The organism is Mycobacterium sp. D16R24, from assembly GCF_002013385.1.
Taxonomy (GTDB): domain Bacteria; phylum Actinomycetota; class Actinomycetes; order Mycobacteriales; family Mycobacteriaceae; genus Mycobacterium.
This window is the reverse complement of the sequence record NZ_MAEV01000009.1, coordinates 56,788-103,813: the sequence shown is the minus strand read 5'-3', so window position 1 is coordinate 103,813 and position 47,026 is coordinate 56,788. Positions and strand designations below refer to the sequence as shown.

The window sequence follows — 47,026 nt, the reverse complement described above, 5'->3', positions numbered from 1 at the left end:
TTTAGTTAGCAGGGGCTAGCACTCCGGGAAGTTCCTTTGTAGTATCCCGTCATGACGCAACGAAGCGTTCATGTCGCGGTGCTGGTGTGTGCCGCCGTAGTGACGACACAAGCCGTAAGCGGTTGCTCCATGTCGGATTTCGTGGGCGGCGCCGTGGAGCGCACCACATATCCGCCGATCACACCCATTCCGCCGCCCCCGCCGGGCGCCAGCGTGCTGCCCGCGGATTTTCCGCGCGACATCCCGGTCATCAAAGGTACGTATCGCCAAGACGCCGAGGGTGATTCTCGGACCCTGGCGGTCAGCGGTGTCGAGGCATCGGCCACGGTCGTGGCGGGCAAGCTGCTGACCGACGCCGGATTCGAACATCAAACCGTGCTGGGCCAGGACGCCTACCTCAACAACAAGTACACCGTGCTGGTGATCGGCGACGACCTCGGTGGAGCCTTCACCCTGCGCTACACCGTGATGCCGATGATCGGTGTGCCGGGCATGCCCAGTGTCACCTTCCCGCCGCTGATCTGAGGAGCTGACCATGTCGCACCAATACAGTCCGGCGTTTGAGCGGGCGGGACGCCTGGTGGCCAAGCACGCAAAGTTGGTGATCCTGGCCTGGATTGCGGTCGGGGTTCTCGTCAACACCGCCTGGCCGCAACTGGAGCGGGTGGCCAACGAGCACTCGGTCAGTCCGCTGCCGACGGGTGAGGTGAGCCCGGCACTGGCGTCGATGAAGGAGATGGGAAAGGCGTTCGGCCGCCCCGGTATCGACAACGCCGTCATCATCGTGATGCACAGCGACAAGGGATTTGACGCCGACGCACAGGCCCGGTACTCCGCGCTGATCGACCGGCTGGGCGGGAACAAGGAGTACGTCACTTTCGTCCAGGATCAGCTGGGTGATCCCCGGATGCGCAACAACCCGGTGGCGCGTAAGCAGGTGCTCAGCGAGGACGGCACCACCTGGTACGCGATGGCCGGGTTGGCGGGGGATCTCGGTACTCCATTGGCGCAGAGGGCATATCGGTCTGTCGATGACTTGGTGAAACAGACCTTCGCCGGTTCGGCCACCACGGCCAACATCACCGGTGCGGCGGGGACCATCACCGATATGGGCAACGCCGCGCTGGGCGACCTGCCCAAGATCGGCGCGGTGACCATCGTGGTCATCGGTCTTATCCTGTTGCTGGTGTTCCGATCGTGGTTCACCGCGATGCTGCCGCTGCTGGTGATGGGAATGAGTCTGCTCATCGCGCGCGGCGTCATCGCCGGGCTCGCCGATCGTGGCCTGGTTCCGGTGTCCTCGGTATCTGCCGGACTGATGATGGCCGTATTGATGGGGGCCAGCGTCAACTACACGGTGTTCCTGGTCAGTCGGTACCACGAGCGAATACGTGCGGGGGAGGCGCCGCCGGAGGCCCTGGCGCATGCCTGTGGCTCGATGACCAGGGTCATCCTGGCGACCGCGGCGACCGTGGCGATCGCCAACATCGCGCAGTTGACCGCCAAGCTGGCCTTCCTCGCGGCGGCCGGTCCGGCGGTGTCCATGGGGGTAATCGTCGCGTTCTTCGTGGTCACCACGCTGCTGCCGGCGACGCTGAGCCTGGCGGCCAAGCGCGGGTTGGGACTGCCGGGACCCGATCGGGCGGGGGTGTATTGGCACCGCATGGGTGTGAACATCGTGCGGCACCCCTGGCCCGTCTTCGGTGTGGCGATCGTGATCCTGTTGGCGGCCGCGTCCTTCGTCCCCTTCATGCGACCCAGTTTCGACATGTCACGGGTACTGCCCGATTCGGCCCAGTCGAACCAGGGTATGCACATCCTGAACGCCCATTTTCCCGCCAATTCGGTGATGCCGCAATATCTTCTGATTCAGGCGCCGTCGGACCTACGCAATCCGCGTGCGCTGGGCGACCTTGACCAGATGGCCGAGCGCATCTCCCAGCTCCGGGGAGTCGGGAAGGTCGTCGGCATCACCCGGCCCGATGGGAACAAGCTCACCCAGGCCACGTTGGCGTGGCAGATCGGGTACATGGGAACGCAGATCGACAAGACGAGCGGACAGGTCAACGCCGATCTGCGGCCACAGCTCGAACGGATGTCCAAGCTCGCCGATGTCATGTCGGCCATGACCAACGAGCTGGGCGACGGGGATCTGGCCCGGATGCAGCAGATGATGCCCCAGATGTGGTCGATGGCCAAAGAGGTAGAGGGGCAGCTTGATCGGTATCAGTCGCTGATATCCCAGATGGGCACGGTGGCGGGGATGGTGGATCAGCTGGCCACAATGGGCCCCGCGGTCGAGGGGACCTTCTCGGCGCTCGACGCCGGGGCATCGTTGACTCAGACGCTCGCCGAATCCCCGTTCTGCCCGGTGCACCCCGATTGTGTGAAGCTGCGCGATCAGCTGGTCGCGCTGCGCGACACGGGGCCGCTCTCGTCGGTGGAAAGCCTGCGAGAGTCGGTGCGGACGGTCACCGGCGGCAAGACGATCACCCAGCTGCTGGGCGATATGAACAATCAGTTCAAGCAGATTCGCGGGTTGCTCGCGAAATTGCCCGAGATGGAACGCAAATTCGAACGCATATCGGGGTACTTCCGGCAGCTGCAGGGGCTGGGCGTGGATATGAACTCCGTGAAGACGATGGGCGTGCGGATCCGGGACTTGAACACCCAACTCGAGGACACGGTGCGGTCCATGGGCGAGGCCGCGGTGACCCTGCAGACCATCGGCAAGGACTCCAATTCACCTGCGGCGTCGGGCTTCTCCGTGCCAGGGGCGATGCTGCAGAATCCCGGATTCAAGGAGCTGAGTTCGGCATTCCTGCAGGACGGCGGGCGTACCGCCATGTATCTGGTGCAGTCGCCGCTCAACCCCTATGGACCCGAGGCGATGCAGCTGAGCCGCGATATGGAGCGCGTCGGCAACGAGGCCACGCCCAACACCGCGCTGGCTGGTGCCACGGTATCGGTGGGCGGATTCCCCGCCATCAACGCCGATCTGAAGAAGGCCTACGACAGCGATCTGCGCGAGATCATCGTTGTCACGCTGCTCATCATCTTTCTGGTGATGTGTCTGCTGCTGCGGGCGGTGGTGGCGCCGTTGTACCTGCTGGGCACGGTGCTGCTCACCTACATCGCGTCACTCGGTATCGGTGTGCTGGTGTTCCAGGTTCTCCTTGGGCAACAGCTGGATTGGGCCGTCCCGGCGATGACCTTTGTGCTGATTGTGGCCGTCGGGGCCGACTACAACATGCTATTCATCTCGCGCCTGCGAGAGGAGAGCGCACGGGGCATGCGGCTCGGCATCATCCGGACTGTGCGTCAGACCGGGTCGGTAATCACCTCGGCCGGTCTGGTGTTCGCCGCCAGCCTGCTGGGCATGATGGTTGGCTCGGTCAATCAGATGGTGCAGATGGGATTCATCATCGGAGTGGGCATCCTGCTGGACACCTTCATCGTCAGAACCCTGATGGTGCCGACGCTGGCCCAGGCCTTCGGCAAGCTGAGTTGGTGGCCTTCCAAGGCGTGACCGGGGATCGCCCCGCTAGGCCACCAGGTTCGGATGTGGCAGCGGCGCATTGGGATTGGCGACCCGGCAGGTGAACGTGCCGTGGAACCCTATCGGCAAGTGATGCGTCAGGTGCGCCACCGCCAACGGACCCTGTTCGACATCACGCGCATCGAGAATGACGAGTTGCGAACGGTTTTCCACGAGATCGTGGTTGACCGCGAGCAGCCAGCCGTCATCTTGTGCGGAGTCTTTGTCGCGCGGCACAAAGAGGGGTTCGCAGACCGAGGCCTTGCCGAAGTCGCAGTGCGTCATGGCGCCGGTGCGATGGTCGAACTTGAAGATGCCGTTGTAGTGGCCCTTGCGTTCCAGCGTTCCGGCGGTATAGGTGATCTCATGATTGCGAGTGGACCGGCGCCAGTCATACTGCGGGAATTCGATTTTCGCGGACTGTGACACCACTTCCTCGGTGATCTTGCCGCTGGGTGAGATGCGGAATCTGACCAGGTGGCTATCCGGCCATTCGCGGACTACCAGATGGTGATGAGGATTTGGGTGGTCCTTGGGACCCATCGCGGCGTCCAGTGTCCGTCGTAAAAATTCGAGACTTTCATATCTGACGAATTCGACCACCGCATCGGCGCCATCCTGGAAGGCGTTGGTGACGTGGATATGGGTTTGAGGCGCGTGTTCGATCACGAGTGGCTTCGACCCGTCGCGGGGCACCAGAATGAACTTGGTGCTGCCGTTGGTCAACTGGTACTCGAGGCTTTCGTCGAAACGCTTGCCGCGCAGCAGCTGGCCGATGTTCGGGCGGATCGGGTCGAGCACGAAGACCAGATACTTCTCCGTCAGTGCGAAATCGTGGTTCCAGCCCATATCCCACAGGGTTACCGAATTGATCTGCGAGAGTTGACCACTGGGGCTTACTCGATAGCAGCGCAGTCGTGGTGTGGGAAAGACGTCCAGGCCGAAGTTGAACATCTCGCCGGTGACGGGATCCCATTTCGGGTGTGCCGAGAACGCGCCGACATACCCAAGCTTGCCGTCGAAGTCATTGGTGCCCAGCGTTTCCAGGGTATCGGGATCCAGCCGGTGCGGCGGCCCGCCCTCCCAGAGAGCCAGCATCTCGCCGGCCAAAGGCACGATATTGGTGTTCGCGGTGTTCGCCGGCACCTGGAGGTTGGCGAATAATTTCCCGGGCACCTGAGTGGTGATCCCGGGTCTGCGCATCGGGCCCTGCTGCAGCCCGTCCCGGAACTGCTGGGTGCGCACATATCGGTTGGTGAAGCGGACCGAGGAACCATCCAGGATGAACCGGGACACCATGCCGTCGGCGTCGAACATCGTGCGCAGCACGGTGGTGCCCACCTCGAACTTGCCGGGGCCGATGCGGAAGAGGGTGCCGGTCAGCGCGGGCGGCAGGGTGCCGTCGATCTCGGTGACCTCATAGTCGTATTCGCGCAGCTGGGACTCGAAGGGGCGGGAGACGAGCTCCTCGAAATCCGTGTCGGAGGCTGAATGCTCGGGCGCACGTGTCATGAACTCTCCTAGACCGCATTGTCGGGCAGTTTCTGATGACGGGTGTCCTCAACATAGCGAGTAGGTTGCCTATGTCAAGACGAAGGGCGTTTACGCGTGACGAACGGTCAGACTCACCGCACGTACGGCGGCAAGACGCGAGAGCAGCGCCGAGATGAACGGCGCGTGGCATTGCTGCGCGCGGGCCGTGAGCTATGGAGCGACAAGGGGCTGGCCGCGGTCACTGTACGGGGTGTGTGTGCCCGGACCCGGCTGACCGATCGGTACTTCTACGAGCAGTTCGAAGCGATCGGCGATCTGGTGCTGCAGATCGTGGACGACGTGTTCGCCGAACTGTTCGCGTCCATGGCCGAAGCCGGCCGGGTGGCCGGCGACAACCCGCACGCGCAGCTGACGGCGGGGCTCACGGCGTACCTCGAGCAGTCCGTCGCGGACCGGGCGGTACTGCGGATTCTGACCTCCGACCTGGCCGGATATCCCGGCCTTGCCGCCAAGCGCCGAACCCTTCAGCACCGCGTCGCGCGGGCGATTCTCCTGACCATCGCGCCTGAGGTGTCCAAGCCAGAGCCGGCGCTGCTCGATGCCGCCGTGTTCGGCGTCGGAGGCGTGACCCTCCTGATGGAGGACTGGCTTGCCGATGAAAACCGGTGCAGCGCCAGTGAACTGGGAGCCAAGGCCACCGACATGTGTATGCGCCTGCTGGGGCCGCTGGCCTAGCCGTGGCTCACGAACTTGGTGGGCCGCAGGTACAGAATGACGCGGTCTGCCTCGTCACCGGTGCTCGTCCCGGCCCACGGTGCCTGGTACAGGTGGGCAAGCTCCTGGATGAAGGACCCCGTCGGATCGTCATCGATCTGGTCGACGGTGCCGCGCACCTCCAGGTACCGGTACGGGTTGGAGGGGTCCAGGATGGAGAAGGCGACGCGGGGTTCGGTCTGGATATTGCGGAACTTGGCCCGCTTATTGGTATGGGTGAAGCGCACCCGCTCGCCGTCCCAGCTGAACCACATCGGACTGGACTGTGCGGAACCGTCGCTACCGACCGTGGCCAGGTGACCGTAGAGGCGCTGTTCCAGGAGATCTTCGAAGCCCGCGGGGATTTCTGGCATGTCTTATGTGAACATTCGAGCGGCGCGGATGCTTCCCCGGTCGAACATGACGGATAGCCGCCGTTCGATTCGCCGGGAGCCAAAGACTGTTGTGCACTGGTCGGTGTTCCTAGGTTCGACCGCATGACATCGGCACCCGCTGCGCCGCCGCGCGCCCGGGCGTCCGACGACGCTGCCGAGCCGGTGCTGCGGGTACGGCGCCGGGCGCGTCCGGGCAACTGGATTCTTTCGGCCGTCGCGCTGCTGTTCGTGGCCATGTTCGTGCACGGTCTGGTGCGAAACCCGGGCTGGGACTGGCCGACCTTCGCGCGGTACTTCACCGCAAAGTCGGTGCTGGCGGCGCTGTGGCTGACCATCCGGCTCACCATCTACGGCACTGTGCTCGGGTTTGTCCTGGGGGTGGCTCTCGCGGCCGCACGCCTGTCCAAGAATCCCGTCCTGAAAGTCATCTCGTGGACCTACGTGTGGATATTCCGGTCCATACCGCTGATCGTGCAGCTGCTGTTCTGGTTCAACATCGCCTACCTGTACGACAGCATCAGCTTCGGGATCCCCTTCGGTCCGAGCCTGATCACCGTCGACACCAACGAACTGCTGAGCGGTCTGACCGCCGCCGTGATCGGGCTGACCCTGCATCAGGGTGCCTACTTCGCCGAGATCATCCGGGGCGGCATCCTGTCCGTCGACGAGGGCCAATTGGAGGCCGCTGCGGCCCTGGGCATTCCCCGGCGCCGCCAGTTCTTCCGGATCGTGCTGCCGCAGGCTATGCGTTCGGTCATGCCCAACGCCGCGAACGAGGTCATCAGTCTGGTGAAGGGCACGTCCATTGTGTCCACCATGGCCATCGCCGATCTCTTCTATCAGGTGCAGGTGATTTTCGGGCGTAACGGTCGTGTGGTGCCCCTGCTCATGGTGGCGACAGTCTGGTACATCGTCATCACGTCGGTGCTGACCATCGTGCAGTACTACATCGAGCGGCATTACGCCCGGGGCACACACCGATGAGCACCATCGAGGTGCGTGGGGTGCGCAAGTCCTACGGCCAGGTGGTTGCGCTGCGTGATGTGAATCTGACGGTGCGACAGGGAGAGGTGACGGTCATCATCGGGCCGTCGGGCTCTGGGAAGTCGACGCTGCTGCGCACCCTGAATCACTTGGAGAAGGTGGACGGCGGAACCATCCGCATCGACGGCGAGCTCATCGGTTACCGGCAGCGTGGATCGGTGCTCTACGAGCTCTCGGAAAGGGCCATTCTGCGGCAGCGTTCGCAGGTCGGCTTCGTGTTCCAGAACTTCAATCTGTTTCCGCATATGACGGTGCTGGAGAACGTCATCGAGGCGCCGCTGGCGGCGCGACGGGCACCGCGCACCGAACTGGTGGCCGAGGCGACCCAACTGCTCGAACGGGTGGGGGTTGCCGACAAGGTGGCGGAGTATCCCCGCCGGCTCTCCGGCGGCCAGCAGCAGCGGGTGGCTATCGCACGTGCTTTGGCATTGCGGCCCAAGGTTATTCTGTTCGACGAGCCCACGTCGGCGCTAGATCCGGAGCTAGTCACCGAGGTGCTCGATGTGATCCGCCAGCTGGCCCGTGACGGTGCCACCCTGGTGATCGTGACGCATGAGATCGGGCTTGCCCGGGAGATCGCCGACACCGTGGTCTTCATGGATCACGGTGCCATCGTCGAGCAAGGCCCGCCAGAAGAGCTGCTGGACAACCCATCGCATCCACGGACCATTGGCTTCCTGTCGAAGGTGCTGGCATGAGGGGTCTTATCGCGCTGTTCTGCACGGTGATCGTTGTCCTCACCGGTTGTGCCGGGGGTGCGGAGCCCGGCGCATCCTCGTCGTTCAATCTGAGTCCGAACCAGGATCGGGTGCGTGCCGCCAAGGCGGACGCCATCGCCGCCGAGGTGCCCGATGCCATCCGCAAGCGTGGCACCCTGATTGTTATCGGCGATGCTAATTCCGCACCGCCGCTGCGGTTTTACGCCGATGACGACAAGACGATGATTGGGATCGAGACGGATGTCGCCTATCTGGTGGCAGACATTCTGGGGCTGCGGGTCGACCTGCGTTCGGCGGATTGGGCACAGAACTTCGTCAAGGTGGACTCGGGCGAGGTCGACGCGTTTATTTCGAATGTGACGGTGACCGAGGAGCGCAAGGAGAAGTTCGACTTCGCCACCTACCGTTTGGACAACGTCTCCTTCGAGGCCCGGCAATCCCTGGACTGGAAGGTCAAGGGTGCCAGGGATATCGCCGGCAAGACCATCGGCGTCGGGTCGGGCACCAACCAGGAAGCATTGCTGGTGCAGTGGAACGAACAGAATGTCGCGGCGGGTCTTCCCGCCGCCGACCTGAAGTACTTCCAGCAGACCACCGGCTATTACCTGGCGTTGGCGTCGGGGCGCATTGATGCTTACGTGGGTCCCAACCCGACGGCGGTGTTTCATTCGCAGGCGACCGGGCAGACCAAGTTGGTCGGTACCTTTTCCGGTGCGGGGGAGGCGCTACAGGGAGAGATCGCGGTGCTCACCAAGAAGGACAATGGACTGGTGCGCGCCATCGCCGATGCCGTCAACCATGCGATTGCCGACGGCACGTATCGTAAGGTGTTGCAGCGCTGGGGATTGGAGAACGAAGCAGTGAGTCGATCTGAAGTCAATCCCCGCGGACTACCGAGGCAAGGGTGACATGACGGCGTGTGAGGATCTGCTGCAGTTCACGACGGTGCAGCAGCAGGACCCGCTGGCGGCTCCGCTGCTCGCCGAGTTGGCGGTGGAGTACAGCACGCGATACGGCGGGACACTCGACGAGCATCACGAGTTCCTGGTCAACTATCCGGCCGTCCACTTCACGGCTCCCGATGGAGGGCTGCTGATCGGACTGCAAGGAGGTGTGGCCGTGACCGGTGGCGCGTTCCAGCGGTATGACCCCGATACCGCGGAGCTCAAACGCATCTGGACGTCCAGCGCTCACCGTCGTCAGGGCCTGGCTGTGCGCACCCTGGGCGCGCTGGAGCTGGAGATCCGCAGCCGTGGGTACCGGCGCATCTATCTCACGACCGGTCCGCGCCAACCCGAAGCGAAGGCGCTGTATCTCTCCGCGGGATACCGACCGCTCTACGACCAGATCCTGTCCGCCGACGAGGTCGGCATCCATCCGTTCGAGAAGGACCTCTAGGCGGCCCTGGCCCGCCGCGGGCCGGCCCGCCGCCGCGCCGTGATCATGAGGTGGTCGTGGTAGTGATCGGCGAGGCTCTGCAACTCGGCGCGCACTTCAGGGTCGAGGGTGCGATCCACCTCGCGCTGTGAAGGCCCGGTTTCATTGCCGTAGTGAACTTCCCACCACGTCTCTTCGAAGTAGAGGGCTTCTCCCTCGGCGACGGTGAGGTCATCGGGGCAGGAATATCCGCCGATACGTGCGAGCGGCAGCTCGTCGACAATCTGCGGCCCTGCCGGGAGCGGACCGAGTTCCGGCTGAGTTACCCCGCAGTCGCCGGTGCGCGCGGCCCAGCGGATGGCGCCATCGGTCATCCGGTTTGCACGCAGACGTCGACGCGTCTTCAGGTCGTGATGGTGGTGGCACACCGGATGCAGGTTCTCGAAGATCGTCCAGCCGCCGCACATGGGGGCGTCATGATCGAACTCGACGATATGGTCCAGCTCGCAGCGCGCTGACGACACCGAACAGCCGGGGAAGGTGCAGGTGGAGAAGGTCGCGCGGACCGCATCGGCAAGTGCAGCCCCAGGCCGATAGGTGAGTGCACCTGCCGGTGGGTCGCCATGTCCGCCATGTCCGCCATGACCGTCGGGATGCGCGGGCATGGCGGACCCGGGCTCCGGCGGAGCAACTTTGCATGGTGGCCCGTCGATGACCGGTGTCGGCAGTGGTGTGCGCTTGACCGTGGAACGTCCCACTACGGTCGGCACCATCTTTCGCAGTTCGGTGAAAATCGCCTGCCAGTGCGCATTTTCGGTGATCTTGCGCGCCAGTTTCGGATCGATGACTGAGCCGTCACCGAGCCGCGCGGGATTGTTGGTCAACCCCAGCAGCGTCTCCAGGTCCACCACCACTTGGGCGAGATGCAGATGCTGAGGTGGTGCCTTGATGCCCTGGTAAGGGCAATCGCTCATGCCGCACTGGCACGAGATGTGGTGCCCGCCTGCGAGAACCGACATGAACGCATCAGCCATACGCTGCCCGCGCGTCCGCGGATCATGCCGGCACACAGTGGACGCCACGTCTTCGATTCGCCGCTCGGCCGTCCTAGCCTCCAACAGCGTGAGATGTGCGGTCAGGAAGGCCATGCCGTCCGGATTGGGCTGCACCCGGACATAACGATTGCCCGACGCCTGTTCGCGAGCGCGGGCCGCCTCATCGGCGTTGTATCGGATCCACCGGCGCCAGATTGCAGACCGGAGGCGTTGCGGCGGAAGCGTCTTCGCCAGCTCAACCACTTCGGCGCTGATTGCGTCAATGGTCTCTTGTGAGGCGGCCGCCAGCACCGAGCTGAGCACGCACGCATTGCCATAGGACAGTTCACCATTGAGAAACGGCTTCTCCACCAGTGACATTCTTCGACCGATCTGCTCGGCGCAGGTGATCAGCGTGGAGGTGGCCGACCGTGATAGCCCCAGCGCCAGCCCAATCTCAGCGCGCGCCAGCCTGACGCCCGTCAGCTCTTCGCCGTACTCGGCCAGCGATTGGCACATGCGCTCTTCGAGAACCCGTAGGGCCAAGAGAACCCGTTGTGCCGCAGCGCGATTCTCGATATAGGCCCGATCGTGCATCTGAGCGAGCAGCCCTGCCACCAGAGTGTCCGGATCTGTATCCGGTGCAAAAACGGGGTCCACCCCGGCATCGGGCGGGCAGACTCCTTCGCCGGCGTCGATCCGCCGGAACAGTTCGTCGCGTTCGAGGCGCCACCGGGACTCCTTGCCGGACTCCCAATCTGCCCGTGCTGCTTCGTTGGCCAGCCATCGTTCGATGGGGTCGATGAACGCCGCGCGCGCGGCGTCCTCCTCGGCGGCCTGCGAGGCCATCATGAGGTCGGCCTCGTCACGAGAGGGAGGCCGCCTTCCCGTATCGAACATATGTTCGAGTTTAGTGACTTCACTCGCTTGGGTCAAGGACGAATTTCGGTTGCCAATACCAATAGCCCCTGATGAAATTCCCTGCATGATCCACTCCAGTGATGCACACAGGCTCATTGCCGACGCGAACACCGTCCTGCGCGGACAGGTGGGCTCTGGGCTGCACGGCGTCACCACGGGCGACGATGATCGCGACGAGATGGGCGTGTGCATCGAACCCCCGGAATGCGTGATCGGTCTGCGTCGATTCGAGCAGTACATCTTCCGGACGCAACCCGAGGGTGTCAGATCAGGACCGGGTGACCTGGACCTGGTCGTGTACTCACTGCGCAAATGGGCGAGGCTCGCGGCCGCGGGTAACCCGACCGTGTTGCTGCTGCTCTTCATCCCCGATCAGGAGCTCACGGTCAGCACCGACGTGGGACAAGACGTCCAACGGCACCCCGAACGGTTCCTGTCGCGCTTGGCGGGCCGCAAGTTTCTGGGTTACCTGAACTCCCAACGTAGGCGGCTGACTGGTGACCTCTCGCGTCGCACCAATCGGCCCGAGTTGATCGAGCGGTACGGGTTCGATACCAAATTCGCTTATCACGCATTACGTCTCGGCATTCAGGGAATCGAGCTGATGGAGCACGGCAGGATCACTCTGCCCATGCCACAGCCGTACCGAGGCCAGTTGGTCGACGTGCGTCAGGGTAAGTACACGCTGCCCGATGCGCTGGGTTGGCTCGACGAGGTGACGGCACGTTTGGAGTCTCTGACGGCGACCGCGGATCTACCTGAACAGCCGGATCAGGTGGTCATCGACAACTGGCTGGTCCAGACATACCAGCGCCATTGGGAGGCATAGTGGATCCGGATATGAAACTGCCCAGGCAGATTCGCAAGGCGATCGCCGATATCAAGGTGACACTGGACACGATCGACAATGATCCGCATGCGGACAAGGCGCGTTACCAGCTGGACCTGTTGTCGGAGATGGTCTCGCAGCGTCCGGAACGGTTTCAGCCGTGGAGCTACTATCGGCCCCGCGTCGAGGAGGAGTTCGGCGAGTAGGGCCCCTGCGAAGCAGGCAACGCCGGGGCCCTTTTCCTCAGGCTGAGATTAACGCCGTCATTGTGCCGGCCGTAGCCGTTGAAACGGGCGTGACGACACTGCTTGGGCTGGCTCTGGACGGACACGGTTGGCATCCGGACGCGGATAAGCATGCCGGCAATCCCCTGACCGGCAAGTATTGGACCCGGCAGGTGCAGCTCGCCGAGCGCGGGCTCCTGGATTTCGTGACATTCGAGGACTCGTTCGCGCGTACTTCCGGCGGCCGTCTCGACGCGATACTGACCGCCGCGCGCGTGGCCCCGACGACAACGCATATCGGACTCATCCCCACCGCACCGGCCACGCACAACGAGCCGTTTCACATCTCCAAATCGATTGCCACCCTGGATATCGTGTCCGGTGGCCGGGCTGGGTGGCAGGTGACCATCGCCGATACCGGGGACGAGGCGGACGCGTTCGGCCGCACCAAGGTGCTGCCACTGCAAGACCTGCTGGAGGAGGCCGCGGACTCCGTGGAGGTGGTTCGACGGTTATGGGACAGCTGGGAGGACGACGCCGAGATCAGAGACGTGGCGGCGGGGCGCTTCATCGACAGGGACAAGCTGCACTACATCGAATTCGAGGGCCGGTTCTTCTCGGTGAAGGGGCCCTCCATCACGCCCAGGTCCCCGCAGGGGCAATCCGTGATTGCGGCATTGGCGCGCAGCCGCCCCGGGCAGGCCTTCGCCGCCAAGAACGCCGACGTCGTCTTCGTCACCCCGCACGACGGGGCCTCCGCCGCCGAGATCCCCGCCCGCTTGCACAACACGGCAGGTCATCGCGTCATCAAGGTGTTGGCGGATCTCGTGGTCTCATTCGGCCGTGAGGATGAGTTCCATTCGGATGCAGCCATTTTCACAGGCCGAGCCCCCGAGCTGGCCGAACTCATCGCCCAATGGCACGAATGGGGCATCGACGGTGTACGCCTGCGTCCCGCGGTCAATGCGCTGGACGTCCCGGTCATAGTTGACGAACTCGTGCCCCTTCTTCAGGCCCATCACGGGTTCCGCGCCGAGTATGAAAACGGAACGCTGCGCGACCGGCTCGGCCTGCCCACCGCCACCAACCGCTACGCAAGGAAGTCGGCATGAACGTCCCACTCTCGGTTCTGGACTTGTCTCCGGTCAGCGAAGGATCGGACGCCACGGCGGCATTACGCAACTCGATCGACCTGGCCCAGCACGCAGAGCAATGGGGATACCGGCGATACTGGCTCGCCGAGCATCATTTCGTCGCGGTGGCGAGCACTGTTCCCGCTCTGGTCATCGCCCATATCGCCGCCGCCACCCGACGGATCCGGGTGGGTGCCGGTGCCGTTCAGGTGGCCTCGACTACGGCCGCCGCAGTCGTGGAGAGCTTCGGCATCCTCGATGCGCTCTACCCGGGGCGCATCGATCTTGGGCTCGGGCGCACGGGTCATCGCATCAGGGACCGCCTCGCCGGAAACGAGCAGAAGCCCGAACCGGCGCCGGCACATGAGGTAGACGGGTTGTTCATCCCGCAGGCGCCGACAGAGTTCGGCATCAAAGACAACCCAAAGCTGCGGGCCACCGTTGCCGCCCTCCAGCAGCCGGGCGCGCAGCTCGCCGACTTCGACCAGCAGGTGTCCGATATTCAGGCATTCCTCGACGGCACCTATGTCAGCCCGGAAGGTGTTGCGCTGCATATCCGTCCGGGTGAGGGCGCCGATCTTCCGCTATGGCTCTTCGGCTCCAGCAAGGGCGAATCGGCTCTGGTGGCGGCGCGGCGTGGTCTACCGTTCGTGGCGAATTACCATGTCACCCCCTGGTCCACCCTGGAGGCGGTCGAGGCGTACCGCGAGGCGTTCCGGCCGTCGAAAGCGCTGGCCGAGCCGTATGTCATCGTCTCGGCTGATGCCGTGGCCGCCGAGGACGAGCACACCGCCGCCCACCTCACCAGTACGTTTGGCCGCTGGGTGCACTCGATCCGGTCGGGGTATGGAGCCATTCCGTACCCCAATCCCGATGGTGCACAACCACTTACCGAGGAGGAACGCCGTCATTCGGAGGATCGCATCGTCACTCAATTCGTCGGCGATGCCGGTCAGGTCGCCGAGCGGCTGGACACGCTGGCCAGGGTGACCGGTGCCGACGAGCTCGTCATCACCTCCATCACCCACCGGCACGAGGACCGGCGCAGGTCCTACGAACTCATCGCCAAGGAATGGGGGCTGATCTGATGACGGACACCCAAGTCCGGGAAGGCATACACCGCAAGTCGATTCACCTCGCCGCGCATTTTCCGGGGGTTAACAACACCACGGTATGGTCGGATCCCGCGTCGGGGAGTCAGATCGATTTCGCTTCCTTCGTGCATGTGGCGTGCACCGCCGAGCGTGGACTGTTCGACTTCTTCTTTCTCGCCGAGGGCCTGCGATTGCGTGAGCATCGGGGCCGGATCCATGACCTCGATGTGGTCGGTCGGCCCGATACCTTCACGGTGCTGTCCGCGCTGGGCGCCGTCACCGAGCGGCTCGGACTGGTGGGGACCATCAACACCACCTTCAACGAACCCTTCAATGTGGCAAGGCAGTTCGCCTCTCTCGATCATCTGACGGACGGGCGTGCGGGCTGGAACATGGTCACCTCGTCCGATGCATTCACCGGTGAGAACTTCCGGCGCGGCGGTTTCCTGGACCACGCCGACAGGTACCACCGGGCTGAGGAATTCATCACGGTGGCCCGCGAATTCTGGGACAGCTGGGACAACGACATCCACCCGGTAAACCACAAGGGCCCGCAGTTCACCGTCCGCGGTGTGGCGACCGCACCGACATCTCCGCAAGGGCATCCGGTGCTGCTGCAGGCAGGGGATTCCGCGGACGGGCGTGACTTCGGCGCCAAGCATGCCGACGCGCTGTTCACCATCCACTCCTCGATTCCCGCGGGGCAGAAGTATTACGCCGACGTCAAGGCCCGTGCCGTCGCGCACGGTCGAAACCCGGATCAACTCAAGGTCTTTCCGGGCGTCACGTACGTCCTCGGTGATACCGAACAGGAGGCGATCGAGAAGGCGGCGTACATCAGGGACCAGCAGGTGGGCCCGCAGACCGCCCTGGCCTATCTCGAACAGGTCTGGGGTCGTGATCTCTCCGGATACGACCCGGACGGGCCGTTGCCGGACGTGGAGCCGACCGGGGACGAGTCGATCACCCGTGGCAAGGCACGCCACGGCGATCCGCGGGAGATTGCCGCGAAGTACCGGGAGCTCGCGGAGGCCAAGAGCCTGTCGATCCGCGAGCTGATCAAGGAGGTCACCTCGCGCCAGCAGTTCATCGGCACCCCGTCACAGGTGGCGGCGGAGGTGGACCGCTACATCCAGGCCGATGCCTGCGATGGCTTCATCCTTGTCCCGCATCTGACACCCGCCGGGCTCGATGACTTCGTAGACACCGTGGTGCCGCTGCTGCAGGAGCGCGGCGCCTTCCGCACCGAGTACGAAGGTGAGACCCTGCGCGAGCATCTCGGGCTCGACGCCGTCACCTCACTGGCGGAGGGCGATCTCGACCGCGTCGCGCAGTGACCCCGTCCATGCCGGACCGTGCCCGGGAGCCAGCACATCGGCATCTACGTCGGCAAGCGCTTCGGCGCTGCGGCGCGCCTGCTCCATGTCTCTGGTGAATGGTGTGGGCAGCAGCTGAGGTCCCGAACGGGTCGCGATCGGGTGCCCGGTGATGATGGCGTCCCCGACCACCAGTACGTGGCCGGCGACCAGGTACGAGCAGTGACCGCCGGAATGCCCGGGTGTCGGGATGGGCACGGGCGCGCCCGGCAGATCGGCGAGCTCGGGACCGATCGGAGCCGCCGTCGGAATGCCGTCACGGACCCCGGCTCCGAGACGCATCGCGTGGATAACCCACGGCAGCCATCCGGGCCGCCACAGATTCAGCACCACCCTCAAAGATTCGGCCTGATCCACGTAGTCGCGCCGCACATTGCCCAACTCGGCGTTGTGGGCATACACCGGGACGCCATGTTCGGCGGCCCACCAGATCGCCGTCCCCATGTGGTCGATATGTCCGTGCGTGAGTACCACCGCCCGCACGTCTTGAGGTTTGTGCCCCAGCGCCGCAATCGATTTCAGTACGTCGTCACGATCTCCCGGATAGCCCGAATCGAAGAGTGTGACTCCCGAGCTGTCCGATGCGATCACCCAGTTGACCGCCTCCCCGTTGACTACGTGCACGGCGTCGCTGACCTGGGTGATCTCGACCATGAAATAGAGAGTAATGAGTCCTTGGTTAGGGTGGTTGGAGAACTTGCGATGAGCCGCTTGCGCGAAGAGCGGTAAGCACCCTTGAGGCGAGGAGCGCGCGGATGGCACGGGAACTGAAGCTGGGATATAAGGCGTCGGCGGAGCAGTTCGCGCCGCGTGAGCTCGTTGAGTTGGCGGTCGCTACCGAGTCGCACGGTTTTGACAGTGCCACCGTGAGCGATCATTTCCAGCCGTGGCGATACAACGGTGGTCATGCTCCGTTCTCGCTGGCCTGGATGACCGCCGTGGGCGAGCGCACCCAGCGCCTGCAGCTCGGTACCTCGGTGCTGACCCCGACATTCCGGTACAACCCGGCCGTCACCGCGCAGGCCTTCGCCACCATGGGCTGCCTGTACCCGGGCCGCATCTTCTTGGGTGTCGGTACCGGTGAGGCGCTCAATGAGATCGCCACTGGGTTCATCGGTGAGTGGCCGGAGTTCAAGGAGCGCTTCGCGCGGCTGCGCGAGTCCGTCCGGCTCATGCGCGAGCTGTGGACGGGTGAGCGTGTTGATTTTGAGGGCGAGTACTACCGCACCAAGGGTGCTGCCATCTACGACGTGCCCTCCGGCGGCATCCCCGTCTACATCGCCGCCGGTGGCGCCGTCGTGGCCAAGTACGCGGGACGCGCCGGTGACGGATTCATCTGTACCTCCGGCAAGGGCGAGGAGTTGTACAAGGACAAGCTCATCCCCGCCGTCCACGAAGGCGCGGAGGCTGCGTCGAGATCTTTCGACGACATCGACCGGATGATCGAGATCAAGATCTCCTACGACCCGGATCCGGAGAAGGCACTGGAGAACACCCGCTTCTGGGCGCCGCTGTCGCTGACTCCCGAGCAGAAGCACAGCATCCACGACCCCATCGAGATGGAACGTGCCGCCGACGAGCTGCCCATCGAGCAGGTCGCCAAGCGCTGGATCGTCGCCTCCGACCCGGATGAGGCGGTCGCCAAGGTCGCCGACTACGTGGGCTGGGGCCTGAACCACCTGGTGTTCCACGCGCCCGGTCACGACCAGAAGCGGTTCCTGGAACTGTTCAAAAACGACCTCGAACCCCGGTTGCGGAAGCTGGGATGAGCGCTCGCGCGAAGACCGTTAGGCACTGATGAGTTCCCTACTTCGACGCTTTGTCGACGCGGTCAACACCGTGCCGGTGATAGCTCTGAACGTGCCGGGGCTGCGCAGCCTGGCGGGCCGGTACTTCACCGTTGTCACCTACACCGGCCGCCGATCCGGGCAGATCGTCAGCACGCCCGTGAACTACTGGCGCTCGGGAGACGACATCGTGATCTGGGTCGGCATCCCCGAAAGCAAGAGATGGTGGCGCAACTTCCTCGGGGAGGGCAGGCCGCTGCAGCTCCGGCTCAACGGAGTTGATGTGCCCGGTTACGGAATCGCACGAAAAGACGACAGTGGCCGCGTGACGGTGACGGTCCGTCTGGGCGAGAGTGCCTAGAGCGAAATAGTTAGCCGATAGGGTCAGTTCATGCATGACGACCGGCGAATCGTTGAGGACCGCATCCGGCGTTTTGTCGACAAGCGCCTGAACAGTGCCGTCTATGTAGATTCGGCACCGCTGACGCTGACGGCGTGGACCGTGCCCGGGGAGCCCGTGCCGTTCGCCGAGGCGGTGGCGCAGGACTTCACCGAGATCACTCCCGGGACGCCCTGGGGACCACCGTGGTCGACGATGTGGCTGCACGTGACGGGAACCGTTCCGCAGCAGTGGCGCGGTCGCTCCGAGGGTGCCCCGGAGATGAGGGTGGAACTCGGCTTCACCGGAGGACCGGGTTTCAACGCCGAGGGGCTGGTGTACCGGCCCGACGGCACCGTGGTGAAGGGCATCGCGCCGCGCAACGCGTTCGTGCCCATCGACGATCCGGATGCCCCGGTGGACTTCTACATCGAGGCCGCCGCCAACCCGGACATCGGTAAGCACTTCTGGTCACCTATGCCGTTGGGGGACAAGGCCACCTCCGGCGACGAGGCGCTGTATCGGTTGGGTGGTATCGATCTCGCGCTGCGCGACCTGAACCTGTGGGGGCTGCAGCAGGACATCGCCACCCTTGACGGGCTGATGCATACGCTCCCCGAGGATCTGCCGCGCCGACACGAGATCCTGCGCGCCCTGGAACGTGCGCTGGACACGGTGAATCCCGATAATCTCGCGGGCACCGCGGCCGCCGGACGTGCCGAACTTGCCGAGGTGCTGGCGCGCCCCGCGTACGCCAGCGCCCACCGGATTACCGCTGTCGGGCACGCCCATATCGACTCCGCCTGGTTGTGGCCGGTGCGTGAGACGGTCCGCAAGTGCGCGCGGACCTTCTCGAACATGGTCGATCTGATGGACCGGCATCCCGATTTCCGTTTCGCCTGCTCCTCGGCGCAGCAGTACGCGTGGATCAAGGACACCTATCCCACGCTGTTCGCCCGTATCAAGGAGAAGGTCGCTGCGGGACAGTTCATTCCGGTGGGCGGCATGTGGGTGGAGGCCGACACGAACATGCCCGGGGCGGAGGCGATGGCACGCCAGTTCGTGGCGGGCAAGCAGTTCTTTCTCGACGAGTTCGGGATCGATACCCCGGAGGTGTGGCTGCCCGATTCGTTTGGCTACTCCGCGGCCATGCCCCAGATCGTTGCCGCATCAGGTTCGGAATACTTTCTGACACAGAAGATTTCCTGGAACTCGGTGAACCGGATGCCGCATCACACCTTCATCTGGGAGGGGATCGACGGCACCGGCGTGTTCACGCATTTCCCGCCCGTCGACACTTACAACTCCGACCTCGGTGGCGGCGACCTCGCCCATGCCCAGCGCAACTATCGCGACTCCGGTGCGGGCACCATGTCGCTGGTGCCCTTCGGCTTCGGCGACGGTGGCGGCGGCCCCACGCGTGAAATGCTGGCCTATGCCACGCGAAAGCGTTCCCTGGAAGGTTCCCCGACGGTGTCCCTGGGTGCCCCGGCAGAGTTCTTCGCCGCCGCTCAAGCCGAGTACGTCAACCCACCGCGCTGGTCCGGTGAACTCTATTTGGAGCTGCACCGCGGCACCTACACCTCGCAGGCGAACACGAAGCAGGGCAACCGTCGCAGCGAGCACTTGTTGCGTGAGGCTGAGCTGTGGGCGGCCACGGCCACGGTGCGCACCGGCTGTGAGTACCCATACGTCGAGCTGGACGAGATATGGAAGCTGGTGCTGCTGCAGCAGTTCCACGACATCCTGCCCGGCAGCTCCATAGCCTGGGTTCACCGCGACGCCGAGCGGAACTATGCGGCCATCGCGAAAAGACTCGAAACCATCATCGGATCGGCGACGCGGGCCTTGGCGGGTAAGGGTAACCACAGGCTGATCTTCAATGCCGCGCCGCACGATCGCGACGGGGTACCCGCACTGGGCGCTGCCGCCGCTGCCGAGCCGCGGCCGGTCACTCCCGCGAAAACCGGGGGAGGATTCCTGCTGGACAACGGGATTCTCGCCGCTACCTTCGACGCCGACGGGCTGTTGGTCTCGCTCGTCGACGCTGCCACCGGCCGCGAGGCCATGGCCGCCCCCGGGAATCTGCTGCAGTTGCACCGCGATACGCCGAACCAATGGGACGCCTGGGATATCGACGGCTTCTACCGGAACACCGTCACCAATCTCACGTCGGCGGACTCGGTCGCCGTCGTGGACGGCGTGCTGGTCATCGAGCGGACATTCGGTAATTCGTATGTGGTGCAACGGATAACACTGCGGGCAGGGTCGCCCGCACTGGACATCGACATCGACATCGACTGGCACGAAACCGAAAAGTTGCTCAAGCTGGCCTTCCCCTTCGATGTGCAGGCCGACCGGTCGGCATCGGAAACTCAGTTCGGCCATGTATATCGGCCCACGCACGCCAACACCTCATGGGACGAAGCCAAGTTCGAGATATGCGCGCACCGCTGGGTACATGTGGGCGAATCCGGCTACGGGGTGGCGGTGGCCAACGATTCCACCTACGGGTACGACATCAGCCGACGCGGATCCACCACCCTTGTGCGGATGTCGCTGCTGCGCGCCCCGCTCTTCCCGGATCCGGACTGCGACCAAGGACGTCATCGGCTGAAGTTCTCGGTGCGGCCGGGCGCGTTGATCGGCGACGCGGTCGAAGAGGGATATCGGCGCAACCTTGACCCGAGGGTCGTCGACAGCGCGGTAGAGAACATCGAACCGCTTGTCAGCCTGGATAACCCGGCCGTGGTGGTGGAATCGGTGAAGCTGGCGCTGGACGGCTCGGGCGATGTCATCGTGCGGTTGTACGAGTCGCGCGGCGGGCGGGCTGACGTGACCGTCCATGCGAATTTCAGCCACGACGGGGTAGCCGTCACCGATCTTCTTGAGCGGCCGATCGAGTACCCGGATGCGATCAAACTCTGGGTGAGCGATATTCAACTGACAGTGCGTCCGTTCAGGATTCTGACACTGCGATTCACTCGCGTAGGAAGGCGTGCATGACTGAGCCGAAGGCATCGAGTATCTACATTGCCTCGCCCGAAGGAGACACCGGAAAGTCCACCGTCGCACTGGGCGTGATGCATCGGCTGGCCGCAACGGTGGCGCGCGTGGGCGTCTTCCGCCCCATCGCGCGGTCCGGGGAAAGTGTGGACTACATCCTGGAACTGCTGCTGGAGCAGAGCACCGCCGACATCGCCTATGAGGATTGTCTCGGCGTCTCGTACCACGACGTGCACCAGGATCCGGACGCGGCGATCGCCGCGATCGTCGACAGATACCACTCGGTGGCGGAGCGCTGCGATGCCGTGGTGATTGTCGGTAGCGACTACACGGATGTCGCCAGCCCCAGCGAGCTGAGCACCAACGCACGCATCGCCGTCAATCTCGGCGCCCCGGTTCTGTTGATCATCAAGGGATTCGATCGGACTCCCGAGGAGGTGGCTGCTCTTGCCGAGGTCTGCCTCGGAGAGCTCAAGGTTCAGCGTGCGCACACCGCGGCCATCGTCGCCAACCGGTGCGACTCCGATCAGCTGGACGAGGTGCGCCAGGCGTTGTCGCGGTTCGACAAGCCCGCCTGGGTGCTGCCCGAGGTGCCGCTGCTGTTCTCGCCCTCGGTTGAAGAACTCATGACGGCGGTCAACGGCTCGTTGGTCAGCGGTGACGAGGCGCTGATGTCGCGTGAGGCCACCAGCTTCATGGTCGCGGGTATGACGGCCGAACATTGCCTGGAACGACTGCAGGAGGGTCAGGCCGTCATCTTCCCCGCGGACCGTTCCGATGTGCTGGTGGCGGTGGCGAGTGCTCATGTGGCCGAAGGATTTCCGTCACTGTCCGCCATCATTTTGAACGGCGGGCTCAAGCTGCATCCGCGGATCGCCGACCTGGTGGACGGGATCGGGCTGAGGCTGCCGATCATCGCGACGGATTCGGGGACGTTCGAGACCGCGAGTGCAGCGGCGCATGCCCGTGGCCGGGTGACCGTTGCCTCCGCCCGCAAGATCGACACCGCGCTCGCGCTGATGGACAGGTATGTCGACGGTGCGGATCTCATCGCGCAGCTTGCCATCCCGATACCGTCCGTCACCACGCCGCAGATGTTCGAATATCAACTGCTGGACCGGGCGCGAGATAACCGCAAGCGCATCGTGCTGCCCGAGGGCGATGACGACAGGATTCTCAAGGCGGCCGGACGGCTGCTACAACGTCAGGTGGCGGATCTGACAATCCTGGGCGAAGAAGCCGAGATTCGTTCCCGCGCTGCCGAACTCGGTGTCGATATCTCGAATGCCCAGGTCCTCAGCCCGAAGACGAGCGAGCTCGCCGAGCAGTTCGCGGGCCAGTATTTCGAGCTGCGCAAGCACAAGGGCATGACGGCCGATCGGGCGCGCGAGATCATGCGCAACGTCTCATATTTCGGCACCATGCTGGTCTACAACGACATCGTCGATGGCATGGTTTCGGGTGCGGCGCACACCACCGCGCATACCGTCCGACCGGCCTTCGAGATCATCAAGACCAACCCGGATGTTTCTACAGTGTCCAGCATCTTCTTGATGTGCCTGGCCGACCGCGTCCTCGCCTACGGCGACTGCGCCATCGTGCCCGACCCGACCTCCGAGCAGCTGGCCGATATCGCCATCTCCTCGGCGCGGACCGCCGCACAGTTTGGTATCGACCCGCGCGTTGCGATGCTGTCCTACTCGACGGGAAACTCCGGCAGCGGTGCCGAGGTCGAAAAGGTGCGCATTGCCACCGCACTGGTGCGCGCCAGGCAACCGGAGTTGTTGGTGGAGGGTCCCATCCAATACGACGCGGCAGTGGAGCCCTCGGTGGCGGCCACCAAGATGCCCGACTCCCCGGTCGCCGGACGTGCGACGGTGCTGATCTTCCCGGACCTCAACACCGGGAACAACACCTACAAGGCCGTGCAGCGCAGTGCCGGTGCCATCGCCATCGGGCCGGTCCTGCAGGGGTTGCGCAAGCCCATAAACGACCTGTCCCGCGGGGCGTTGGTGGAGGACATCGTCAACACCGTGGCCATCACCGCGATCCAGGCACAGGACCTGACCCGATGAGCGCAGTACTCGTTCTGAACTGTGGCTCGTCCTCGGTGAAATATCAGCTCATCGAACCGGATTCGGGCCGGGTCGACGCCCACGGGCTGGTGGAGCGCATCGGCGAGGAGCCGATTCGTAATCACGAAGAGGCGCTGCGGCTGGTGTTCGACTCCATCGATACCGACGACGTGGAAGTGGTCGGCCATCGCGTGGTGCACGGCGGGCAAAAGTTCCATGAGCCAACGGTGCTCGACGATGCGGTGGTCGCGCAGATCGCCGAGCTGTCCTCACTGGCGCCGTTGCACAATCCGGCCGGTGTGCAGGGCATCGAGGTCGCTCGGCGCCTGCTCCCCGACGTGCCGCAGGTGGCGGTGTTCGACACCGCGTTCTTTTACAGCCTGCCGCCCGCGGCAGCGATTTACGCGCTCGATCGTGAAGTCGCCGAACGGTATGGCGTGCGGCGCTATGGATTCCACGGTACCTCGCATCAGTATGTGTCTCAGCAGGCGGCCGGTTTCTTGGGGCGGGGGTATGCGGAGATCAACCAGATTGTGCTGCATCTGGGCAACGGGGCGTCGGCATCGGCGATTCGTGGTGGCAGCGCCGTGGAAACCTCGATGGGGCTCACTCCGCTGGAGGGTCTCGTCATGGGTACCCGCACCGGTGATATCGATGCCGGCATCGTGTTCCATCTGGCCCGCCATGGCATGAGCATCGACGAGATCGACACGGTGTTCAACCGTCGCTCGGGCATGCTCGGGCTGTGCGGCGCCAACGATTTTCGCGAGATTCATCGGCTGATCGAGGCCGGGGACGCCGCGGCGCAGCTCGCCTACAACGTGTACGTGCATCGGCTCCGCAAGTACATCGGTGCCTACCTCGCGACATTGGGTGGCGCCGACATCATCTCGTTTACCGCCGGGGTGGGGGAGAACGACGCGGTGCTGCGAGCCGACGCGATGGCCGGGCTGGAAGTGCTCGGTATAGAGCTTGATTCCGAGCGGAATCTGGTGCAATCTAGTGAGATTCGCCGAATATCCACCGATGTTTCACGGGTGACGGTGCTGGTGGTGCCCACCAATGAGGAACTGGCCATCGCCAGGGCGGCGGTGGGGCGGCTCTAGAGCAGTGAGGTCGGGCGCGTGGAGTTGGCCAAGTCGACCAGCGCGTAACGGTGGGCTCGTTCGGTGGCCCGGCGTGCCAGTGCCCGCAGGCTTCTCTCGACACCCTGGCGCAGGCCGCGTTTGGTGAACGGAACACCCAGGATGTGGTGTCCCGTCGAATGATTGGTCTTGATCCAGTCCAGTGCAGTCCCGAGCACCAGCGCCCTGATCTGCAGCACGCGCGGCTCGGTCTCGGGTAACGCCTCGACCCTGCGGGCCGCCTCGCGGATATCGTCCTCGGTGACCTCCGAGAGGGTGCGGCCGGACAACAGCGTGACAGCACTGGTGAGGCGCGCGGTGGTGAAATGGCGCGAGGTGGGGGGCACGTTGTCGAGCATGCGTACCGCCTCTGCCCGTTCCCCGCGTGCGGCCAGGGTCCGGGCCAGTCCGTAGCCCGCGGAGATGACGCTGTTGTCGGTGGACCACACGGTGCGGTAGAAGTCGAGATTCTTCTCGTCACTGGCAAGTTCGGCGGTCGCGGCCAGTGCCATCTTGGGGGCTATCTCACCCGGCAGGTAGTCCAGGACGGCGGTGAAATGCTTGGTGGCCTGGTCGTAGTCGCCGTTGAGAAGTGCCGCCATGCCGCGATACCAGGTCAGCCGCCACGGTGTGCCCACCCGGTCTTCGAGCTGATCGAGCTTGCTGTTGGCCTTGGCGACATCGCCCAGATCGAGAAGCGCGCGGGCCTCCATCAGTGGGAGCTCCATCGATTCGGTCAGATCCACACCGTCGGCGTCGATCCGGCCCAGGCGCGCGGCCTTCAGTGATTCGAGGGTCTGGATAGGCTGACTCAGCACGGTTGCCTGCAGGATCGCGGCGCCCACATCGGTGGGATCCAGAAGTGGAACCTGAAGGGCCGTCACGATATCCGGCGCCGTAAGGCTGGGCGGATGGGCCAGCCCATCGACGTACACGTCGGTGTGCGCCACCAGCAGGTCAACCCCGAACGTCGACCGAGACGGGCTGAACAGTGTGGACATACCCGGCCGTGGGGTGCCCGAGTCCAGTGCCACTACCTCGCGAAGCACCCCCACCAGCTGGGTGACCATCTCCTCGGCACTGCCGAATCGCGCGGCGGGATCGGGATCGATGGCCCGGCGTAAGAGCCGGTGGTAGGAGTCGTATTTGGTGAGCACCGGGTCTTCGCCCGGCAAGCCGTCCTTGTATCGGCCCTTGCGGGTGGGCATCCTCAGGGTCAGCACGGCGAGGGTCCGCCCCACCGTGTAGATGTCCGAAGCGACTGTGGGGCCGGTCTTGGAGATCTCGGGTGCCTGATAGCCGGGAGTTCCATACAGGTTGCCGTAGGCGTTCAGCGAGGCCACCGCACCCAGGTCGATGAGTTTGAGTTGCTCCTCGGTGATCATGATGTTCTCGGGCTTGAGATCGTTGTAGGTGAGTCCGACCGAATGCAGGAATCCCAGTGCGGGAAGGATTTCCAGCATGTAGGCGATGGCCTGTGCGACAGGAAGGGTGCTGCCCTTGGGCTGCTTGAGCGAGGTGCCGCCGACGTACTCCATCACGATGTACCCGACCGGGTTCCCATCCTGGTCCGGGTGCTCGACGAAGTTGAAGATCTTCACGATCGAGGGATGCGCCACCTCGGCGAGGAAGCGTCGCTCGGCCATCGCGATGTTCTGTGCCTCGGCGTCGCCGGAGTGCACCAGGCCCTTGAGCACCACCGGCCGGTCGTTCACGTTGCGATCCACCGCGAGGTAGATCCATCCCAAACCGCCGTGGGCGATACAGCCCTTGATGGCGTACTGTCCGGCGATTACGTCGCCCGGATTCAGTTGTGGCAGAAAGGAGAAGGTGGAGCCGCAGGCGGGGCAGGTGCCGTCGCTCTGTGCGGGGCTGCTGTCGGTTGAGCGCCCCACCGGCTTACCGCAGTTCCAGCAGAACCGTTTGGATTCCTCGACAACGGGGTTGGTCATCAAGGCGGCCAGCGGATCGATTTCCGGAACGCGGGGGATCTCGACCAGTCCGCCACCGAGCCGGCGGGTGGGGGAGAGCCGAACCCGGGTGGTGGTGGCGCGGGCCTCGGGCTGGGTGGTGGGTTGTGTCGTGGGCTGAGTGGAGTCCGGTGCGCGGAACACGGCCTGAGTGGCTATGGGCCGCATCGTGGAGGCGGAGTCGGCGTCTAGGTCCGCGAGGGATGCGGGCCGTGTGCCGGGGCCCTCGTCCTCGGGTGCGTTGTTGGCCGGTTCGTCTTCCTGGCCATCGGGATCTTCACTCATCAGTCCCGGTACCTTGCGCTCGGCGGTGCGGGTGCGGGCCCGAGCACGCTCAACCACTTGCGGTACAGGGCATTCCATGTTCCGTCGCGCCGAATGCGCTCAAGGGTGCGATTGACGAACCGGACTAGATCGGTGTTCTCGAGCCTGATGCCGATCCCATACGGCTCATCGCTCATGTTGGGCCCGATGATGTGTAGATAGGGGTCTTGGGACATCAGGCCGGCGAGGATCGAGTCGTCCGTGCTCACCGCATCGACTTGCCGCTGCTGTAGTGCCACAAGGCAATCCGCCCACGTCACCACCGACATGATGACCGGGGGCGGCGTGATCTGCGAGAGCCGGTTCAGGGAGGTGGTGCCGCGCGCGGCGCACACACGTCTGCCGGAGAGGTCCTGTGCGTTGGTGATACCCGAATCGCGTGAGGTCAGAATCCGCTGGTACGTCATCAGGTAGACCGTCGAGAAGTTGACCTCCTTGCGCCGTGCGCAGGTGATGGTCATGGTCTTCACAACGATGTCGACGGTCGAGTTCTTCAGGGCGGCGACGCGATCCGCCGAGGACAGGATCCGGTACTCCACGCGCTCGGGGGTACCGAAGATATCGCGGGAGATCTCTCCGGCGATATCGACGTCGAATCCGGTCAGCTCACCGGTGATCGGGTCGCGGAAGCTGAAGAGGTTACTTCCAATGTCCAGCCCGACGATGAGCCGGCCACGCTTGCGGATCGCCGCGACCGCATCGTCATTGGCGGCCCTGTCATTGGTGGGCCGCAGGCTCGCTGTCGGGTCACATGAGGTGTCCACCTTGTCCAGGAGCGCCCGGTTGGGTTCCTGTTCGGTCATCTCGGCCGGGGTCGGCCTCGGCACGGTGAGTTGCGGCAGCGGGGTGGAATTCTCGGGCGTCGAGCATCCGGCCAGCACGGTGGCGATGAGCGCCAACGCCGCGAGCCTGCGTGCCGTGCCCTGCGACACTTCGCCGCTCATCGGTACTCGCTCAGCCTCGGCCACAGGCCGACTCCCACGCAGATCGCACCGCCCACCGAGAGGATCAATGCTCCCGCCGAGGACAAGGTCAAGGCGCGCTCGGCGTTGAGGACGCCCGAGCGGAGCTGACGCCGGCTGTCCTGCACGCCGTTGCGTAGCGCCGCGTCGAGACTGTCGAAGGCCGGCGTCGAGTCCGATTCACTGCTGCCCAGAGCCACCTGGGTCGCGGCTTGGTAGTTGCCGACGCCGATGTAGGCGTTGATGCGGTCATCCGCCAGTCGCCACCTGGTGAGCAGCTGCTGCGCCCGCTCCAGGTCCGCTCGGGCGATGGCATCCGGATTCGTCAGGTACTCGCCGATCTTGTGTTCCATCTCGTCAATGCGGTCGTAGTACGACTTCTTGCGGACGTTCTCGTCGCCGCGACGGATCAGTGCAAGCGTTTCATCGGCGCGGGCCTGCTGGGCCGAGATGACCAGTTGGGTGATGGTTTTCAGTGAATGAGCGCCGCCATTGCGCGCGTCGGTGCCCAGCGAGGCGGAGACGGCCAATGCGATACCCACCCAAACCACCATAAGCAGTAGCGCCGCGCCACCGGCCAGCATGCCGGGATTGACCATGCGCCGGGTCTTCTTGGACAACCAGCGATGGCCGAAGACTCCGCCGATCATGGTGCCCAGCACGATGACGATCACCGGGAAGGGAACCCGAGTGGATGCGCTCGTCTCCTGGTCGACGCGGTTGGACGTTTCCTCGTAGAGGCGCTGCGCGTCGGGCAGGATCGTGTGTTGCATCAGTGCGGACGCCTCACTCAGATACGAGGCGCCCACGGGATTGCTCGCCCGGTTGTTGGTGCGCGCGGTCTCGACCAATCCGGTGTAGACCGACAGCTCGGCGTTGATCCGGCTCAGCAGCTCCTGCATCGGTCTGTCGGTCAGACCGCTGGAAGCGGCGACAAGCGCGGTCGAGGCATCGGTGATCGCCTGCTCATACCGTTCGCGGACACCCTGCGGTTCGGTGCCCGCGATGAACGCGGTGGTCGCGGCGGCATCGGCGACCGACAGGGTGCTGTACAGCTGTCCGGCCGAGTACGCCAAGGGTTCGGTGTGATTGAGCACCGTGCTCAGGGCGAGTTGCCGGTTCTGCACGCTCGCGGAAGTGGCCACCGCGGACAGCACGCCGGCGGTGGCCAGGACGATACCGAGCATCAGAATCTTGCCGGGTGTGGACTTGAGGAACCACCACCACGGATGAGCCGGCACGACCGGTGTGGTCGCGCCGACGGGCTCGGTCGACGGGTGCGCTAACCGCGTCGTCCCGACAGTCACCTCTTACCTTCCTCTCCCCGGCCTTAATGGAAAGTCTAAGAGCATATTTAGCCTTTGGTGGCTCTACTGTGGACTCTGTGCGTGGCGACGGTGACGGATGGGTTGTCGCTGACACGGGTGCACGATTCTGGGGACGGTTCGGTGCGGCAGGTTTGCTGTTGCGCGCACCACTGGCGAGCGGCCAGCCCGCTGTCCTGCTGCAGCATCGCGCCTGGTGGAGCCATCAGGGTGGTACCTGGGCATTGCCCGGGGGTGCGCGGGACAGCCATGAGTCCGCCGAGCAGGCCGCGCTTCGGGAAGCGGCCGAAGAGGCGGGGATCGCGCCCGGTGCGATGACCATCCGTTCTTCGGTGGTGACGAAACGCATTGATGGTCAGGCGCAGTGGACGTACACCACGGTCGTTGCCGATGCCGCCGAGTTGTTGCCCACGGAGCCCAATCACGAGAGCACCGAGCTGCGGTGGGTGCCCGAGGAAAAAATCGAGGGGATGCGGTTGCATCCCGGGTTCAAATCGGCCTGGCCGATGCTGCGGGTTGTCGAAACGCTTCTGGGGACATCGAATAGCTTCGCCGGGCACGGCACGGTCGAGCTCGAGCCCGGGCGTTTCGCCTGGCAACTGCCCTAGCGTGCGGTTATGCGCATCGAATTTCTTCTGACGTTGGGGATGGTCACGAGCGTTCTGATCGGCGCCTGCAGCTCAGAGAAAGCCGAGAGTGGGCCGGGTGACCGCAACGAGGTGGTGGCGACCGCGCTCACCCGCGTCGAGGCTGACCTAGGTAAACCCGTCAAACTCGACGTGAAGAGGTTCACGAGTGCTGACGACTGGGCGCTCATCGACGGTCAGCTGCAGGACACAGAGGGCACCAACCCAACGGGGTATGAAGGCCTACTCAGAAAGACCGGGCCGAAGTGGACCATTCTCGAGAGCGCGATCGGGCCCACCGAAGTGCCATGGGTGGGCTGGAAGGCGAAGTATCCGGACGCCCCCGCGCAGATCTGGCCCCGACGCTCACGCCGAGCGTGAAGCTACGGCGACGATTCGGCTGAAATTCCGCCGCAGCTTCACACTCGGTGAAGGACCAGCTCGCGAAGCGACGCTGCCGCCGCGCGGGGATCGGCTGCCGCGGTGATCGCGCGGACGACGACGATTCGTGATGCTCCGGCGGCGACCACTTCGGGCACCCGCGCCTCGTCGATGCCGCCGATCGCGAACCAGGGCCGAGAAGCCCCGAGATCGGCCGCTGCTTTCAGCAGACCCAGCCCGGGCGCGGTGCGGCCCGGTTTCGTGGGCGTCGGCCAGCACGGTCCGCAACAGAAGTAGCCGACCTCGTCATCGTCGGCGGCCACCGCGGCCTGGTCGGCGTCATGGGTTGACCGGCCGATCAGCACATCCGGTCCGACGATCTCCCGGGCGACCGAAAGAGGCAGGTCGTCCTGGCCGAGGTGCAGGATGTCGGCCCCCGCTGCCCGGGCGATATCGGCGCGGTCGTTGACCGCAAACAGTGCACCGTGACGGGCCGCGGCGGCACCGAGAATCGCCAGACACTCGAGCTCCTCGCTGGGCTCGAGGCGTCCAAACTGCTGCTCACCCACCGAGCCCTTGTCGCGCAGCTGCACGATGTCGACCCCACCGGCGAGGGCGGCGTCGACGAACTCGGCGAGATCGCCGCGCTCCCGACGGGCATCGGTGCAGAGATAGAGGTGAGCGGACTCAAGACGGGTCGAACGCGGGTGCATAGTCGAAGACGCTAGCGTTGTAGGTGTAAGTAACGCGGGAGCCCCGGGATGAGCGGGCTGAGAGTGGGCCAACGAATCCAGCCCTGACCGTCCGACCTGATCCGGGTCATGCCGGCGAAGGGAGTGACTCCGATTGTGATGTCGTCTCAACAAGGCTCGGTGGCCGTGATCGGCGGCGGTGTCATCGGGCTTTCCGTGGCACGTGAAGCTGCCCGTCGCGGTTGGCGGGTCACCGTTCACGATGACGGCCGCAAGGGCCCGTCATGGGTGGCGGGCGGGATGCTCGCGCCGTACAGCGAGGCGTGGCCCGGTGAGGATGACCTGCTGGATCTGGGTATCGAATCCCTCGGGATCTGGCGGGACGGCTTCATCGACGATGACGTGGAAAGCGCCGTGATCACCGCGCGAGGGTCGCTTACCGTGGCCGTCGACACCGCTGATGTCGGCGAGCTGCGCACGATGATCGACTGGCTGGCCGGGCAGGGCCATACCGTCGCAGAGACCGCCAACGCCCGGGATGTCGAGCCGCTGCTGGCGCAGAACATCCGCCGCGGATTCACCGCGCCTGAGGAACTCGCCGTCGACAATCGCAAGGTGCTGCATGCCCTGACCGACGATTGCGAGGCACTCGGCGTGCGAAGGGGCCCGCCGGTTGCCAAGGTCGATGAGGTGCCCTGCGGCCAGATCGTGGTCGCCAATGGGGTGGCGGCGGCGACGCTCGCGAATCTGCCGGTTCGCCCGGTGAAGGGTGAGGTGCTGCGGCTGCGACGACGTCCCGGTGCGATGCCGCCCCCTACGCATGTCATCCGGGCGCGGGTCCATGGGCGACACGTCTACCTGGTGCCCCGGGAGGACGGCGTCGTCGTCGGCGCCACGCAGTACGAGCACGGCCACGACACCGCGCCGGCCGTGGCGGGAGTGCGAGACCTGCTGGACGACGCGTGCGCGGTGCTGCCCTGTCTGGGCGAGTACGAATTCGCCGAATGCGCGGCGGGTCTTCGCCCGATGACCGAGGACAATCTGCCCTTGGTGGGCAGGATCGATGACCGCACCCTCGTGGCCGCCGGGCATGGCCGGTCCGGATTTCTCCTCGCGCCGTGGACGGCGAAGACAATAGGGGCGCTGCTTGACGGTGGCGAGTCGCCGGCCGCCGTCGATCCCCGCCGGTTCGAGAAGGCACATAGTCAGGAGGCCCGATGAACATTCAGGTAAATGGTGATGCGCGTGAGGTCGCCGAGGGTGCCAACATCTGGCAGCTGCTCGACCAGCTGGGCTTTCCCGAGTGCGGCATCGCGGTGGCCGTCAATCACACAGTGGTACCCAAATCCGACTGGGACACCACCGTTTCCGATGGTGCCCTGGTCGACGTCGTCACCGCGGTGCAGGGGGGATAGGCGCGGTGGTCAGTGCTGACAAGCCGCTGTGTATCGCGGGCCGATCCTTCGGTTCCCGGCTGATCATGGGAACCGGGGGTGCCGCGAATCTCTCGATTCTGGAACGGGCGCTACTCGGTTCCGGTACCGAGTTGACCACTGTCGCGATCCGCAGAGTCGATGCCGCCGGCGGCACCGGAGTGCTGGATCTGCTCAAGCGGCTGGACATCATGCCGTTGCCGAACACCGCGGGGTGCCGGGGTGCGGCGGAGGCCGTGCTGACCGCGCAGCTGGCGCGCGAGGCCCTCGAGACCGACTGGATCAAGTTGGAGGTCATCGCTGACGAGCGCACCCTCCTGCCCGATGCCGTCGAGTTGGTGCGTGCGGCCGAGCAGCTTGTCGATGACGGGTTCGTGGTACTGCCCTACACCAACGATGATCCGGTGCTGGCTCGCAGATTGGAAGACGTGGGATGCGTGGCGGTGATGCCGCTCGGGGCCCCCATTGGTACCGGGTTGGGCATCACCAACACACATAACATCGAGATGATTGTGGCGTCGGCGGGAGTGCCGGTGATCCTGGACGCGGGAATAGGCACCGCCAGCGACGCCGCCCTCGCGATGGAACTTGGCTGCGATGCCGTGCTGCTCGCGACGGCCGTGACCCGCGCTGCCGATCCCGAACGCATGGCCGCGGCGATGGCGGCGGCCGTGACCGCCGGCCACCTCGCCCGTCACGCTGGTCGCATACCCCGCCGTTTTTGGGCGCAGGCCTCCAGTCCGGATCCGGACGGAAGCACGCAGCAATAGCTGGCATAGTGGGCCGCATGATCGAACTGCGGTCGCTGACCAAGGTGTATGGGCAGACCCCGGCGGTCGACGACCTTTCGGTCACCGTCGAGCCGGGCGTCGTGACCGGGTTCCTGGGCCCCAACGGGGCAGGTAAGTCGACCACGCTGCGCATGATCGTCGGGCTCGCACGTCCCACCTCCGGGACGGCGACGATCGGCGGTAAGCAGTACCACGAGATCGACCATCCGCTTCGCGAGGTCGGTGCGCTGTTGGATCCCAAGCAGTTTCACCCCAACCGGTCGGCACGCAACCACCTGCGATGGATCGCCGCCGCCAATGACATTCCCTCCCAACGCGTGGATGAAGTGCTGGAGATGGTCGGGCTTACCGAAGTTGCCGGTCGGCACGCCGGCACCTTCTCGCTGGGGATGTCCCAGCGGTTGGGCATCGCAGTGGCGCTGCTCGGTGATCCCCGAGTGCTGTTGTTCGATGAGCCCGTCAATGGCCTGGACCCCGAGGGCATCCACTGGATCCGGACGCTCATGCAAAGCCTGGCCGCGCAGGGACGCACGGTGCTGATATCAAGTCATCTGCTGTCCGAAATGGCCAATACCGCAGACCAATTGGTGGTCATCGGTCGGGGCCGTCTCATCGCGGCGACGTCCATGCATGAGTTCGTGAGCCGGGCCGGCACCGATGCGGTGCGGGTGCGCAGCCCCCAGATCGACACCCTGCGCGCGGCGGCGGAGGAAAGCGGGTTCTCGGTGCAAGGCAAGGAAGACGGTGTGTTGGAAGTCAGCGGTGCTCTCATCGAGCAGGTCGGCGAGCTCGCGGCACGTCGCGGCGTGACGTTGTACGAACTTTCCCCACAACGGGTTTCGTTGGAGGATGCGTATCTGTCGTTGACCGACGATGCCGTGCAGTACCGCAGCCGGGTTGATGACGCGGCGCCGGAAACCGCGACCGATGTGCCCGCCGACGCGGAGGGTGCCCGCTGATGGGGGTTATCGCGGCCGAACGGATCAAGGTCTGCACCTCTCGCTCGGCAGTGTGGTGCAGCCTGCTCGCCGTGGCATTGGGTTTGGGATTAGCGGGCCTGCAGGGTGGGTCGGCTTCCATATATACGCCGATCTCTGCTGGCGACGCCGCGGGCGGGGCGACCGTTGTCGGGGTCCCGCTCCTGATGGTGCTCGCCGCCATGACGGTGACCAACGAGAACCGAACCGCGATGGTGCGAACCACCTTTCAGGCCACGCCCAACAGGTTGTCGGTCATCGGCGCCAAGGCCCTGGTGGCGGGCCTCTGGGTGGCGGTGGTCACCGCGGTCACCACACTGACCTCGATCGTGTTGGTACGTGCCATGGCTGGTCCGGTGGCGGGTGCGAACCTGGCACTCGACGGACCCGGCGTGTGGAACACGATCGGCGCGGTGACCGTGTACGCGTTCTTGTGTGCCGTTCTCGCGGTAGCAGTGGGAGTGTTGCTGAAGCACACCGCAGGTGCTGTTGCGGTGCTCCTCTTGTGGCCGACGGTGCTCGAATTGATGCTGGGCTGGCTCACTGATGCTGGAAAGGCGTTGCAGCCCTTTCTTCCTTTCGCCAACGGCATCAGGTTTACCGGTGTGCCCTGGTACACCTCGGACGGTGTCGACTTCGTTTGGGGCACGACCGGTTCTCTCATCTACTTTGCTACCGTGGTTGTCATCACGCTCGCTGCGGCCCTGGCCGTGGTGCAGCGACGCGACGTTTAAGGTCGGGACAAGGGAGAACGATGGGGACCAAGCGGGTTGTGTACGCGGTCGCGGTGTCCGCGGCGTGCGCATTGGCGACTGTGACGGCATGCGATCGCGACGGCGGCGAGACGCCCCGCTCGGCGCCCCAGGCGGGATCGCAGGAGGCGGTCAGCTTCGCGCACTCCCTGCACGAGAAGGTGACCGTCGACAATGTCGTGAAGCATCTCTCGGCGCTTCAAGAGATCGCCGACAAGAACAAGAACACCCGGGCAGCGGGTACTCCCGGCTTCGATCAAAGTGTCGATTATGTAGTAAAGGCGCTGAAGGACAAGGGGTTCGACGTACAGACACCCGAGTTCAGCTTCAAGTACTTTCAGGCCAAATCCCTTGAGCTGACGGTCGGCCCCAAGAAGGTTGACGCGGCGGTGCTCTCGTACTCGCCGGGCGGTCAGGTGCAGGGACGATTGGTCGCGGCGCGGGCGGAAGAGTCGCCGGGTTGCACCGTCGAGGACTACAACGGACTGGACATCAAGGGTGCGGTGGTCTTGGTCGACCGTGGATCGTGCCCGTTCTCCGAGAAAGAGAAGGCTGCCGCCGAGCGCGGCGCGGTGGGCCTGATCGTCGCGGACAACGTCGACGAGAGCCAGTCGGGTGGCACCCTCGGTGAGGACTCCGCACCGAAGATCCCCGTGGTGGGCGTCACGAAGTCGACCGGAGCCGATCTGCGGGCACATCCCGATCAGGTTGTTCTGAAGGTCGATGCGGAGACCAAGGACGTCAAGGCGCGCAATGTGATCGCGCAGACCAGGACGGGCGCCACCACGGATGTCGTGATGGCCGGTGCTCACCTCGACAGCGTTCCCGAAGGGCCGGGTATCAACGATAACGGCACCGGTACCGCGGCGGTTCTGGAGACCGCGCTGCAGCTGGGGCCGAGCCCGGACGTCAAGAACGCGGTGAGGTTCGCGTTCTGGGGTGCCGAAGAGGAAGGGCTGATCGGTTCCACCGACTACGTCAAATCACTTGACGTGGAAGCGCTGAAAGATATTGCCCTGTACCTGAATTACGACATGCTCGGGTCCCCGAACGCCGCATACCTCACCTATGACGGCGACCAGTCCGAAGAACTCGACGCGAATGAAGTTCCGGTACGGATCCCCGAGGGGTCGGCCGGTATCGAGCGGACAGAGGTCGCGTACCTCGCCGAGCAGGGCAAGAAGGCCCATGACACCGACTACGACGGCCGTTCGGACTACGACGGATTCAGCAGGGCAGGCATTCCCACCGGCGGCATCTTCTCCGGCGCCGAGGACAAGATGTCGTCCGAAGAGGCGCGGGACTGGGGCGGCAAGGCGGACCAGCCCTTCGATCCGAACTACCACCAGGCGGGCGACACCCTGGCCAACGTGAACAAGGACGCGCTCAAGATCAACGCGGGCGGAGTCGCCTACACGATCGGCCTGTATGCGCAGAGCATCGACGGACGCAATGGGGTGCCCGTTCACGAGGACCGCACCCGTCACAAGCTGAAGGACTAACTGCGGTAACAGGTTCGTTGCAACGCCCCGAAAGGCATTGGGAACCAACGTTGGTGCGGTAGCGTGTGCGATTGCTCGATTCGCACAAGTCCACTGGGGTTCCAAGAGGTTTCATTGAGGTTCTTTTGATGGCGCTGTTTCGCGCCCGGGAGCTAGCGCGCGGTTGCGCCCTGCTCGCGATTGCGGCGGTAGCGAGCTGCTGTGCGCACCCGACACCGGGTGCCGCTGCGGTGCCGCCCAACCCCAACCTGGCGGCGGATCTGGCACGCACCGTCACCGTGGATGCCATGCTGGCGCACCTGCAACAGCTACAGCGGGCCGCCGACGCCCACGGCGGGAACCGTGCCGAGGGAACGCCGGGCTACGACGCCAGCGCCGACTACGTGACAAAGGCATTGAAAGATCGCGGGTTCGAGGTTCAGACGCCGGAGCTGTCCAGGCTCAAGGTGCTCACCGAGGGCAAGCCGCTCGTCGATATCGGCGGACGCCCCTACGCGGTGGATCAGGCTTCCTATTTCGCTCAGACCCCTAAGGATGGGCTCAAGGCCAACATCATCCGCCCTTCGGGCAAGGCCACCGGTTGTGCCGCGGCGGATTACGGCACTCTCAAGTTGGACGGTCAGATCGCGGTGGTCGACGGTGCGGGGTGCTCGGTGGTCGACAAGCACAACGTCGCCAAGGAGAAGGGCGCGGCGGCGGTGCTGGTGACGATGCAGGCGGGCGCCGGCGAGGGTCTGTTCACCCCGAATTACTATGAGCAGCTGTCTATTCCGGTCGGAATCATCGACTCGGGAGTCGACACGCTGCTGCGCCGCAATTCGTCGCCGATAACCCTGGTGCTGGATATGAGCATCGCGAAGGTGCGCTCACGCAACATTATTGCCCAGACAGCAACAGGTGATCCGACAAATGTGGTGGTCGCCGGGGCGCATCTGGACAGTGTGGCCAAGGGGCCGGGGATCAACGACAACGGAACCGGTGTGGCCGCGGTCTTGGAGACCGCGCTGCAGCTGGGGCCCAAGCCGGTGGTGAACAACGCCGTCAGGTTCGCGTTCTGGACCGCCGAGGAAGATGGGCTGGCCGGGTCGATCGAGTATGCCAAGGGCCGCAGCGCCGAAGAGCTCAACGATATCGCGCTGTATCTGAACTTCGACATGCTCGGGTCGCCCAATGCCGGGTACTTCGTGCTGGACGGTGACCAGTCGGCCGCTAAACCGGATCCGAATCGGCCGCCCTTGGACGTACCCGAGGGATCCGCGGGCATCGAACGGACCTTCGCTGGATATCTCAACCTGGCCGGCAAGCGGCCGGCGGCCGAGGAGTTCAACGGCAGATCCGATTACGGACCGTTCCTGGCCGCGGGCATCCCTGTCGGCGGCATCAGCTCGGGTGCGCTGGAGAGAATGAGCGGCCCGGAAGCCAAGATGTGGCAGGGCCGCGCGGGCCAACCGTTCGACCCCAATTATCACGGCCCGAAGGACAATCTCGCGAACGTCGGCAAGGTGGCGCTGGGGATCAATGGCTCGGCTGTGGCCTTTGCGGTCGGCACCTATGCACTGTCCACCACTGGGCCCAATGGGGTGCCGGAGCGCAAAGTTCGGCGACACTCTCCACAGGAGCGTTAGGTCCAGCTAGCATCCCAGCACATGAGGAGAATTCTCGCGTTGCTGGTGGCTCTGGCGTCGAGCGCCGTTCTTGGATTGCCATCCGCCGCGGTAGCGCAGGCCGACCCCGGGGTGAAAATGACCTATCGGGTGACCGCACAGGATCCGGGGAGTAACCGCCAAGTGGTCATCTCCTACCGCACAGGCAAGGGCGAGAAGGCGGTCAAGTACACCTGGCTCGACCCCTTCGTGCCCTGGACGCATGACATATCGATGACGGCTCGTGAGGCGCAGGTGAGCATATTCAGCGACCAGGGTGGCAACTACCTCGGCGAGATCCTGCGCGATGGCAATGTCATCGCATCCAATTCGGTGTATCTAGACCCGGGCTGGGTGGCCGAACAGAGCGCGCCCTACGGGGCGCCGACGTTGTTGGCAAGCGCCGACGTGTCCTAGAGCCTGCTGAGACCTATCGCCAGGCGAAGACCGGCTGCTCCAGCTCGTCGACGCGGTCATCGCGGCCCTCCAAACAGAGCCATCGCACCTGGAGCAAGACGGCCCCGGTCGGGGCATGGATGAGGTCATTGCCCAGCGGGATCTGCACTACGGGGCGCGGGCTCTCGGGAATCGTGACGTAGCGCGGTGAATCCTCGCGTTGCAGCTGATGCAATCCCACCCGGTAGGCAGCCACCACCTCGTCGGGCGAGGGACGCATTTCCAGACGTCCGCCACCCCACACCACCACCGGGGTAATCACGTATCCCGAACGTGTCGGATAGTCGTCGAGCAGGCCGAGTACCGTCGAATCCGGCAGTGCGACGCCCAGTTCCTCATCCAGCTCACGCAGCGCGGCCTGCACCGCGTCCTCGCCCGGATCTAATCGTCCGCCGGGCAGCGCCCATTGCGCGGCATGGGAGTTGAGCCGGGAGGTTCTGCGGCACAAAAGGAATGCCGCGCCGCCCGAGACATCGACCATCCGGCCGTCTAACCCCTGCTCGGGTATTTCCCGGCCGCCTATCCACTCGTCCACCGGTGCCGGGTCGATGCGGTCTTCACCCAGATCCGAGTCGACCAGCACCACGGCCACCGCAGCGCGGCGTTTCTCCGGGTCCTCGACGGTCCTGCGTTCGTGACCCGCCAGGTGCTCGCGAATCCGGTCCCGCAGTTCCTCGTCGTACGCGATCACCGTTCGACCATATCTGCCGTCGCCGACGGCGGCCCTTTCGAATCGACTTGGCTCTATCCCTGGGCTTACCGCGCCGCGGTTCTTGTGATGCGGGAATGAGTGACGACCACACACGACGTATCTATCGTGACGCCGGAATCACCGTCGAAAAGCTCGGCGAGCATATTGGTGCCCGGGTCGACGGTGTACAACTCGGCGCCGATGTGCCGGCCGAACGGGCCGAGGCAATCCGCTTCGCGCTGGCCGTCCATAAGGTGCTGGTATTCACCGGGCAGCATCATCTGGATGACGCGCAGCAGTACGCGTGCGCCGGTCTACTCGGGGAGCCGACGCTGCACCCCACGGTGACCTCGCACGGCAGCGAGCTGCTGAACCTCGAAGGGGCGGCCAACGGCTGGCATACCGACGTCACCTTCGTCGACCGCGTCCCGAAGGCGTCGGTGCTGCGCCCGGTGACGTTGCCGTCCTACGGTGGCGCCACCACGTGGGCGTCGACGGTCGCCGCGTACGAGCAGCTGCCCACACCGTTGCGTGCACTCGCCGACGACCTGTGGGCCACACATACCAATCTGTACGACTACGTGGGCGCCGGCGCATCGGGTGGCGTGAGCGCCGAACGCCGCGCGGCGTACTACAACGAGTTCACCAGCTCTCTGCACGAAACATTGCATCCGGTGGTGCGGGTGCACCCGGAGACCGGTGAGCGCAGCCTGCTGCTTGGGCAGTTCGTCAAGAGTTTCCAAGACCTGCACGGTGCCGAGTTCGCGGCGCTTTTCCAGCTGCTGCAGTCGCGTATCGCGAAACTGGAGAACACCTTCCGGTGGAACTGGCGGTTAGGTGATGTGGCCATCTGGGACAACCGGGCCACCCAGCATTACGGAATCGCCGACTTCGGAGAGCAGCAGCGCGAGTTACATCGCGTCACGTTGGCAGGGGATGTGCCGGTCGGCATCTACGGCCGGCGAAGCCAGATCCTCAGCGGCGATGCCAGTCACTACTCCGGTATCGAGGAGCCGCGACGACTGGAATTGTTCGCCGCCTGATCTATGGCAGTGCTACGTATTTCGTTTCGAGGTATTCCTCGATGCCCTCACTGCCGGCTTCGCGCCCGATGCCCGATTCCTTGATCCCGCCGAACGGCGCGGCCACATCGGAGATCACACCGCGGTTGACGCCGATCATTCCCGACTCGACAGACTCCGAAACGCGTAGCGCGCGATCCAGGTTGGTGGTGTACACGTACGCGGCGAGCCCGTACTCGGTGTCGTTGGCGGCCGCGACTCCCGCGTCCTCGCCGTCGAACCCGGTGATCGCGGCAACAGGACCAAACACCTCTTCGCGGAGAATCCTCGCGTTCGAAGGCACATCGGTGAGCACGGTCGGCGGGTAGAAGTAGCCCTCGCCGTCGGCGATGGCACCTCCGGTGGTGACGACGGCTCCCTTGCTGAGGGCGTCCTGCACCAACTCGTCGACCGAGGCGCGCTGTTTGGCGGTGATGAGCGGACCCACCTGTACGCCGCTTTCGTCGCCGGGGCCGATGGTGAGCGCACCCATACGGGCGGTGAGCTTCTCGGTGAATTCAGCGCGTACCGCGTTGTCGACGTGAAAGCGGTTGGCCGCGGTGCATGCCTCGCCGATATTGCGCATCTTGGCCGCCATCGCGCCGTCGACCGCGGCGTCGACGTCGGCGTCGTCGAACACCACAAACGGTGCGTTTCCGCCCAGCTCCATCGAGGAGCGCAATACCCTTGTGGCGCACTGGGATAGCAGTACCTTGCCCACTGCGGTGGAGCCGGTGAAGGTCAGCTTGCGCAGCCTCGGATCATCGATCAACGGGCCAGTGAGGCCCGAGGCGCTGGTGGTCGGGAGTATCGACAGCACGCCCGGCGGCAGCCCAGCGTCGGCGAACACCTGTCCCAGCAGCAGCATGGTGAGGGGTGTCTCGGCAGCGGGTTTGACGATCATGGTGCATCCGGCGGCGAACGCCGGGCCAATCTTGCGGGTGCCCATGGCCAGCGGGAAGTTCCAGGGAGTGATGGCCAGCGCCGGGCCGATGGGCTGCTTGGTCACCAGGATCCGGCCGGTGCCCGTCGGCGATGAGGTGTACCGGCCGTTGATGCGCACTGCTTCTTCGGAGAACCAGCGCAGAAACTCTCCGCCATAGGCGACCTCGCCCTGGCTCTCCGCCAGCGGCTTGCCCATTTCCAGGGTCATCGCCAGCGCGAAATCATCACGCCGCTCCATCACCAATTCCCAGGACCGCCGGAGGATTTCGGCTCGTTCACGGGGTGCTGTCGCTGCCCAGGACTGCTGCACGGCCACAGCCTCATCGAGCGCCGTGGCACCGTCGGCCGTCGCGGCGTCGGCGACGGTGGTCAGCACGGCACCGGTGGCCGGGTTGTGCACAGGGAACCGGGCGCCGGTCGATGACGGGACCTGCTTGCCGCCGATCCACAGATCGGTGGGGATGGCATCGATCAGGGCTGAGTGGTCAGTCACTGGTGGCTCGCCTTCTCACGAATGATGTCGGTGAGGACGGTGATGCCCTCGTCCAATAGATCGTCCCCGATGACCAGCGGGGGGAGCAAGCGGATCACGTTGCCGAAGGTCCCGCAGGTGAGGATCAGAACACCTTGGGAGAGCGCCTCGGCGGCAATGGCTTTGGTGAGGGCCGCATCGGGTTCGAGAGTGCCGGGTTTGACGATCTCGATGGCCAGCATGGCGCCGCGGCCGCGTACTTCACCGATGACGTCGACGGTGCGCGCCAGCGTCTGTAGGCGAGACACCACCGAGGTCTCGATGGCCCGGGCCCGGGCCGGTAGGTCGAGCTCGCGCATGGCACCCAGCGAGGCGATGGCGGCCGCGCAGGTCACCGGGTTGCCACCGTAGGTTCCGCCCAGGCCGCCGGTGTACACGGCGTCCATGAGATCCGCGCGACCGGTGACGGCGGACAAGGGCATGCCTCCGGCGATGCCCTTAGCCATGGTGATGATGTCGGGGACGATGCCCTCGTGCTCGGAGGCGAACCAGGCACCCGTGCGTGCGAATCCGGTCTGCACCTCGTCGGCGATGAAGACGACGCCGTTGTCCCGGGCCCAGGCTGTCAGCGTGGACAGGAATCCGGGCGCGGGCACGATGAATCCACCCTCGCCCTGGACGGGCTCGATGATGATCGCGGCCAGCGATTGCGCACCGATCTGGGTTTCGATGAGAGAGATCGCGCGCCGTGCGGCGGCCTCGCCGGACAGACCCGGCTCGTCACGCAGGGGATAGGAGGTCGGCATCCGGTAAATCTCGGGCGCGAAGGGCCCGAACTGCGACTTGTAGGGCATAGCCTTGGCGGTCAGTGTCATCGTCAGGTTGGTGCGGCCGTGATAGCCGTTGTCGAAGGCGACGACCGCCGGGCGACCGGTGGCAAGCCGCGCGACCTTGATGGCGTTTTCCACGGCCTCGGCGCCGGAGTTGAACAGTGCGGTGCGCTTCTCGTGATCGCCGGGTGTCAGGGCGTTGAGGAGCTCGGCGACCCGTACGTACCCTTCATAGGGCGTCACCATGAAACAGGTGTGGGTGAAATGGGCTGCCTGGTCGGCGATGGCCGCGGCCACCGCGGGATGTGAGGCGCCGACGGTGGTGACCGCGATACCCGACCCGAGGTCGATGAAGGAGTTGCCGTCGGCATCGACGATCACCCCGCCATCGGCATCCACGGCGTAGACCGGGGCGGTGGATCCGACGCCCGCGGATACCGCGGCGCGGCGGCGCTCGGCCAAGGCGTTGGACCGAGGTCCGGGCAGGGGCGTCACGATATTGCGCTTCTGGGCGAGGCGATAGGCGATGTCGGTCATAGCGCTTCCTGTCGTCGATCCGGCGATCTCAGTCTGCCGCTGCGGTGTGTTTGTGTGAATGGACGGTTTGTCCACCGAAGGCCGATGGGTACGCCGTTTTGGCGTACGTCCTCCCTGCGTGCGGAGCACATGGCTGCTATTCCACGAGCGGTACGGTGTCGCGAGTCAGGGTGCGCCCGAGGAAGAAGTCCGGGCTCTTGACGCGCATGATCACCATGAGCACCGCCCCGAACGCCAGAATGCCGAAGCCCAGATAGAACACCAGGCCGATGCCGCCGATCGAGGCGCCGCTGCCCGTCTTCTCCGGATCCATGCTTTCGCGCACGGAGATGACGAACACCGCGGCCAGCATGAGCCCGCCCAGCAGTGGAAAGAGAAACTTGTACACCACGTTGTGGGCATTCTGGAACAGCTCCGAACGGAAGTACCAGACGCAGGCAAAAGCAGTGATGCCGTAGTACCAGCAGATCATGATGCCCAGTGCCGCAATGGTATCCAGCAGGGTGCGATCGGACAGCAGGCTGACAACGGTGTAGAACACGGCCGTCACCGCGCCGGCCACCACGGTGCTGAAGGTCGGCGTGAGGAATCGCGGACTCACGCTAGCGAACCGTTTCGGAAAGGCACCGTAGGTGCCCATGGCGAGCATGGTGCGTGCCGCCGGCAAGGAGGTGGTCTGCAGGCTCGCCACCGCGGAGGCGAATATCGCCAAGAGCAGCAGCGGGCCGAACCAGCTGCCCAGTACCGGGTTAGCAAGGGAGCCAAAGACATTGTCCCTGTTCTCCTCATTGGCCAGCCCCAGATCGGTGTCGCCGACACCGGCGAACATCATCACCGCGACCGCAACCAGCAGGTAGGTCAGCAAGATCGACAGCACACACAGCAGGCCGGCACGGCCGGGCACCTTTGTCGGGTCCTTGCATTCCTCGCCGAGTGTCAGACAGGTATCCCAACCCCAGAACGCGAAGATCGAGCCGATGAGCCCAATGACAAAGGCGCTCAGGGTCAATCCCGTCAGCGGATTGAACCAGTCCAGATCGAAGTCGAGATGGCCGGCCGCACCCGGCGCCTTCGTGATGGCGACGACGGCGAAGATCACCAGCACGATCATCTGGAAGCCGACGAGTACGTACTGCACCTTTTCGCTCGTGGTGATGCCCCGGCTGGAAATGTAGGTGGCGATGGCCAGCAGCGCGACGGTCGAGATGATGTTGACGGCCTTGTTGTTGGCGAGCTCGCCGAGTGTCTGATTGTGGAAGATGGCGCCGAGAAACTGATACCCGTACTGCACACCGATGGATGCCAGGTTGGACAAGACGATGATGGTGGCGATTACCATGCCCCAGCCGCACATCCAGCCGATGTACGGGCCAAATGCCTTGGTAGACCAGGTGAAGGAGGCGCCGCAGTCGGGTGCGCGCGAGTTGAGCTCGCGGTACGCGTATGCGGTGAGGAACATCGGGATGAAACCCGCGATCAGGATGGCCGGCATCTTGAGGCCGACCGCGGCCACGATCAGGCCGATGCTGGCCGTGAGTGTGTATCCCGGTGCCACCGTGGAGATCCCGAGGATGGCGCCGGTAAAGGTGCCGATACGTCCGGCCGCCAAGCCCTTTGAGACAAGTCCCTCGGACCGCTCGGCATGCTCTAGCTCGGCGTGAGCGACGTCCTCAGTCACTATCGCCCCCTTCTTCTTTGGGAATCACGACCATCGGGACCTGCAGCACGCGGAGCATCTTCGCGGCCGTCGAGCCGAGGAAGAGCCGCCGTGGCTGCGCTAGGCGGCTTGAACCGACCATGATGATGTCGCCCTCGTGCCAGTCGAGCTTGTTCACGGCGGCCTCGACGGTGGGCCCCTCGGCGACGATGGACGTAACCGGGAACTCTGGTGGCAGCACCAGTTTGGCGGTTTCAAGGGACTGCTGTGCATGAATGGTGGCGCGTTCTCGCGCCGACTGATCGTCGTCACCCCCGGGGATCGGGTCGATCGACACCAGCGAGACCAGGCGCAGCGGTGTGCCGGCGCGCTGGCAGGCTCGTAATGCCGTGTCCAGCAGCACTCGTGCGCCCGGCCGGGTTCCCATGGCGCAGGTGACTTCGCGGACACGGAGGTTCTTCTGATAGCGCGCACCTCGTGGCGAGATCACCAGAGGTATGGGAGAGGAGTGCACGAGCTCGTTGACCACCGATCCCAGCGACAGGCTGCCGACCAGGCCGCCGCCGGAACCACCCACCACGACCGCCTCGGCCCCCAGGTCCTCGCACTGCGCGATGAGTCCCTCGGCAATCGACTCGTGGAAGCCGATATGCGTCTGGACCGTGAGGTCGTCCGGAATGGTGGCCTCGGCATGTTTCAGCCAATGAGTGGCATTCTCGGACAATATGTCCTGACGCTCCTTCTGGGGGAGCGGCGCCAGGATCGGGCGGTCCTGGGGGAGCACCATGCACAGATCGAGGTGCGCACCCAGTGAGCGCGCGATCTGTGTTCCCACCGCTAGAGCGTCATCGCCGCCCGGAGTGGCCAGGTATGCAACGGCAATCCTCTTGGCGGCGGCGTTCATGGCTAATCCTCCTGGTGTCCGGATGTGTGACAGCTCTTCGGCGGGGTGGGTGCGACGTCGAGCGAGGGGTTGCGGTCGAAGAACCCGACCGGTTTGAGCCAGAAGTTCACGGTGTCGACGGGCATGATCGGCCAGTCTTCGGGGCGGGTGATGTGGTGGATGCCGAACACGTACCAGAGCACCACATCGGTGTTTTCGATGGAGCGGTTGCCCTCAGTCCAGGCGGGCAGGCCGTGGTCTTCCTTGCTCTGCGTAACGAATTCTCCTGCAGGCCAGCGTTCCTCGGGTGAATTGGGGGTCACCCAGAGGGTGTGTTCAATGGCGCGGCAGCGTGCCAGTACCGGTGAGGACGGATCGAACATGGCCGGGATGGCCGCACCGGGTACCAACTTGTAGGCCGGGGCGGTGCCGATGCCGTTGCGGGTGTTGTCGTTGACGACCTTCCAGGCGCGCTGAGTCTGCCAGCAGAAGTCCTGCTTACCTTCCGATTCGCTGCGCAACGGGGTGTTGCGCTGCCGCAGAGACAGCCCGTACGGGTTGTGGGGGCCGACGGGCTCGATCTCGGTTTCGGTGGCGTACACGGTGTTCTCAGTGCCATCGACGTCCAGGTCCAGTCTCGCGACAAGGAAGTGTTGGTGGTACGGCGCATAGGTCCGGTTGTCGACCAGGGTTCCGTGTGGGTGTGCGGCGCCCTCGGCGAAGTTGCTCACCACCATGATTCCCGTTGCACGGACCTCACATTCGATGTTTCCGTCCTGATAGAACCGCCAGTACGTGAGGTACTCGTAGTTGGCGACGGTGACGTGGAAGGACACGGTGAGCCGGCGCATCCGGCGCACCTCGGCGCCGTGGTCGTGATCGACGTGCTTCCACAGGACCGCATTGTCCTCTTCGTGAATGCAGATCGCGTTCTTGATGGTGTACGGCTCGCCCTTGCTGTTGTGTAGCACGGCATCGAGATAGCGAATTTCGCCGAGGCAGTCGCAACCAAGTTCCAGTGAGGTGGTCATGAAGCCGATGCCCCACTCGCCGATATCGAAAGCTGTTCTTCGGTAGTGATCTTCGCAGTGGTCCCGGTAGGGCACCATCATCTCGGCGAAGGACATGCGGTGGGCCACCGATCGCACCCGGCCGTTGTCGTTGTATGTCACCGCATGCAGTGTCATGCCCTCGCGGTAGTTGAAGCCGACCCGCAATGACCAGTTCTGCCACTGGAGTTTGTTGCCTTCGATGGTGAAGGAGGTGTCGTCGGGCTGGGTGATATGCAGTGGTTGCAGCGACTCCCGGGTGCTCTGCCGGCGCAGGCGTTCCGGTACGTGCCGGGGTACGTATTCGCCCATCATCTCGGGCCGTGGGACGGTGAACGTGTCCTCGATCTCCAGCAGTTCCATGCTGTTCATGTCGATGACGCAGTGGAATCCGTTGACGGGGCCCGCGTATGGATTGGCGCCTTCGGTGGAACGCACCCAGGTGTCCGACCACCCGAGGCGTCTGCCCTTGTACTTCTCGGGCATGACCGCATCGCCATAGGTCCAGGTATCCATGAACACCAGGTCCATGTCCGCGATACCGCGTGCGGCCAGGGCGGCGATCACTTCCGGATGGCGCCTCAGGGCGGCATCGGCCTCTTCCCACTCGTCAACCGTGAAGTTGGGTTGCACGCCGGCAATGTGATCCCAGGATTGCACCTCGCCGGCGGTCAGCGAGACGACCGCCTTATAGGTGGCGTTTCGTTGGGTGTCCAGACACGTGGCGAGTGCGCGACGCTCGGGGCGTGTGCCGTTGTTGTCGAA

At 64.7% G+C, this 47,026-nt stretch carries 41 protein-coding genes, 1 pseudogene and 1 riboswitch (1 of these 43 cut by a window edge); of the genes and pseudogenes, 28 read left to right on the top strand and 14 right to left on the bottom strand.

Translation table 11 applies throughout. The features are described from left to right. The first annotated feature begins 51 nt into the window (after nt 1-51). Complete coding sequence (locus B4383_RS07720; protein ID WP_078290178.1) at nt 52-525, top strand: hypothetical protein; 474 nt, start codon at nt 52-54, stop codon at nt 523-525. A 10-nt stretch (nt 526-535) separates the two neighbouring features. Beyond that, nucleotides 536-3,529: an RND family transporter gene (locus tag B4383_RS07715; protein ID WP_078290179.1), complete on the top strand. Its 2,994-nt coding sequence runs from the start codon at nt 536-538 to the stop codon at nt 3,527-3,529. Between the two features lie 15 nt (nt 3,530-3,544). Here B4383_RS07715 and B4383_RS07710 read toward each other — a convergent pair whose 3' ends face one another. Further along, on the bottom strand, nt 3,545-5,050 hold the full coding sequence (locus B4383_RS07710; RefSeq protein WP_078290180.1) for a carotenoid oxygenase family protein: 1,506 nt from the start codon (nt 5,048-5,050) through the stop codon (nt 3,545-3,547). Nucleotides 5,051-5,146: 96 nt separating this feature from the next. On the opposite strand from B4383_RS07710, the gene B4383_RS07705 reads away from it, so the two are divergent. Further along, on the top strand, nt 5,147-5,767 hold the full coding sequence (locus tag B4383_RS07705; protein ID WP_078290181.1) for a TetR family transcriptional regulator: 621 nt from the start codon (nt 5,147-5,149) through the stop codon (nt 5,765-5,767). Here the strand turns inward: B4383_RS07705 and B4383_RS07700 are convergent. Further along, a complete protein-coding gene (locus B4383_RS07700) occupies nt 5,764-6,159 on the bottom strand; it encodes a PPOX class F420-dependent oxidoreductase (protein WP_078290182.1) in 396 nt (131 codons plus the stop codon). The genes B4383_RS07705 and B4383_RS07700 overlap by 4 nt on opposite strands. Before the next feature lie 123 nt (nt 6,160-6,282). Between B4383_RS07700 and B4383_RS07695 the strand changes: the two genes are divergently transcribed. Genes B4383_RS07695 through B4383_RS07680 form a run of 4 tightly spaced genes read left to right on the top strand, consistent with a single transcriptional unit; the run spans nt 6,283 to nt 9,341 of the window. Next, on the top strand, nt 6,283-7,164 hold the full coding sequence (locus B4383_RS07695; RefSeq protein WP_078290183.1) for an amino acid ABC transporter permease: 882 nt from the start codon (nt 6,283-6,285) through the stop codon (nt 7,162-7,164). Continuing rightward, a complete protein-coding gene (locus B4383_RS07690) occupies nt 7,161-7,922 on the top strand; it encodes an amino acid ABC transporter ATP-binding protein (protein WP_078290184.1) in 762 nt (253 codons plus the stop codon). Before B4383_RS07695 ends, B4383_RS07690 begins: the two co-directional genes overlap by 4 nt. Beyond that, nucleotides 7,919-8,851, top strand: coding sequence for an ABC transporter substrate-binding protein (locus B4383_RS07685; protein ID WP_078290185.1), 933 nt, complete (start codon nt 7,919-7,921; stop codon nt 8,849-8,851). Before B4383_RS07690 ends, B4383_RS07685 begins: the two co-directional genes overlap by 4 nt. A gap of 1 nt (nt 8,852) precedes the next feature. Next, on the top strand, nt 8,853-9,341 hold the full coding sequence (locus B4383_RS07680) for a GNAT family N-acetyltransferase (RefSeq protein ID WP_078290186.1): 489 nt from the start codon (nt 8,853-8,855) through the stop codon (nt 9,339-9,341). Here B4383_RS07680 and B4383_RS07675 read toward each other — a convergent pair. Continuing rightward, nucleotides 9,338-11,254: an HNH endonuclease signature motif containing protein gene (locus B4383_RS07675; RefSeq protein ID WP_176126586.1), complete on the bottom strand. Its 1,917-nt coding sequence runs from the start codon at nt 11,252-11,254 to the stop codon at nt 9,338-9,340. The two genes, B4383_RS07680 and B4383_RS07675, sit on opposite strands and share 4 nt — an antisense overlap. Nucleotides 11,255-11,339: 85 nt before the next feature. On the opposite strand from B4383_RS07675, the gene B4383_RS07670 reads away from it, so the two are divergent. From B4383_RS07670 to B4383_RS07650, 5 genes are all read left to right on the top strand, one after another. Then, nucleotides 11,340-12,104: a nucleotidyltransferase domain-containing protein gene (locus B4383_RS07670; RefSeq protein WP_078290261.1), complete on the top strand. Its 765-nt coding sequence runs from the start codon at nt 11,340-11,342 to the stop codon at nt 12,102-12,104. 11 nt (nt 12,105-12,115) lie between these two features. Then, nucleotides 12,116-12,310: a hypothetical protein gene (locus tag B4383_RS07665; protein ID WP_078290262.1), complete on the top strand. Its 195-nt coding sequence runs from the start codon at nt 12,116-12,118 to the stop codon at nt 12,308-12,310. An 89-nt stretch (nt 12,311-12,399) separates the two neighbouring features. Next, on the top strand, nt 12,400-13,440 hold the full coding sequence (locus tag B4383_RS07660) for an LLM class flavin-dependent oxidoreductase (RefSeq protein ID WP_078290188.1): 1,041 nt from the start codon (nt 12,400-12,402) through the stop codon (nt 13,438-13,440). Beyond that, a complete protein-coding gene (locus tag B4383_RS07655) occupies nt 13,437-14,549 on the top strand; it encodes an LLM class flavin-dependent oxidoreductase (protein ID WP_078290263.1) in 1,113 nt (370 codons plus the stop codon). Before B4383_RS07660 ends, B4383_RS07655 begins: the two co-directional genes overlap by 4 nt. Next, nucleotides 14,549-15,892 carry an NtaA/DmoA family FMN-dependent monooxygenase gene (locus tag B4383_RS07650; protein ID WP_139360614.1) on the top strand — a complete coding sequence of 448 codons (1,344 nt, stop codon included), beginning with the start codon at nt 14,549-14,551 and terminating at the stop codon, nt 15,890-15,892. The genes B4383_RS07655 and B4383_RS07650 overlap by 1 nt, the downstream gene beginning before the upstream one ends. On the opposite strand, the gene B4383_RS07645 is transcribed toward B4383_RS07650, so the two are convergent. After that, a complete protein-coding gene (locus B4383_RS07645) occupies nt 15,854-16,585 on the bottom strand; it encodes an MBL fold metallo-hydrolase (protein ID WP_078290190.1) in 732 nt (243 codons plus the stop codon). The two genes, B4383_RS07650 and B4383_RS07645, sit on opposite strands and share 39 nt — an antisense overlap. A gap of 101 nt (nt 16,586-16,686) precedes the next feature. On the opposite strand from B4383_RS07645, the gene fgd reads away from it, so the two are divergent. The 5 genes from fgd to B4383_RS07620 are packed head-to-tail and all read left to right on the top strand — an operon-like array spanning nt 16,687 to nt 24,284. Further along, a complete protein-coding gene (gene fgd, locus B4383_RS07640) occupies nt 16,687-17,700 on the top strand; it encodes a glucose-6-phosphate dehydrogenase (coenzyme-F420) (RefSeq protein ID WP_078290191.1) in 1,014 nt (337 codons plus the stop codon). Between the two features lie 28 nt (nt 17,701-17,728). Beyond that, nucleotides 17,729-18,079, top strand: a complete 351-nt coding sequence (locus B4383_RS07635) for a nitroreductase/quinone reductase family protein (protein WP_078290192.1) — start codon at nt 17,729-17,731, stop codon at nt 18,077-18,079. Nucleotides 18,080-18,109: 30 nt separating this feature from the next. After that, nucleotides 18,110-21,103 (top strand): glycoside hydrolase family 38 C-terminal domain-containing protein, encoded by a 2,994-nt coding sequence (locus tag B4383_RS07630; protein ID WP_078290193.1) that lies wholly within the window; start codon nt 18,110-18,112, stop codon nt 21,101-21,103. Then, nucleotides 21,100-23,178: a phosphate acetyltransferase gene (gene pta / locus B4383_RS07625; protein WP_078290194.1), complete on the top strand. Its 2,079-nt coding sequence runs from the start codon at nt 21,100-21,102 to the stop codon at nt 23,176-23,178. Before B4383_RS07630 ends, pta begins: the two co-directional genes overlap by 4 nt. Continuing rightward, complete coding sequence (locus tag B4383_RS07620) at nt 23,175-24,284, top strand: acetate kinase (RefSeq protein ID WP_078290195.1); 1,110 nt, start codon at nt 23,175-23,177, stop codon at nt 24,282-24,284. The genes pta and B4383_RS07620 overlap by 4 nt, the downstream gene beginning before the upstream one ends. Here B4383_RS07620 and B4383_RS07615 read toward each other — a convergent pair. The 3 genes from B4383_RS07615 to B4383_RS07605 are packed head-to-tail and all read right to left on the bottom strand — an operon-like array spanning nt 24,281 to nt 28,865. Continuing rightward, nucleotides 24,281-26,557, bottom strand: a complete 2,277-nt coding sequence (locus B4383_RS07615; RefSeq protein WP_078290264.1) for a serine/threonine-protein kinase PknG — start codon at nt 26,555-26,557, stop codon at nt 24,281-24,283. The two genes, B4383_RS07620 and B4383_RS07615, sit on opposite strands and share 4 nt — an antisense overlap. After that, nucleotides 26,557-27,540 carry a glutamate ABC transporter substrate-binding protein gene (locus B4383_RS07610; RefSeq protein ID WP_078290265.1) on the bottom strand — a complete coding sequence of 328 codons (984 nt, stop codon included), beginning with the start codon at nt 27,538-27,540 and terminating at the stop codon, nt 26,557-26,559. Before B4383_RS07610 ends, B4383_RS07615 begins: the two co-directional genes overlap by 1 nt. Beyond that, nucleotides 27,537-28,865 (bottom strand): hypothetical protein, encoded by a 1,329-nt coding sequence (locus B4383_RS07605; RefSeq protein ID WP_078290196.1) that lies wholly within the window; start codon nt 28,863-28,865, stop codon nt 27,537-27,539. The genes B4383_RS07610 and B4383_RS07605 overlap by 4 nt, the downstream gene beginning before the upstream one ends. Before the next feature lie 77 nt (nt 28,866-28,942). Here B4383_RS07605 and B4383_RS07600 point away from each other — a divergent pair, with 77 nt between their 5' ends. Together B4383_RS07600 and B4383_RS07595 are read left to right on the top strand one after the other, a co-directional pair. Beyond that, nucleotides 28,943-29,491 carry an NUDIX domain-containing protein gene (locus B4383_RS07600; protein WP_078290197.1) on the top strand — a complete coding sequence of 183 codons (549 nt, stop codon included), beginning with the start codon at nt 28,943-28,945 and terminating at the stop codon, nt 29,489-29,491. A gap of 9 nt (nt 29,492-29,500) precedes the next feature. Continuing rightward, a complete protein-coding gene (locus B4383_RS07595) occupies nt 29,501-29,890 on the top strand; it encodes a hypothetical protein (protein WP_078290198.1) in 390 nt (129 codons plus the stop codon). A 38-nt stretch (nt 29,891-29,928) separates the two neighbouring features. On the opposite strand, the gene thiE is transcribed toward B4383_RS07595, so the two are convergent. Next, the gene (thiE, locus tag B4383_RS07590) at nt 29,929-30,603 is read right to left on the bottom strand and encodes a thiamine phosphate synthase (RefSeq protein WP_078290199.1); all 675 of its coding nucleotides are present in this window, start codon (nt 30,601-30,603) and stop codon (nt 29,929-29,931) included. A 24-nt stretch (nt 30,604-30,627) separates the two neighbouring features. Further along, nucleotides 30,628-30,743: riboswitch (TPP riboswitch) on the top strand. Between thiE and thiO the strand changes: the two genes are divergently transcribed. The 8 genes and pseudogenes from thiO to B4383_RS07550 all read left to right on the top strand — a co-directional run bounded on the left by thiO (nt 30,742) and on the right by B4383_RS07550 (nt 38,097). Continuing rightward, nucleotides 30,742-31,803, top strand: coding sequence for a glycine oxidase ThiO (gene thiO / locus B4383_RS07585; protein ID WP_078290200.1), 1,062 nt, complete (start codon nt 30,742-30,744; stop codon nt 31,801-31,803). Its footprint overlaps the riboswitch before it by 2 nt. Then, entirely contained in the window at nt 31,800-31,997 is a 198-nt protein-coding gene (gene thiS / locus B4383_RS07580; protein WP_078290201.1) for a sulfur carrier protein ThiS, read from the top strand. The genes thiO and thiS overlap by 4 nt, the downstream gene beginning before the upstream one ends. A 26-nt stretch (nt 31,998-32,023) precedes the next feature. Then, the gene (locus B4383_RS07575) at nt 32,024-32,785 is read left to right on the top strand and encodes a thiazole synthase (protein WP_286143785.1); all 762 of its coding nucleotides are present in this window, start codon (nt 32,024-32,026) and stop codon (nt 32,783-32,785) included. Between the two features lie 17 nt (nt 32,786-32,802). Beyond that, nucleotides 32,803-33,765, top strand: coding sequence for an ATP-binding cassette domain-containing protein (locus B4383_RS07570; RefSeq protein WP_078290202.1), 963 nt, complete (start codon nt 32,803-32,805; stop codon nt 33,763-33,765). Continuing rightward, nucleotides 33,765-34,517, top strand: coding sequence for an ABC transporter (locus B4383_RS07565; RefSeq protein ID WP_078290203.1), 753 nt, complete (start codon nt 33,765-33,767; stop codon nt 34,515-34,517). The genes B4383_RS07570 and B4383_RS07565 overlap by 1 nt, the downstream gene beginning before the upstream one ends. A 155-nt stretch (nt 34,518-34,672) precedes the next feature. Next, a pseudogene (locus B4383_RS07560) lies at nt 34,673-36,037 on the top strand (M28 family metallopeptidase); the annotation flags it as partial. A 128-nt stretch (nt 36,038-36,165) separates the two neighbouring features. Beyond that, nucleotides 36,166-37,662, top strand: coding sequence for a M28 family metallopeptidase (locus tag B4383_RS07555; RefSeq protein ID WP_078290205.1), 1,497 nt, complete (start codon nt 36,166-36,168; stop codon nt 37,660-37,662). A 39-nt stretch (nt 37,663-37,701) separates the two neighbouring features. Next, complete coding sequence (locus B4383_RS07550; RefSeq protein ID WP_078290267.1) at nt 37,702-38,097, top strand: hypothetical protein; 396 nt, start codon at nt 37,702-37,704, stop codon at nt 38,095-38,097. 13 nt (nt 38,098-38,110) lie between these two features. Here the strand turns inward: B4383_RS07550 and B4383_RS07545 are convergent, their stop codons facing one another. Continuing rightward, a complete protein-coding gene (locus tag B4383_RS07545) occupies nt 38,111-38,827 on the bottom strand; it encodes a CoA pyrophosphatase (RefSeq protein ID WP_078290206.1) in 717 nt (238 codons plus the stop codon). A gap of 95 nt (nt 38,828-38,922) precedes the next feature. Between B4383_RS07545 and B4383_RS07540 the strand changes: the two genes are divergently transcribed. Further along, nucleotides 38,923-39,870, top strand: coding sequence for a TauD/TfdA family dioxygenase (locus B4383_RS07540; RefSeq protein ID WP_078290207.1), 948 nt, complete (start codon nt 38,923-38,925; stop codon nt 39,868-39,870). Between the two features lies 1 nt (nt 39,871). On the opposite strand, the gene B4383_RS07535 is transcribed toward B4383_RS07540, so the two are convergent. From B4383_RS07535 to B4383_RS07515, 5 genes are all read right to left on the bottom strand, one after another. Continuing rightward, the gene (locus tag B4383_RS07535; protein ID WP_078290208.1) at nt 39,872-41,326 is read right to left on the bottom strand and encodes an NAD-dependent succinate-semialdehyde dehydrogenase; all 1,455 of its coding nucleotides are present in this window, start codon (nt 41,324-41,326) and stop codon (nt 39,872-39,874) included. Further along, a complete protein-coding gene (gene gabT / locus B4383_RS07530) occupies nt 41,323-42,672 on the bottom strand; it encodes a 4-aminobutyrate--2-oxoglutarate transaminase (RefSeq protein WP_078290209.1) in 1,350 nt (449 codons plus the stop codon). Before gabT ends, B4383_RS07535 begins: the two co-directional genes overlap by 4 nt. A 136-nt stretch (nt 42,673-42,808) precedes the next feature. Further along, the gene (locus B4383_RS07525; RefSeq protein WP_078290210.1) at nt 42,809-44,350 is read right to left on the bottom strand and encodes an APC family permease; all 1,542 of its coding nucleotides are present in this window, start codon (nt 44,348-44,350) and stop codon (nt 42,809-42,811) included. Next, a complete protein-coding gene (locus B4383_RS07520; RefSeq protein ID WP_078290211.1) occupies nt 44,343-45,233 on the bottom strand; it encodes a universal stress protein in 891 nt (296 codons plus the stop codon). Before B4383_RS07520 ends, B4383_RS07525 begins: the two co-directional genes overlap by 8 nt. Before the next feature lie 2 nt (nt 45,234-45,235). Further along, nucleotides 45,236-47,026 carry the 3' portion of a primary-amine oxidase gene (locus B4383_RS07515; RefSeq protein ID WP_078290212.1) on the bottom strand. Its footprint extends 153 nt past the window's final position, so the window shows 1,791 of its 1,944 coding nt (coding positions 154-1,944); the start codon falls outside the window, past its right edge — the gene reads right to left on this strand; its stop codon occupies nt 45,236-45,238.

Excerpts from the sequence above, each read along its gene's own strand:
- B4383_RS07700 (WP_078290182.1), bottom strand. The coding sequence starts at position 6,159 with ATGCCAGAAATCCCCGCGGGCTTCGAAGATCTCCTGGAACAGCGCCTC.
- B4383_RS07570 (WP_078290202.1), top strand. The coding sequence starts at position 32,803 with ATGATCGAACTGCGGTCGCTGACCAAGGTGTATGGGCAGACCCCGGCG.
- B4383_RS07645 (WP_078290190.1), bottom strand. The coding sequence starts at position 16,585 with ATGGTCGAGATCACCCAGGTCAGCGACGCCGTGCACGTAGTCAACGGG.
- B4383_RS07610 (WP_078290265.1), bottom strand. The coding sequence starts at position 27,540 with ATGAGCGGCGAAGTGTCGCAGGGCACGGCACGCAGGCTCGCGGCGTTG.
- B4383_RS07655 (WP_078290263.1), top strand. The coding sequence starts at position 13,437 with ATGAACGTCCCACTCTCGGTTCTGGACTTGTCTCCGGTCAGCGAAGGA.
- B4383_RS07665 (WP_078290262.1), top strand. The coding sequence starts at position 12,116 with ATGAAACTGCCCAGGCAGATTCGCAAGGCGATCGCCGATATCAAGGTG.
- B4383_RS07710 (WP_078290180.1), bottom strand. The coding sequence starts at position 5,050 with ATGACACGTGCGCCCGAGCATTCAGCCTCCGACACGGATTTCGAGGAG.
- B4383_RS07520 (WP_078290211.1), bottom strand. The coding sequence starts at position 45,233 with ATGAACGCCGCCGCCAAGAGGATTGCCGTTGCATACCTGGCCACTCCG.
- thiO (WP_078290200.1), top strand. The coding sequence starts at position 30,742 with ATGTCGTCTCAACAAGGCTCGGTGGCCGTGATCGGCGGCGGTGTCATC.
- B4383_RS07555 (WP_078290205.1), top strand. The coding sequence starts at position 36,166 with ATGGCGCTGTTTCGCGCCCGGGAGCTAGCGCGCGGTTGCGCCCTGCTC.
- B4383_RS07650 (WP_139360614.1), top strand. The coding sequence starts at position 14,549 with ATGACGGACACCCAAGTCCGGGAAGGCATACACCGCAAGTCGATTCAC.
- fgd (WP_078290191.1), top strand. The coding sequence starts at position 16,687 with ATGGCACGGGAACTGAAGCTGGGATATAAGGCGTCGGCGGAGCAGTTC.
- B4383_RS07620 (WP_078290195.1), top strand. The coding sequence starts at position 23,175 with ATGAGCGCAGTACTCGTTCTGAACTGTGGCTCGTCCTCGGTGAAATAT.
- gabT (WP_078290209.1), bottom strand. The coding sequence starts at position 42,672 with ATGACCGACATCGCCTATCGCCTCGCCCAGAAGCGCAATATCGTGACG.
- B4383_RS07695 (WP_078290183.1), top strand. The coding sequence starts at position 6,283 with ATGACATCGGCACCCGCTGCGCCGCCGCGCGCCCGGGCGTCCGACGAC.
- B4383_RS07685 (WP_078290185.1), top strand. The coding sequence starts at position 7,919 with ATGAGGGGTCTTATCGCGCTGTTCTGCACGGTGATCGTTGTCCTCACC.
- B4383_RS07670 (WP_078290261.1), top strand. The coding sequence starts at position 11,340 with ATGATCCACTCCAGTGATGCACACAGGCTCATTGCCGACGCGAACACC.
- B4383_RS07720 (WP_078290178.1), top strand. The coding sequence starts at position 52 with ATGACGCAACGAAGCGTTCATGTCGCGGTGCTGGTGTGTGCCGCCGTA.
- B4383_RS07635 (WP_078290192.1), top strand. The coding sequence starts at position 17,729 with ATGAGTTCCCTACTTCGACGCTTTGTCGACGCGGTCAACACCGTGCCG.
- B4383_RS07540 (WP_078290207.1), top strand. The coding sequence starts at position 38,923 with ATGAGTGACGACCACACACGACGTATCTATCGTGACGCCGGAATCACC.
- B4383_RS07680 (WP_078290186.1), top strand. The coding sequence starts at position 8,853 with ATGACGGCGTGTGAGGATCTGCTGCAGTTCACGACGGTGCAGCAGCAG.
- B4383_RS07595 (WP_078290198.1), top strand. The coding sequence starts at position 29,501 with ATGCGCATCGAATTTCTTCTGACGTTGGGGATGGTCACGAGCGTTCTG.
- thiE (WP_078290199.1), bottom strand. The coding sequence starts at position 30,603 with ATGCACCCGCGTTCGACCCGTCTTGAGTCCGCTCACCTCTATCTCTGC.
- B4383_RS07565 (WP_078290203.1), top strand. The coding sequence starts at position 33,765 with ATGGGGGTTATCGCGGCCGAACGGATCAAGGTCTGCACCTCTCGCTCG.
- B4383_RS07630 (WP_078290193.1), top strand. The coding sequence starts at position 18,110 with ATGCATGACGACCGGCGAATCGTTGAGGACCGCATCCGGCGTTTTGTC.
- B4383_RS07715 (WP_078290179.1), top strand. The coding sequence starts at position 536 with ATGTCGCACCAATACAGTCCGGCGTTTGAGCGGGCGGGACGCCTGGTG.
- B4383_RS07615 (WP_078290264.1), bottom strand. The coding sequence starts at position 26,557 with ATGAGTGAAGATCCCGATGGCCAGGAAGACGAACCGGCCAACAACGCA.
- B4383_RS07690 (WP_078290184.1), top strand. The coding sequence starts at position 7,161 with ATGAGCACCATCGAGGTGCGTGGGGTGCGCAAGTCCTACGGCCAGGTG.
- B4383_RS07675 (WP_176126586.1), bottom strand. The coding sequence starts at position 11,254 with ATGTTCGATACGGGAAGGCGGCCTCCCTCTCGTGACGAGGCCGACCTC.
- pta (WP_078290194.1), top strand. The coding sequence starts at position 21,100 with ATGACTGAGCCGAAGGCATCGAGTATCTACATTGCCTCGCCCGAAGGA.
- thiS (WP_078290201.1), top strand. The coding sequence starts at position 31,800 with ATGAACATTCAGGTAAATGGTGATGCGCGTGAGGTCGCCGAGGGTGCC.